Source organism: Pseudomonas sp. GW822-FHT04C11 (assembly GCF_058800905.1).
The window spans coordinates 1-56,196 of the sequence record NZ_JBXAMS010000003.1 but is presented as its reverse complement, the minus strand read 5'-3'; the positions used below and the strand labels follow the sequence as shown (position 1 = coordinate 56,196).

Genomic DNA, 56,196 nt, shown 5'->3' with positions numbered 1-56,196 from the left:
ACACTGCCGGCCATTGTTTCCAGGACGTTTCTCATGCTCGCACCCAAAGACTTCCTCGATGCCCTGAGCGGCACCGCCTCCCGCCTGTTCAGCGGCGAAACCCCGCTGCCAAAAAGCGAAATCGAAAGCCAGTTCAAAGCCCTGCTGCAAAGCGGCTTCAGCAAGCTTGATCTAGTGAGCCGGGAAGAATTCGACAGTCAGATGGTCGTCCTGGCACGCACCCGGGCACGCCTTGAGAGCCTTGAGGCAAAAGTCGCCGAGCTGGAAGCCAAGCTGAATCCACCGACTGAATGACCCCACAAATCCCCTGTGGGAGCGTGGCTTGCCCGCGATAAGGTCGGAACGACCTTCCAGCAATTAGGATTCAGCTCTACTTCCAGGCTGAGTCCTACAAAAACACCACCGCTTTCCGATTGCGCCGCACAGCCCCGGTTTCTAAGCTCACTTCAGCTGAATGTTCAGCACTGGGTTTGGCGACCCGGAAAGCTTAAGGTGCACGACGACCATCCAATGGTGGACTCTTCCTGTCCGTCGACTCGAGTCATGGCGGCTGTGCGTGGGAGATCTTCGGGTCTGCCGGGTTCCTTTTGCTCCGGTTCGCCAACCCGCGTACAGCTGCCACCTAATCGTTTGGCGACGATTACTGGCAGCCCCTTAAGCAAAAGGAGCTGTATCGATGAATAGCAATGACGCTTACCTGATCCCACACGTCTTCACCCGCCACAAACTCCACCTCCACGCCCTGCTGCTGGAAAACCAGCCTTGGTTCAGTGCCCGCGACCTCGGTCGATTGCTTCGGCTGTTCCTCGACGAACGCGCTACGCAAACTCGACCCTGATCAACACCAAACCGTGACAATGCACATCCACGGCGGCATCGAACATACGCTGCTGATCAGCGAATCCGGCGTCTACGCGCTGCTGGTTTATCACTACTGCCCCGAATACCGGGGCCTGCGCGAATGGCTGACCCACGACGTGGTCCCTGCCCTTAGAGACGCCCAGCAATCCACCACAGTCGAACGCCCGATACTGAGCCTGCTGAACTGGCCGGAAATGTCGCTGAGCTTGCTGCACTGGAACAACCAGCCGTGGATCCGGTTGCAGGATGTTCCACACCTGTTGCCGGAGGGGGAGCGACCACGAAGTATGGTCAATGGCCCGTGGTGGAAACGCGCTTCACGGGTGCTTCAGTCGCTTTAATGACCTTCACGGCGCGGCGTGTGACCCGTAGCAGCTGCCGAAGGCTGCGGATCGCATTACGGCTTAACTGACAGGCATTAGTCTAAATAGTGGTTCTTATCACCCCCGAAATATTTAAACCGACACCTGCAACATCCTGCGAAGGTTTCGCTCCTCAGCCGCCGCGCTAAACCACTACGCCGCAACTACCCTTCAAAAAACCGCAGGAAGCGGTTCTCGCAAGCTCAAGGAATGATCATGTCTCTGGCCATCGTCCACAGCCGCGCCCAGATCGGTGTGGAAGCGCCCGCCGTTACCGTAGAAGTCCATTTGGCCAACGGCCTGCCATCGCTGACGATGGTGGGGTTGCCGGAAGCAGCGGTGAAGGAAAGCAAGGATCGGGTGCGCAGTGCGATCATCAATTCCGGGCTGCAATTTCCGGCACGACGTATCACCTTGAATCTCGCCCCGGCCGATTTACCGAAGGACGGCGGGCGCTTCGATCTGGCGATCGCCTTGGGGATTCTGGCTGCCAGTGTGCAGGTGCCGACTTTGACGCTGGATGACGTCGAGTGTCTGGGTGAGTTGGCGCTGTCAGGCGAAGTGCGGGCGGTCCGTGGTGTGTTGCCGGCGGCACTGGCGGCGCGCAAGGCTGGACGATCGCTGATGGTGCCGCGGGCAAATGCCGAGGAAGCGTGCCTGGCGTCAGGACTGAAGGTCATTGCGGTGGATCATCTGCTGGAGGCGGTCGCGCACTTCAATGGCCACACTCCCGTAGAACCGTTTGTGTCCAATGGCTTGCTCTACGCCAGCAAACCCTACCCCGATTTAAATGAGGTACAGGGCCAGATTGCGGCCAAGCGTGCCTTGTTGATCGCTGCTGCGGGAGCTCATAACCTGCTGTTCAGCGGACCACCGGGGACGGGGAAAACCCTGCTGGCGAGTCGTTTGCCCGGGCTGCTACCGCCACTGGCCGAGAGTGAAGCGCTGGAAGTCGCGGCGATTCAATCGGTCACCAGTTGTATGCCGTTGAGCCATTGGCCACAAAGACCGTTCCGCCAACCACACCATTCGGCGTCCGGCCCGGCGCTGGTGGGCGGTGGCTCGAAACCGCAGCCCGGTGAAATCACTCTCGCCCACCACGGTGTCCTGTTCCTCGATGAGCTGCCGGAGTTTGATCGCAAGGTGCTGGAGGTGCTGAGAGAGCCGCTGGAGTCGGGCTGCATCGTGATTTCCCGAGCCCGTGACCGCGTGCGTTTTCCCGCGCGCTTTCAACTGGTGGCCGCTATGAATCCGTGCCCCTGTGGATATCTTGGCGAGCCAAGCGGCCGCTGTTGCTGCTCACCGGACCAGATCCAGCGTTATCGCAACAAACTGTCGGGGCCGCTGTTGGACCGAATTGATCTGCATCTGACGGTTGCCCGCGAAGTCACGGCGTTGAATCCCGCGTTAAAACCTGGCGATGACACCGTAACCGCCGCCGCCCGGGTCGCGGACGCAAGGGAGCGGCAACACAAACGCCAGGGCTGCGCCAATGCCTTCCTCGATTTGCCGGGCCTGCGCCGACACTGCACGTTATCCACAACCGATGAACACTGGCTGGAAACCGCGTGCGAACGGTTGACCTTGTCGCTACGAGCGGCCCACCGACTGCTCAAGGTGGCGCGCACCCTGGCGGACCTTGAGCAAGTCGATAACATCACCCGCGAGCATCTGGCCGAAGCGTTGCAGTATCGACCGACCACGCACTAGTCGAAGTTATTCCTTGGTGAGATCCACCAACGGTGTTTGCCTTACCTCAGTCTCCCGTCCACCCTGAATCTCGCTCACCTGCGCCAACGCTTTATCCACAGCCGCTTTATCCGCCAGCAAGCTGTAACTGATCTGGAACTGCTTCTGCTCCTTGGCGGCAATCGTCGGCACCAGGTTCAGTGGCCGCTGATACCGGCGGTTGTAGGAAAAACTCGTCCCCGGCTCCAGCCCCGTGACATAGCCCTGCCCTTGGGTATCGGTGTTTTTCCACAGGGAGAACACCGGCAATTGCTTGGTATTGAAACCAACCGAGACCCCAAGGCTGCCCGCCTTGTTATGCAGCACGGTCAGCGTGTCGCCCTTGGCATCGGCATATGGCACGACGTTGTAGACGGTTTCGTCGTAGTCCTTGGTCGGCGCGCGGTAAGTTTGCCAGTCGGGCAAATCCCCCTTGGCCTTGTCGTTGAACGGTGACACCTGTTTCACCGGCGCAGCGAAACGGGCGCCCTGTTCCAGGAACGGGGTGCTGAAGTTGCTGTGGTAGAGCGCCTGGTATTCCTTCGGATAGTCGCCGTTGTTGGTCAGGGTGTCGTTGAGGGCGAAGCGCACGCTGCCGGGTTCGGTGACCAGTTCAGTCATTACCGAGAAGTCGACTTTCTTGAACGCCTGCTCTTTCAACTCACCGCGCAGGCTGATGGCGTAAGGCGGTTTTTCATCAATGTGCAGCGTGACCTTACTGGCCGGAATGTTCGCGGCGCGGCCATGCAGGGTCAGCAGTTCGCCGTTGTCCATGCCCGGGTGACCGACCCATTCGTAGCCGCAGCGGGTGACCAGTTCATTGAAGCCTTCGAGCCAGCCCAGTCCGCCACGCCCGTTGAGTTCGATAAAGGACGGATTGACCACGTCCTTGACCGGCGAATCCCAACCCATACGCACATTACCTACCGATGCCTGCAGGACGTTCATCCCGCGGGTCGGCACCACCGAGAGCTTCATCGTGCCGTTATCAATGTCGACGATGCTCACGCCCTCCTGCCGACCGCCGTGCAGGGTGCGCAGGGTCACGGAGAACGGTTTGTCGGTTTTCACACCGAGCTGCTGGCTGGTGATTTGCTGGTTCTGGGCAGCCTTGTCGGTGTCGAGCAACACGTAATCCCAAGCCATAACGTGGGAGGTAGCGGTCATTGCGCCGAGAGTGACGAGAAGTTTGAGCGGGGTCATGGTGAAAGCCTTTCTTGGAGTTGTGCGATTTTTATAGCGCTGATGAAACGTTTCAGCAAGCTTAAAAACGGCATAACTCCAGCAAAACTCAGTCGACGGGTTCAATCGCCAACAACAGGCTTGCCAACGATGGCGATTCCAGAGGTGACCTCAGCGAAAACGGTCAACCTCATGGCGCAACTCTGCCGCCAGGTTTTCCAGCTCCCTGGCAGTAATTGCCAGGTTCGACACCACTTCACGCTGCTCGCTGTTGGCCATGGCGATGCTTTGCAGGTTGCTGCTGAGCAAGGTCGCGGTGCTGCTCTGCTCTTGGGTGGCGGTAGTGATCGCAGCGAATTGCTGGCCGGCCGAGCGGCTTTGTTCGTCGATCAGCGCCAGCGCCGACGCGACATTGGCATTGCGCGTCAGGCCTTCGTGCATCAGCAGCTTGCCTTGCTCCATGGTGCTGATGGCGTTACCGGTTTCCTGCTGGATGCTTTGGATCATCCCGGAAATCTCGTCAGTCGCTTCGCGAGTGCGCGAGGCCAGGTTGCGCACTTCGTCTGCCACCACTGCAAAACCACGGCCCTGTTCGCCGGCACGTGCGGCTTCGATGGCGGCGTTGAGTGCCAGTAAATTGGTTTGATCGGCAATCGCGGTAATCACCCCGACAATGCCGCCGATTTCCTGGGAGCGCTGACCCAGGGTGTTGATCACCGTCGCCGTGCTGTTGAGAGCACTGGCAATCTGCTCAAGGGACGAAGAAGCTTCTTCCATCGAGGTACGACCGATCCGCGTCTGCTGGGCGTTTTCCTGGGCCAGACGCTCGGTGTTGCCCATGTTGTCAGCGATGTTCAGCGAGGTCGCACTGAATTCTTCCACGGCACCGGCCATGCTGGTGATTTCACCGGACTGCTGCTCCATCCCTTCATACGCACCGCCGGACAACCCGGATAATGCCTGCGCGCGACTGTTGACCTCTTCCGAGGCCTTGCGGATGTGCTCGACCATGGTCGATAGAGCCTGGCTCATCTGATTGAAGCTGCGCGCCAGTTGACCGATTTCATCCTGGCTCGACACGTTCAAACGCACGCTCAGATCACCCGCGCCCAAGGCTTCGGCCTGCCGCACCAGATCACCCAACGGCGCCAGCTTGCTGCGCAACAGCCAGACTGCCGCGCCTACCGCCAGCAGCATCGCCAGCAGGCTGCCAATGGCCAGGCGGATACCGATGCTCCAGGTCACTGCGCGGATTTCGCTTTTCGGCATGCTCGCCACTACTGACCATGGCCCGCCCTCGAATGGCACGGCAACGCTGTAGAAGTCTTCGGACTTGTCGCTCCAGAAGGCGCCCCGCCCCGGTGTCCTGGCCAAACCGGCGATGGTCGAAGTCGCCTGATCCAGCGCCTGCACGCCGGCCGGCGGCACCAGCCATTTGTTTTGTTCATCGAGCAGTGCCAGTGAACCGCTCTGGCCGATGCGGAAGCGCTTGAGGTTGTCGAACTGCGCGCTCTGCGCATCGGTGTAATCGAAACCCACGAACAACACCGCGATCACCTTGCCGCTGCTGTCGCTCACGGGGGTGTACTGCGTCATGTAGGAACGATCGAACAGCAAGGCCCGGCCGACATAGCTCTGCCCCGCCATCAGCCGCTGATAGGCCGGGTGCGCATGGTCGAGCAGCGTGCCGATGGCGCGGGTGCCGTCCTGCTTGCTCAACGAGGTGCTGACCCGAATGAAGTCCTCGCCACTGCGCACGAACAACGTCGCCACGCCGGCAGTCATTTGCTTGAACTCATCGACCTTGTCGAAGTTGTTGTTCAACACTTCGTTGCCCAGATGCAGGCCCGGAGTCTGCACGCCCGCCACCGTCACCGGCTGCTCCGGGTGCACGCTCAAACCGCCACTGAAACGCTTTTCAAACAACCCGCTCAGGCGCTGGGTGCTTTCGCGCAGGGTGCCGTGGAAGGTGCTCAACTGGTCGGCCAGCAACCGCGCCTCACTGGCCAGATGCTCTTCACGCGTGTCGAGGTTGGCAGAATCCAGCGAACGCAGGGCGAACACCGTGCTGCCACTGATGACGACCGCGAGGATGACGGCAAGGGCAAGCCCCAATTGTGAGGCGATCCGGGCACGAGGTTGAGACATGACAGCTCCTGGCCGAGGAGCCGGATCATCCTGATCGCGTCGCGTGGCTCGGCAAAATATCCAGTAATAGGGGAAGCGCGAAACCTTTCAGAACGAAGGTCCCACTTTCAGGGATTCGGCGGCGTGGATAAATACTTGAGCGATGCACAAGGATATCGCTCAAGGCTGCCATGGCGGTGGCTACATCGATTCAGCCGAGGCGCTCGACATCCGGCAATTCCATGGCCTGCACCTCACCCTGGAGGAAGTCGCTGAGACGGCGCAAACGTTCACCGCCGGGGCGGGTTTTCGGCCAGACCAGGTAATAATTCAGGCCGCTGGCCACGGCAGTCGGCCACGGCAAACTCAAACGCCCCTGAGCCACATCTTCGGCCACCATCAGCAAGTCACCCATCGACACCCCGTAACCACGGGCGGCGGCAATCATCCCCAGCTCCAGCGTATCAAACACCTGCCCGCCCTTGAGCGACACCTGCTCCGACAGGCCCATACACTCCAGCCAACTGCGCCAGTCACGCCGATCAGGAGTCGGGTGAAGCAGTTCAGTACTGGCCAGCCGCTCGACATCCCATGGTTGATCATTCAACAGATTCGGTGCGCCGACCGGGATCAGCAGTTCAGGGAACAGGTAACTGGCCTCCCAGTCCGGTGGAAAATGCCCGTTGCTCAACAACACCGCACAATCGAACGGTTCGTGATTGAAGTCCACCGAGTCGACGTCCATCCAGGCGCTGGTCAGTTGCACCTCGTTGCCCGGTTGCAAATGCCGAAAGCGACTGAGTCGCGCCAGCAGCCAGCGCATGGTCAGGGTCGAAGGAGCTTTCATGCGCAAGACGTCATCTTCGGCGCGCAAGGTATTGCAGGCCCGCTCCAGCGCACCAAAGCCCTCACGCACACCCGGCAGCAGCAAACGTGCGGCCTCGGTCAGTTGCAAATTGCGCCCGCTACGCTGAAACAGCCGACAGGCGAAATGCTCCTCCAGCGTACGCACATGTCGGCTGACGGCGCTTTGGGTGATCGACAATTCTTCGGCAGCACGGGTAAACGAACTGTGCCGCGCTGCGGCCTCGAAAGCGCGAAGGGCATACAACGGAGGAAGACGACGAGACATTGGGAAAGCTCCTATAGCGCGACCCCGGAACCTTATCAGAAACTCTCCAGCATGAGTTTTAGTCATGCCAGCAATCGTTTTTATCCCTTTGTGCAAACGCTTGCGAGCGCCGAGAATCAACCCTTCCCGATTTATCTGACTAAACGAGCGTGATGATCATGCAGCATCCAGCACGTACCGAACTCTGGGCCATCCTGCGGCTGGCGGGGCCGCTGATTGCCTCGCAGTTGGCGCACATGCTGATGATCCTCACCGATACCTTGATGATGGCTCGGCTCAGCCCGGAAGCCTTGGCCGGTGGCGGCCTGGGCGCGGCGAGCTATTCGTTCGTGTCGATTTTCTGCATTGGCGTGATCGCGGCGGTCGGCACGCTGGTGGCGATCCGCCAGGGCGCCGGCGACATTGAAGGCGCCACGCGGCTGACCCAGGCCGGGCTTTGGCTGGCGTGGTTGATGGCGCTGGTGGCGGGTCTGCTGCTGTGGAACCTCAAGCCAGTGTTGCTGCTGTTCGGCCAGACTGAAAACAACGTGCATGCGGCCGGCCAGTTCCTGTTGATTCTGCCGTTCGCCCTGCCCGGCTACCTGAGCTTCATGGCCCTGCGCGGTTTTACCAGCGCCATCGGCCGGACGACACCGGTGATGGTCATCAGCCTCATCGGGACCGTGGCCAACTTCCTGCTCAACTATGCGCTGATCACCGGTATGTTCGGCCTGCCGAAAATGGGTTTGATGGGGATCGGCCTGGTCACCGCCATCGTCGCCAACTGCATGGCGCTGGGCCTGGCCTGGCATATCCGCCAGCACCCGGCTTACGCCGCGTACCCACTGCGCAAGGGCCTGTCACGGCCCAATCGCCAGTACCTGCGCGAGCTATGGCGTCTCGGCCTGCCGATTGGCGGCACCTACGCGGTAGAGGTCGGTCTGTTTGCGTTTGCCGCGTTGTGCATGGGCACCATGGGCAGTACGCAATTGGCGGCGCATCAGATCGCCCTGCAAATCGTCTCGGTGGCGTTCATGATTCCGGCGGGGCTTTCATATGCGATCACCATGCGCATCGGCCAGCACTACGGCGCCGGGCAGTTGCTCGATGCGCGCTTGGCCGGGCGGGTCGGGATTGCCGTTGGTGGCGCGGCGATGCTCGGGTTTGCCATGGTCTTCTGGCTGCTGCCGAACCAACTGGTGGGACTGTTCCTGGACCATAACGACCCGGCGTTTCGCGAAGTGATCAATCTTGCGGTGAGCCTGTTGATGGTGGCGGCGTGGTTCGAGTTTTTCGACGGCACGCAAACTATCGCCATGGGCTGTATTCGCGGTCTGAAGGACGCCAAGACTACCTTCCTGGTCGGCCTCGCCTGCTATTGGCTGATCGGCGCTCCGGCTGCATGGTTGATGGCTTTCCACCTCCATTGGGGGCCGACCGGCGTCTGGTGGGGTCTGGCGCTGGGGCTCGCCTGCTCGGCCGTGAGCCTGACGCTGGCATTCGAATGGAAGATGAAGCGGATGATCCGCCGTGAACAACCGGAACAGGCAGTGCAGTACAGCACCGTCCAGCCTGATTAACCCGTAGGAGCACGGCTTGCCCGCGATAGATATCACGCGTTGTATCAGATACACCGCAGTGATCCCATCGCGGGCCAGCCTTGCTCCTACGAGTTTTGTTAAGCCAGGACAGCCTGTTGGCTACTGCCAAACGTCAGATACTCAACCAGCTCGGCCAGCGGCAACGGCTTGCTGATCAGGTAACCCTGCACCTGATCACAACCAAAATCACGCAGCAGCTCAAGCTGTTCAAGGGTTTCAACGCCCTCGGCGACCACTTCCAGGTTGAGGTTGTGGGCGAGGTTGATCATCGCGTGGACCAGCTTGCGATTTTCCTCACGCGTCTCCATGCCACCGACAAAGCTTTTGTCGATCTTCAACAAGGCAATCGGCAGGCTGTTGAGGTGCACGAATGACGAAAAACCGGTGCCGAAATCGTCCAGGGAGAAACGCACGCCCAGACGCCCCAAAGCGTCCATGGTCTGTTTGACCAGATCGCTGCGGCGCATCACTGCAGTTTCCGTCAGCTCGAATTCCAGCCACTGCGCTTCGACACCGCGCTCGGCAATCAACCGGCTCAACGTCGACAGCAACTGACTGTCCTGGAACTGCCGGAACGACAGGTTGACCGCCATGTGCAACGGCGGCAGACCGCGTTCGCGCAACGCCTGCATGTCGCGCAAGGCACGGGAAATTACCCAGTACCCCAACGGCACGATCAAACCGCTCTGCTCGGCCAGCGGCACGAACTCGCTCGGCGGCAGCAGCCCGCGCTCGCCATGACGCCAGCGCACCAGAGCCTCGAGGCCGACAATTTGCCCGTCGTCGAGGTTCAGCCGTGGCTGGTAATGCAGTTCCAGCTCATCGCGGCGCAAGGCCCGGCGCAGTTCGCTTTCAAGATCGGCGAGGCTGCGCGCGTTGCGGTTGATGCGTTCATTGAAGATATGAAAGGTGCAGCCTTGGGTGCTTTTGGCCTGCTGCATGGCGATATGCGCGTGCCACATCAGCGGGTCGGCGCCAGCCTGCGCGCGCGCGTGGGCGATGCCCAGGCTGCAGCCGATCAACAGGCTTTCGCCGTCGACCCAGTAGGGTTCGGCCATGACTTCGGTGATGCGTTCGGCCATCCACTCGGCGCGTTGCGGTGCGCGGCGGGTGTCGATGAGCAAGGCGAATTCGTCGCTGCCCAGACGCGCCAGTTGATCGCCGGCCTCAAGCTGGCTCTTGAGCCGCGAGACCACTTGCAGGATCAGCCGGTCGCCGGCCTGGTGGCCGAGAGCGTCGTTGGCGTGTCGAAAGTTGTCGAGATCGAGGTGCCCGAGTGCCAGGCCACGGCCGTCGTTTTCCGCCAGACGCGCCGCCAGCAGGGTCTGAAACCCCTGGCGGTTGGCAATCCCGGTCAGCGGGTCCTGCTCGGCGAGGCGCTGCAAGGTGTTTTCGAGCACGCCGCGCTCACGCACATGGCGCAGGCTGCGGCGCAATGTATCCACATCCAGCGCATCGCGAACCAGCCAGTCGCTGACACCGTCCGGTGGGGTGGACGGTTCATGTTCGAGCAACAGCACCGTCGGCAGGCTGCAACGGCCTGGCTCCGGTTGAAGTGCGGGAATGGTCAACAGGACAGCACTGCGGTTGTCAGCAAATAGACTGCTCACCGACTCCCAGGTCGGTGCACTGATCAGCACAGCCGAGCTCCCCATAGGAGCCAGACACTCGCGTAACAACGCTGCCCACGCTGGCTCTTCGGCCAGAAGCAGCAAACGCAAGGGTTCGACAGGCGTAGACAAGCTAGCTCCCTAGACTCTGCAAAAGATGTTGGCGGCGGGCATTATGACGCGCAGATAAACAATGACAAATGATATTGATTATCAAACAGCCCGTTGTACCGCGATGAATCGAACATTAGTAGTCGCCAATTCAGCACGCATCCTGCGGGAAAGTAACAAAACCGGCAAATTTAGATAGCGTGGTACGTCACAAGTCGGAGAGAGGCAGCAGAATCTGTGCATCCTGTTAAAATGCCCGCCCTTTTCGCAAACGACTCCCTTTTCCGTCATGTCCCGACTCAATCCCCGGCAGCAAGAAGCCGTGAGCTACGTCGGCGGCCCTCTTTTGGTGCTCGCCGGTGCTGGCTCCGGCAAGACCAGTGTCATCACCCGCAAAATCGCCCACCTGATCCAGAGCTGTGGCATTCGTGCCCAGTACATCGTCGCCATGACCTTTACCAACAAGGCCGCGCGCGAGATGAAGGAGCGGGTCGGCACATTGCTCAAGGGTGGTGAAGGACGCGGTCTGACGGTGTGCACGTTCCACAACCTTGGGCTGAACATCATCCGCAAGGAGCATGTGCGTCTGGGCTACAAACCCGGTTTCTCGATTTTCGACGAGACCGACGTCAAAGCCCTGATGACCGACATCATGCAAAAGGAATATTCGGGCGACGACGGCGTCGACGAGATCAAGAACATGATCGGCGCCTGGAAGAACGACCTGATCCTGCCACCCGAAGCCCTGGAAAACGCCCGCAACCCCAAGGAGCAGACCGCCGCCATCGTCTACACCCACTATCAGCGCACGCTCAAGGCGTTCAACGCAGTGGATTTCGATGACCTGATCCTGCTGCCGGTGAAGCTGTTCCAGGAACACGCCGACATCCTCGAAAAGTGGCAGAACAAAGTCCGCTACCTGCTGGTGGACGAATACCAGGACACCAACGCCAGCCAGTACCTGCTGGTGAAATTGCTGATCGGCACCCGAAACCAGTTCACCGTGGTGGGCGACGATGACCAGTCGATCTACGCCTGGCGCGGTGCCCGTCCGGAAAACCTGATGCTGCTCAAGGACGACTACCCGTCCTTGAAAGTGGTGATGCTGGAGCAAAACTACCGCTCCACCAGCCGCATCCTGCGCTGTGCCAACGTGCTGATCTCGAACAATCCCCACGAGTTTGAAAAACAGCTGTGGAGCGAGATGGGCCATGGCGACGAGATCCGGGTGATCCGCTGCCGCAACGAAGACGCCGAAGCCGAGCGCGTGGCCGTGGAAATCCTCAGCCTGCACCTGCGCACCGACCGCCCGTACAGCGATTTCGCAATTCTCTACCGCGGTAACTACCAAGCCAAGCTGATCGAGCTGAAGCTGCAACACCACCAGGTCCCTTATCGACTGTCCGGTGGCAACAGCTTCTTCGGACGTCAGGAAGTCAAAGACCTGATGGCCTACTTCCGCCTGATCGTGAACCCGGATGACGACAACGCCTTCCTGCGGGTGATCAACGTCCCACGCCGGGAAATCGGTTCGACCACGCTGGAGAAGCTCGGTAACTACGCGACTGAACGCAAGATCTCGATGTATGCCGCGACCGATGAAATCGGCCTGGGCGAACATCTGGACAGCCGCTTCACCGATCGTCTGGCGCGCTTCAAGCGCTTCATGGACCGCGTGCGCGAGCAGTGTGCCGGCGAAGACCCGATCTCCGCCCTGCGCAGCATGGTCATGGACATCGACTACGAGAACTGGCTGCGCACCAACAGCTCCAGCGACAAGGCCGCCGACTACCGCATGGGTAACGTCTGGTTCCTGATCGAGGCGCTGAAGAACACCCTGGAAAAAGACGAAGACGGCGAAATGACCGTCGAAGACGCGATCGGCAAGCTGGTCTTGCGCGACATGCTCGAACGCCAGCAGGAAGAGGAAGACGGCGCCGAAGGCGTGCAGATGATGACCTTGCACGCCTCCAAGGGCCTGGAATTCCCCTACGTGTTCATCATGGGCATGGAAGAGGAAATCCTCCCGCACCGCTCCAGTATCGAAGCCGACACCATCGAAGAAGAACGCCGTTTGGCCTACGTCGGGATTACCCGCGCACGTCAGACCCTGGCGTTCACCTTTGCCGCCAAGCGCAAACAGTACGGCGAAATCATCGACTGCTCGCCGAGCCGTTTCCTCGATGAACTGCCGCCGGACGATCTGGCGTGGGAAGGCAACGACGACACCCCGACCGAAGTCAAAGCCGTACGTGGCAATAGCGCATTGGCGGATATACGCGCGATGTTAAAACGCTAGAATCGGCTACTTTTTAATCTACTTTCGGCGCCTGTAGCGCCAACAGAGGAAGCTGTTGTGGAAGCACTGCACAAGAAAATTCGCGAAGAAGGCATCGTGCTTTCCGACCAGGTCCTGAAAGTCGACGCCTTTCTGAACCACCAGATCGACCCGCAATTGATGAAGCTGATCGGCGACGAATTCGCCACGCTGTTCAAGGATTCGGGGATCACCAAGATCGTCACCATCGAAGCGTCGGGCATTGCTCCGGCGATCATGACCGGTCTGAACCTCGGCGTGCCGGTGATCTTCGCCCGCAAGCACCAGTCCCTGACCCTGACTGAAAACCTGCTGTCGGCGAGCGTTTACTCGTTCACCAAGCAGACCGAAAGCACCGTGGCCATTTCTCCACGTCATCTGACCAGCAGCGACCGCGTGCTGATCATCGACGACTTCCTGGCCAACGGTAAGGCGTCGCAGGCGCTGATTTCGATCATCAAACAGGCCGGTGCCACCGTGGCAGGCCTGGGTATCGTGATCGAGAAATCGTTCCAGGGCGGCCGCGCCGAGCTGGACGCGCAAGGCTACCGCGTCGAATCCCTGGCCCGGGTCAAGTCCTTGGCCGACGGCGTCGTGACCTTCCTGTAGGCGCCTTCTGGCAGACCGCGTTATTGCTCATCGCGGGCAAGCCTTGCTCCTACAGGATGGGTGTTTGTCACATGACTTGGCACGACACATGATCTGTAGGAGCAAGGCTTGCCCGCGATGGCGCCCGTACAAGCACCACGGGATTCAGACTATTGCGCGGTAGCCTTCAGGCCCGCCAGCAGCAACCGCTGATACAAGTCCTCCTTCAAGCCCTCAGGCTTCGTCAGCTGCATCCGCTCCAGATGAACCGGGTACTCCGAAGGTTCCGGCGCATCCAGCGCGGCCTTGCCCAGCTCCAGAATCTCGGTGAGTTTGAACTTGCTCTTGAGCCAGTTCAGCGCCCGCAACAAATCCCGCTCTTCGCTGCTGAAATCACTGCCCAACGGATACTCCGGAAACAACCGCGGGTGCCGTGCAGCAATCGCCTGCAAGCGCTGTGGGCTGTTGTCGGTGAAACGCGGATCGAGGCGAAAATCCTTCGGCAGTTTGCCGGCCTTCTGCGCCTGTTCGATCAAGCCCGGCTGGAAGCGTGAATCGCTGATGTTGAGCAACGCTTCGATCACCTTGGCGTCGGTCTTGCCGCGTAAATCGGCGATGCCATATTCGGTGATCACAATGTCACGCAAGTGCCGTGGAATCGTGCAATGGCCGTATTCCCAGACCATGTTCGAGCTCACTTCACCGCCCGACTCACGCCAGCTGCGCAGGATCAGAATCGAGCGCGCGCCTTCCAGCGCATGGCCCTGGACGACGAAGTTGTATTGTCCGCCGACACCGCTGAGCACCTGACCGCCTTCCAACTGATCAGCAACACCGGCGCCGAGCAGGGTCATGGTGAACGCGCTGTTGATGAAGCGCGCATCCAGGCGCTGCAAGCGCTTGAGCTCTTCCTGGCCGTACAGCTCGTTGATGTAACTGATGGCGGTCATGTTGAATTCAGCGAGCTTGCTGTGGGGTAATTCCCGCAACCGCTGATAGAAACTACGCGGCCCAAGGAAAAAACCACCGTGTATCGCGATGCCGCCCACTTGAGCCGACTCATCCAGGGTTCCGGCATTGGCGTGCTGTTGCAGGGCGATGCTCGGATAAACCTTGCGTCGCACGATCCCGGCATCGGACAACGCCAGCAGACCGTTGACGAACATCTCGCTGCAACCATAAAGCCCCTTGGCAAAAGGCTCCACGCCACCTTCACGGCTAATCAGCGGCGCCCAGTAACGCGCATCAAGGTCCGTCAACAACGCACGGTAGCCGTCGTTATCCGCCTGCCGTGAGAGCAACGCGGCGGTCAGCGCATCACCCATGGCACCGATGCCGATTTGCAGGGTTCCGCCGTCCCGCACCAGGGTGCTGGCGTGCAGGCCGATGAAATGATCCTGAACGCCCACCGGCATGTTCGGTGTGGAAAACAGCGTGCTGCCCTCCTCCTCGTCGATCAGCAAATCGAACGCCTCACGGTCGACTTCCGAGTCTCCCGGCATGTACGGCAGATCCCGATGAACCTGGCCGAGCAGCAGGATGGTTTCCCCGGCAGCGCGACGCTTGGCGATCATCGGCAACAGGTCGAGGGTGATGTCCGGGTTGCAGCTCAGGCTTAGTCGCTCCGGCTGCTGCGGATCATGGGCCACCAATTGCGCCACCAGGTTCAACCCGGCGGCATTGATGTCCCGGGCGGCGTGGCTGTAGTTGCTGCTGACGTAGTCCTGCTGCGCCGACGCGCTGTGCAGCAAGCTGCCGGGCTGCATGAAGAACTGCTCGATGTGAATGTTCGCCGGGAGGCTGTCACGGTGCAGGTCGGCGAGAAAATCCAGCTCGGGATAATCGCCAAACACTCGCTCGATGAAGGGTTCCAGAAAGCGCCGCTGCAAGCCGTCGCCCAATGACGGACGACCCAGGCTCAACGCGGTGTAGACCGTCAGATGCCGCTCGGGCAACTGGGCGATGCGCTGATAGAGCGCGTTGACGAAGCGGTTGGGTTTTCCCAGCCCCAGCGGCAGGCCGAGGTGTATATGCGCTGGCAAACGTGCGAGCACATCATCGACTGCCTGTTCGATTGATACCGACTGCACCATCAGACCCTCCCGACCTGTCCATGAATTGAGGTCGGTTCGAGCTTGCCGCTTCCTCATCGCGATGACCAGTCTCAAGGTCAAATCCCAGGTACAAAAAAGCCGCTCGCAAGCGGCTTTTTCGCTGAAGACGGGGCTTATTTCAGGCCGGACATCTTCTGGATGGCGCCTTCAAGGTCTTTCACTTCGCAGTCGCTGCAGGTGCCTTTTGGCGGCATCGCGTTGAGACCTGTCAGCGCTACTTTCGCCAGGCCAGCAGCAGTGCCGCCTTCTTTGTCGGCGCGTTTTTTCCAGTCTGCAGCATCACCGATTTTCGGTGCGCCCAGCAGACCCGTGCCGTGGCAAGCATTGCAATGTTTGGCAATGATTTCATCGGGAGTTTTCGCTGCACCGCCGCCTACCGAAGCGGCGACTTCCATCCCCTTGCACTCCTGACCTTGTACACAGACCTGGCCGACAGGCTCAAGGCGTTTGGCGATATCGTCAGTGGTCGACGCTTGTGCGCTGACTGCCCAAAGGGCCAATACGGTTGCTGGTGCGGCCAGCATTTTCATAATTAGATTCACGCGTACACCCTCAATGGTGGCTAGTCACGCCCACGGCCACGGTTTCGCAGGCGGGCGCAAGTATAGCGGTTAGCCCGCCACACTGAAACAACCCTAAAGTCCAAGGGGTATTAAGTCGTGGCGAAATACAGCATGGGGCGACTCGCAAAACCTTGCCGGACGCCTCTTTTCCTAGAAATTCGCCGGTGTGGCTGCGCTGATTAGTCGCGCTGGCGCATCGAACGGATTTCGGAAACGGTGCGGTTTGGTGCTTTCGAAATAGTAGCTGTCACCGGCCTCGAGCACGAATGTCTCGAGCCCGACCACCAGCTCAAGGCGACCTTCGAGCAGAATCCCGGTTTCCTCGCCCTCATGGGTGAGCATCTCTTCACCGGTATCGGCGCCTGGCGGGTAGATCTCGTTGAGGAACGCGATAGCACGGCTCGGATGGGCCTTGCCGACCAGTTTCATGGTCACGGCGCCATCGGAGATATCGATCAGCTCATTGGCCTTGTAGACAATCTGCGTCGGTTTTTCCTGAAGAATTTCTTCGGAAAAGAACTCGACCATGGACATGGGGATGCCGCCAAGTACCTTCCTCAGCGAACTGATCGAAGGGCTGACGCTGTTTTTCTCGATCATTGAAATGGTGCTATTGGTAACGCCTGCCCGCTTGGCGAGCTCTCGCTGGGATAGACCTTTCAGTTTACGGATCGATTGCAGTCGTTCACCGACGTCCAATGCATTAGCCTCCCAGGATTCAGATTGTGTGGATAGTGAGCGTTATCATGGCGACAGCGTTCAGTATTTACAACACTTGGGTCTGAATCCTGTTTGGCAAAGCGACTTCTGGTCTGGACTGCCCGCCTCAGCTCCCGGAATAGAGCCGTGGCACGCGACGCAGGTTGCAGAAGATCTGGTAGGGAATGGTCCCGGCAGCCATGGCGACGTCGCTGGCGAGGATGTTTTTACCCCACAATTCGACCGTCGAACCGAGGCCGGCCTGCGGCACATCGGTCAAATCTATGCAGAGCATGTCCATCGACACCCGTCCCAGCAGCTGGCTGCGCTGCCCGGCCACCAACAACGGCGTGCCGGTAGGCGCCTGACGCGGATAACCATCGGCATAGCCCATGGCAACCACGCCGATGCGCATCGGCTTCTGGGTGATGAACTTCGCCCCATAGCCCACCGGCTCACCGGCCGGCAGTTCGCGCACGCTGATGACTTTCGATTCCAGGGTCATCACCGGCTGCAGGCGCGCCGCCACTGGATTGGCTTCTTCGAAAGGTGTCGCGCCATAAAGCATGATGCCCGGGCGAACCCAATCGCTCGGCACCTGCGGCCAGCCCAGCACCGCCGGCGAGTTACACAAGCTGACCTGCGCCGACAAGCCCTGGCGCGCCGCTTCAAACACCGCAACCTGCTCCGCCGCGCTGCTGCTATGCAGCTCGTCGGCACGCGCAAAGTGGCTCATCAGCACGATCTTCGAGACTTTGCCGCTGGCCAGCAAGCGCTGATACGCCGCCTGGTAATCCGCGGGATGCAGGCCGACCCGGTGCATGCCCGAATCCAGCTTGAGCCAGACCGTGATCGGCTTGCTCAACGCGGCTTTCTCGATTGCTTCGAGCTGCCACAGCGAATGCACCACGCACCAGAAATCATGCTCAACGATCAGCGACAGCTCATCGGCTTCGAAAAAGCCTTCGAGCAGCAGGACCGGCGCACGAATACCGGCGGCGCGCAGCTCCAGGGCTTCTTCGATACAGGCCACGGCGAAACCGTCCGCCTCGGCCTCCAGGGCCTGGGCACAGCGCACCGCGCCATGGCCATAGGCATCGGCCTTGATCACCGCGAGGGCGCGCGCCCCCGAGACTTCACGGGCCAGTTGATAGTTATGACGCAGGGCTTGAAGATCGATCAGGGCACGGGCAGGACGCATGGCGGCAGACTTCTAGGCGGTCATGAGGAAGAAAAAACCGGTGCTGACTGACGGCGTGAACCGCCAACAGCACCGGGAGAGGGATCGTTGCTTAAGGCAGAGCAGCCACTACCGACAGCTCAACCAGGATTTCCGGTTCGCACAGCTTGGCTTCGACTGTCGCACGGGCGGGCGCGACATTCTTTGGCAACCAAGTGTCCCAGACACTGTTCATGCCCTCGAAATGGGCATCGATGTCTTTCAGGTAAATCGTCACCGACAGCAGCTTGGTCTTGTCGGTCCCGGCCAGATCCAGCAAACGCTCGATGTTGGCGAGGGTTTCACGAGTCTGCTGTTCAATCCCGGCATTCATGTCGTCGCCGACTTGCCCTGCCAGATACACGGTACCGTTGTGGACAACGATCTGGCTCATGCGCTCATTGGTGAGCTGGCGCTGGATTGACATGCTTTTCAGACTCCTTTGGGGTGTTGCCATAACGGGAAATATCGAGACCTTCGGCACTGATTTGCGGCGTTTTCTTCGCCATCAGGTCAGCCAGCAAGCGGCCGGAGCCACACGCCATGGTCCAGCCGAGTGTGCCATGACCGGTGTTCAGGAACAGGTTCTTGAACGGGGTGGCGCCAACAATCGGCGTGCCGTCCGGTGTGGTCGGACGCAGGCCGGTCCAGAAACTCGCCTCGGCCAGGTCGCCGCCCTGAGGATAAAGATCGTTGACGATCATCTCCAGCGTTTCGCGTCGACGCGGGTTCAGCGACAAGTCAAAACCGGCTATCTCAGCCATGCCGCCGACACGAATGCGGGTATCGAAGCGGGTGATCGCAACCTTGTAGGTCTCGTCGAGAATAGTCGATGTCGGGGCCATCGCCGGATTAGTGATCGGCACGGTCAACGAGTAACCCTTGAGCGGGTACACCGGGGCCTTGATGCCCAACGGCTTGAGCAACTTCGGCGAGTAGCTGCCGAGCGCCAATACGTAGCGGTCGGCGGTTTCCAGCTTGCCGTCGATCCACACGCCGTTGATCCGGTCTCCGGCGTAGTCGAGGCGCTGAATGTCCTGGTCAAAGCGGAATTCCACGCCCAGTTTCACGGCCATTTCGGCCAGGCGCGTGGTGAAGATCTGGCAGTCGCCGGTCTGGTCGTTCGGCAGGCGCAAGGCACCGGCGAGGATATCGGTCACGCTGGCCAGCGCTGGTTCGACGCGGGCAATGCCGGCGCGGTCGAGCAGTTCAAAGGGCACGCCGGACTCTTTCAGGACCGCGATGTCTTTTGCCGCGCCATCCAGCTGCGCCTGAGTGCGAAACAGTTGCGTGGTCCCCAGGGTGCGGCCTTCGTAGGCGATGCCGGTTTCAGCACGCAGTTCATCGAGGCAGTCACGGCTGTACTCGGACAGACGGACCATGCGCTCCTTGTTCACCGCATAACGGCTGGCGGTGCAGTTGCGCAACATCTGCGCCATCCACAGGTATTGGTCGATATCGGCGGTGGCCTTGATCGCCAGCGGTGCGTGGCGTTGCAGCAGCCATTTGATGGCTTTGAGCGGCACGCCCGGCGCGGCCCACGGCGAGGCATAGCCCGGCGAGACCTGGCCGGCATTGGCGAAACTGGTTTCCATGGCAGCAGCCGGCTGACGGTCTACAACCGTTACTTCAAACCCGGCCCGAGCCAGATAGTAGGCACTGGCGGTACCGATGACGCCGCTACCCAAGACCAGAACGCGCATTTTCGTATCCCTCATCGCGGCTTACCGCTGACGTTTGTTGTTCAAATCACAGATGTGCGCAGTGTAAAAAACATTGGCCAGTGCTTTTCACTATATAAGCACCTATATTTGGCGACAATTCTCGGCAAAATAGCTTTTTACGGAGGCGCATCCCCTATGCGGACCAATACTCAGACCAAACGCGAACTGGACAAGATCGACCGTAACATCCTGCGCATCCTTCAGGCAGACGGGCGGATTTCGTTTACCGAGCTTGGGGAGAAAGTCGGGCTGTCGACCACGCCCTGCACTGAGCGGGTGCGACGCCTGGAACGCGAAGGGATCATCATGGGCTACAACGCCCGGCTTAACCCGCAGCACCTCAAGGGCAGCCTGCTGGTGTTCGTCGAGATCAGCCTCGACTACAAGTCTGGCGATACCTTTGAAGAGTTCCGACGCGCCGTGCTGAAACTGCCACACGTACTGGAATGCCACCTGGTGTCAGGGGATTTCGACTACCTGGTGAAAGCGCGGATTTCCGAGATGGCCTCGTACCGCAAACTGCTGGGCGACATCCTGCTCAAATTGCCCCACGTGCGTGAGTCCAAGAGCTATATCGTGATGGAAGAAGTGAAAGAGAGCCTGAATCTGCCGATTCCGGATTGAAGATCAAAAGATCGCAGCCTTCGGCAGCTCTTACGGGTGTATGCGCGCAGGCTGCGATCTTTTAAACCAACACCTGCCGGGTGCTGGCCATGTATTCATGGATCTGCTTCTCGACCCGAGGATGAATCAACTCCACCGGGCGGCGACCGTTGGGGCACGGCAGGGTTGCCGTGGTGCCGAACAGCCGACAGATCAACGGCCGCTCGTCATACACCGTGCAGCCATCGGGGCCCAGGTGCACACAGTTCAGCTCATCCATCGCAGCGTCCTGCTCGGCCCTGGTCTTACGCGGCAGACGCGACATTTCTTCTGGCGATGTAGTCACCGGGCCACAGCAGTCATGGCAGCCGGGCACGCACTCAAACGAGGGGATTTGCTGGCGAAGAGCGCGGATTTTCTGACTGTTGCAGCTCATCGAAGCGAGTACCGGGAAAGTGAACGAGGTGGGATTTTGCCCTAAAAGCCTCGCGCCAGACAGCATTAGCCGACCAGTGTTGCCCAGCCCGAAAGGCCCGGCTTATGCTCCGTAAAATTTACTACACACACGAAACCCGGATGACACACATGAACGCCCGTGTTCACCAGCCTGCCCCGAACAACCGGCATACAGCGTCTTACTACGCCGCCAGCAGCCTACCGCAGCCCGATTATCCGGCGCTCAAAGGCGAACTGCTGGCGGACGTGTGCGTGGTGGGCGGCGGGTTTTCCGGGCTGAACACTGCTATCGAGTTGGCCGAACGCGGCCTCAACGTGGTGCTGCTCGAAGCGCGCAAGATCGGCTGGGGCGCCAGTGGGCGCAACGGCGGGCAGCTGATTCGCGGCGTGGGTCATGGCCTCGATCAGTTTGCCGAGGTGATCGGCACGGACGGCGTCCGCCAGATGAAACTCATGGGGCTGGAAGCGGTGGAGCTCGTCCGGCAACGGGTCGAGCATTTTCAGATCGCCTGCGACCTGACCTGGGGTTACTGCGACCTGGCCAACAAACCTCGCGACCTTGAAGGTTTCGCCGAAGACGCGGCCGAACTGCACAGCCTCGGCTATCGCCATGAGACCCGATTGCTGCAAGCCCATGAGATGCACAGCGTGGTCGGTTCCGACCGCTACGTCGGTGGCTTGATCGATATGGGCTCCGGGCATCTGCACCCGTTGAACCTGGCCTTGGGCGAAGCCGCTGCGGCGCAGCAACTGGGCGTGAAGCTGTTCGAACAATCGGCCGTGACCCGCATCGACTATGGCAGCGAGGTCAAGGTCCACACGGCGCAAGGCTCGGTCCGCGCCAAGTCCCTGGTGCTGGGCTGCAACGCCTACCTCAACAACCTTAACCCCGAGCTCAGCGGCAAAGTGCTGCCCGCCGGCAGTTACATCATCGCCACCGAACCCTTGAGCGCAGCGCAGGCCCACGCATTACTGCCGCAGAACATGGCGGTCTGCGATCAGCGAGTGGCGCTGGACTACTACCGGCTCTCGGCGGATCGGCGCTTGCTGTTCGGCGGCGCCTGCCACTATTCCGGTCGCGACCCGTCGGACATCGCCGCCTATATGCGACCGAAGATGCTCGACGTCTTCCCGCAACTGGCCGGGGTGAAGATCGACTATCAATGGGGCGGGATGATCGGCATTGGCGCCAACCGCCTGCCGCAGATCGGCCGGCTCAAGGACCAGCCGAATGTGTATTACGCCCAGGCCTATTCCGGTCATGGGCTGAACGCTACCCACCTGGCCGGCAAGCTGCTGGCCGAAGCCATCAGCGGTCAGCAAGGTGGGGGGTTCGATCTGTTCGCCAAGGTGCCGCACATTACCTTTCCGGGCGGTAAATACCTGCGTTCGCCGTTGTTGGCGCTGGGGATGTTGTGGCATCGGATGAAAGAGTTGGTCTGAAAGACTCTTTGCGCCCCTACGGACGCCATCGCGGGCAAGCCTTGCTTCCTACAGGTCCAGCGTTGATCGCACGACGGATACCACCCCTGTAGGAGCAAGGCTTGCCCGCGATTGGGCCGGGAGAGCGCCAAATAGCTCAAAGCCGCCAAAAGGGCTTGAGCCCCTCCTCCCGCGCCTCTGCACGACTCAGCCCCACATCGCGCAGCTGCTCGGGCGAAAGCTCAAGCAAGCTCTTGCGCGTATGCAGACGATGCCAGAACAGTCCCCAGCGACCGAGACCGGACGGGGCGTTGCGCATCGTTGACGCGCGCATGCCCTTATCCTGCCCAGCCTCCAGTTCCTGACTGCGTAACGTCAGCCGCACATCGCTCAAGCCGTTCATTTTGATTGCTCCTGTTTACTTGGGTCGCCAGAGATTCCATGATGCGCGGGGTGGCAAAACCGTTACAGATTCAAAAGAGCCGTATTACCCCCATACAGAGCTCCCGTTTTAGCGACTGAATCCTGTATTTTTGCCCAATCTGTACTGGTCCACTGAATCTATTCACCGAGGCTGCACCATGACCCTTTACGTCAACCTCGCCGAATTGCTCGGCACGCGTATCGAACAGGGCTTCTACCGTCCGGGCGATCGACTGCCGTCGGTACGGGCATTGAGCGTCGAGCACGGGGTCAGCCTGAGCACGGTGCAGCAGGCCTATCGGGTTCTGGAGGACAGTGGGCTGGCAATGCCGAAGCCGAAATCCGGCTACTTCGTGCCGGCCGGGCGCGAGTTGCCGGAGTTGCCGGTCGTTGGCCGTCCAGCCCAGCGCCCGGTGGATATTTCCCAGTGGGATCAGGTGCTGGAGCTGATTCGCGCCGTCCCGCGCAAAGACATCGTGCAGCTCGGTCGCGGCATGCCGGACGTCACCACGCCGACCATGAAGCCTCTGCTGCGCGGGCTGGCGCGGATCAGTCGACGGCAGGACATGCCCGGCCTGTATTACGACAACATCTACGGAATCCTCGAACTGCGCGAACAGATTGCCCGCTTGATGCTCGACTCCGGCTGTCAACTGAGCGCCAACGACCTGGTGATCACCACCGGCTGCCACGAAGCGCTGTCCACCAGCATTCGCGCGATCTGCGAGCCGGGCGACATCGTGGCCGTCGACTCGCCGAGCTTTCACGGCGCCATGCAGACCCTCAAAGGGCTGGGCATGAAAGCCCTGGAGATTCCCACCGACCCGATTACCGGGATCAGTCTCGAGGCGCTGGAACTGGCGCTGGAACAGTGGCCAATCAAAGCCATACAGTTGACCCCCAACTGCAACAACCCGCTGGGCTACATCATGCCGGAGGCACGCAAACGGGCACTGCTGACCCTGGCACAGCGCTTTGACGTGGCGATCATCGAAGACGATGTGTATGGCGAACTGGCCTACACCTACCCACGTCCCCGCACGATCAAATCCTTCGACGAAGACGGCCGCGTCCTGCTCTGCAGCTCGTTTTCCAAGACCCTGGCTCCGGGGCTGCGCATCGGCTGGGTCGCGCCGGGCCGGTATCTGGAGCGGGTGTTGCACATGAAATACATCAGCACCGGCTCCACCGCTCCACAGCCACAAATTGCGATTGCCGAATTCCTCAAAGGCGGGCACTTCGAACCGCATTTGCGACGGATGCGCACGCAATACCAGCGCAATCGCGACTTGATGCTCGACTGGGTCAGCCGCTACTTTCCCGTCGGCACCCGTGCCAGCCGCCCACAAGGCAGCTTCATGCTGTGGATTGAACTGCCGGAAGGTTTCGACACACTGAAACTGAATCGTGCGCTGATCGACCAAGGCGTACAGATTGCCGTCGGCAGCATTTTTTCCGCCTCGGGCAAGTACCGCAATTGCCTGCGCATGAACTACTCGGCCAAACCGACACCGCAGGTTGAAGAGGCAGTGCGCAAGGTCGGCGCGGCAGCGATCAAGCTACTGGCCGAGCATCACGAGGACATATGACGCAATCAACCGACGCTTGAGCATTCACGGAGCATTGCCAAATGCCATGCCATACTCCGGATCCTGCCCATTCGCGGAAACTCCGATTTGCGCCCCAGAAAAGCCCTGCTTTTTCTGCCCCTCGTCTTGCTACTGAGCGGCTGCACCTCTCTCACCGTACATCACGAGCCGAGCCAGGCGCTGCCGGCGGCGGACTCTGCGTTCGGGCGCTCGATCCAGGCACAGGCTGCGGCGTATCAGGGCCGTTCCGGCTTCCGCCTGCTGCCCAACAGCAGTGAAGCCTTCATGGCGCGTGCCGAGCTGATTCGCAATGCGCAAAGCAGCCTCGACTTGCAGTACTACATCGTTCACGACGGTGTCAGCACACGGTTGCTGGCGGCGGAGCTGCTCAAGGCTGCCGACCGCGGCGTGCGCATACGCATTCTGCTTGACGACACCACCAGCGATGGCCTGGACCAGATCATCGCCACCCTTGCTGCGCATCCGCAGATTCATATTCGCCTGTTCAACCCGCTGCACCTGGGCCGCAGCACCGGGCTGACCCGCACCATGGGGCGGCTGTTCAATCTGTCTTTGCAGCATCGGCGCATGCACAACAAGCTGTGGCTGGCGGACAACAGCGCAGCCATTGTCGGTGGCCGTAATCTGGGCGACGAGTACTTCGATGCCGAGCCCGACCTGAATTTCACCGACATCGACATGCTCGGCATCGGCCCGGTAGCCGAGCAGCTCGGGCACAGTTTCGACCAGTACTGGAACAGCGCCCTGAGTAAACCGATCGATGAGTTTATCTCGAGCAAACCCACGGCAAAGGATCTGGCCAACACCCGACTGCGACTGAAAGAGTCGCTGGAGGGCACCCGCCAACAGAACCATGCGCTGTACCAGCAACTGAAGGTTTACCAGACCCATCCACGCCTGGATATCTGGCGGCGCGAATTGATTTGGGCCTGGAACCAGGCATTGTGGGACGCCCCCAGCAAGGTGCTGGCCAAGGACGAACCGGATCCGCAACTGCTGCTGACCACCCAACTGGCGCCCGAACTACAAGGTGTCAGTAACGAGCTGATCATGATCTCGGCCTATTTCGTCCCAGGCCAGACGGGGCTGGTCTACCTGACGGGACGCGCGGATGCCGGGGTTTCCGTCAGCTTGCTGACCAACTCCCTGGACGCCACCGACGTGCCCGCCGTGCACGGTGGCTACGCGCCGTACCGCAAGGCGCTGCTGGAACATGGCGTGAAATTGTTCGAGTTGCGCCGCCAACCCGGCGAGCACGGCGGCAGTGGCCCGCACCTGTTCCACGGCGCCGCCTCCCGTAGCTCCGATTCCAGCCTGCACAGCAAGGCGATGATCTTTGACCGGCAAAAGGCGTTCATCGGCTCATTCAATTTCGATCCGCGCTCGGTGCTCTGGAACACTGAAGTCGGGGTGCTGGTGGACAGCCCGGAACTCACCGAACAGGTTCGCGAACTGGCCCTGCAAGGTATGTCACCGGCCCTGAGTTACGAGGCCCGGCTAGAGAACGGTCGGATGGTGTGGGCCACTGAAGACAACGGCCAGCCACACACCCTGACCCGAGAACCGGGGAGCTGGTGGCGACATTTCAATGCCTGGCTCAGCAAATCGGTGGGGCTGGAGCGGATGCTCTAAGCACTGCATCCCCCCCGCGCCATCACACGATCCGTAGCAGCTGGCGCAGCCGGCGTTCGGCTGCGCAGCAGTCGTAAATGCGGATATCGCGGTCTTTCAGATTAACCGTGGCTTGCAGGGTTTGCGTCTGCTGCGCAGCCGAACGCAGGCTGCGCCAGCTGCTACACATTATGCAGGCTGCACCGTGCCAAACGCCCCTTGGCGCAGCAACAGGATCACCAGCCCAAACGCCCCCGTCGCCATCAGCAACGGCAAGGCGTGCCCACTGATCCATTGACTGCCCGCACCAGCCGCCAATGGGCCGATCAGACAACCGATACCCCACAATTGCGCAATGTGAGCGTTGGCTCGCACCAACGCATCATCGCGGTAGCGCTCGCCGATCAGAATCAGCGACAAGGTAAACAAGCCGCCGGCACTGGCGCCAAACAGCACCCACAACGGCCAGATCAGCAAGGTCTCGAGCAACAGTGGAATCGCCAGGCTCGAGAGCATCAGGATGACTGCACAACCGGCAAATAACGTACGCCGCGACAGTCGATCTGCCAGCGCGCCAATCGGCAGTTGCAACAAGGCGTCGCCGACCACCACGGTGCTGACCATCGCCAGGGCGATTTCAGCGCTGAAGCCCTGGCGCAGGCAATACACCGGCAGCAAGGTCAGGATCATCGCCTCGAACGCAGCAAACAGCGACACCGCCCAGGCAATCGCCGGCAGACCCCGACAAAAACTCAGCAAGTCGCTGAACGTCACACTGCAGGCTTCGCTACTCGGCGCGCCGCTGCGTCCCAACAGCAACAGCGGCGATGTCACCAGCAAGCCGACACCAACCCAGAAACCGTAATCGTCGTCGGTGCCCAACGCGCCCAGCAGCAATGGACCGGACAGTTGGCTCAGGGCATAACTGCTGCCATACAGCGCCACCAGCCGCCCGCGCCATTGCTCGACCACCAGCTGATTGATCCAGCTCTCGCCGAGGATGAACACGAGGGTCAGGATCACCCCGATCATCAAACGCAGCACCAGCCAGACCGGATAACTTGGCAACAGCGCCAGCAAACCGATGGAAAACGCCCCGGCCCACAGGCACAGGCGCATCAGATTGGCCGTGCCGAAACGCGCCGCCAGATGACTGGAGACTTTGGCCCCCAGCAGCACGCCAATCGCCGGCATCGCCGCCATGACGCCGATTGCAAACGAGCCATAACCCCAGCTTTCCAGACGCAACGACACCAACGGCATGCTGACGCCCAAGGCCAGGCCGACGCTCAGGACAGAGGCCAGCACGGCGAAATAAGTCGCCCAACGCATGTTCCACGCTCCTGTGGATAATTATTTTTTACAAACGGCACAAAACAAACGTGGGAGCGGGCTTGCTCGCGAAGAGGCCAGCACATTCAACATCAATGTTGACTGTTACACCGCCTTCGCGAGCAAGCCCGCTCCCACATTAGACCTGCGTTGTATCGAGCCCCGAATGTGATCCGGGCCCTCTACAGGTTTACAACTTGATCCAGGTCGCCTTCAGCTCGGTGTACTTGTCGAACGCGTGCAGCGACTTGTCCCGGCCGTTGCCCGACTGTTTGAAACCACCAAACGGTGCGGTCATGTCGCCACCATCGTACTGATTGACCCACACGCTACCGGCCCGCAGGGCCTTGGCGGTCAGGTGGCCCTTGGAGATATCCGAGGTCCAGACTGCCGCGGCCAGGCCATATGGCGTGTCGTTGGCGATCCGGATCGCTTCCTCGACGCTGTCGAAGGTGATGACCGACAGCACCGGGCCAAAGATCTCTTCCTGGGCGATCTTCATGGCATTGCTCACGCCATCAAAAATCGTCGGTTCAACGTAGGTGCCACCGGTTTCCTGAAGAATCCGCTTGCCGCCCGCCACCAGCTTGGCGCCGTCGGTGTGACCGGATTCGATGTAGGACAGCACGGTGTTCATCTGTTGCGTGTCGACCAGTGCGCCGACGTTGGTCGCCGGATCCAGCGGGTTGCCCGGCTTCCAGGCCTTCAGGGCCTCGATCACCAGCGGCAGGAATTTATCCTTGATCGAACGCTCGACCAGCAGACGCGAACCTGCAGTACAGACTTCGCCCTGGTTGAACGCGATGGCACTGGCAGCGGACTCAGCCGCAGCTTGCAGGTCCGGCGCATCGGCAAACACGATGTTCGGGCTCTTGCCGCCCGCTTCCAGCCAGACGCGCTTCATGTTCGATTCGCCGGAATAAATCATCAGTTGCTTGGCGATCTTGGTCGAACCGGTGAACACCAGCGTGTCGACATCCATGTGCAAGGCCAACGCCTTGCCGACGGTGTGACCGTAGCCTGGCAGCACGTTCAGCACGCCTTTCGGGATACCGGCCTCAACGGCCAGCGCCGCGAGGCGGATGGCGGTCAACGGGGACTTTTCGGACGGCTTGAGGATCACCGAGTTACCGGTGGACAGCGCCGGGCCGAGTTTCCAGCAGGCCATCATCAGCGGGAAGTTCCACGGCACGATGGCTCCCACCACACCCACTGGCTCACGGGTCACCAGACCCAGTTGGTCATGCGGGGTGGCGGCCACTTCGTCGTAGATCTTGTCGATGGCCTCACCGCTCCAGCTCAGCGCTTGCGCCGCGCCCGGAACGTCGATGTACAGGGAATCACTGATCGGCTTGCCCATGTCCAGGGTTTCAAGCAGCGCCAGCTCTTCGGCGTGCTGCTTGAGCAGGCCGGCGAAACGAATCATGGTGGCTTTGCGCTTGGCTGGTGCCAGACGCGACCAGACGCCCGAGTTGAACGTGCTGCGAGCGTTTTCTACGGCGCGCTGGGCGTCGGCGGCATCACAGCTGGCGATCTTGCCCAGCAGGCGGCCATCGACGGGGCTGATGCAGTCGAACGTCTCGCCGGAGACCGCTGCAGTGTATTCGCCATTGATGTAGGCACGGCCTTCGATCTTCAGGTCGCGGGCGCGTTGTTCCCAGTCGGCACGAGTCAAGGTAGTCATACGAGAGTCCTCCTCTTATTGAATACGAGCGCCACGCGATCTACGCAGGCACCTACAGGAATTCTGCCCGACCAGTTTTCAATTCGGTCCAAGGCAACTGCCACCCTAAACCAGCGCCCCCTCATGTTTCAATATATTTGACATAAGGCTGGCAAACGGCCTTGCGATGTTCATTTTAATAAACATAGACTTTGATTTTCAGGCAATCACGGGGAATTACAAGAATGAGCATCCAGGACATTGTCGACTTCAGCCAGGCCACCACACCCGTCGAGCGCTACCGCCCGGACGCCGCAAAAGTGCTCAAGGGCGACCCCGAGCAAGCCGTCTACAACCACTACAGCAGCCCGTGCGGTCAGTTGAACGCGGGTGTGTGGGAAGGAGAAGTCGGGCAATGGACGGTGAACTTCACCGAACACGAATACTGCGAAATCGTGCAGGGGGTTTCGGTGCTGCGTGACCACGACGGCAATGCCAAGACCCTGCGGGCGGGCGATCGCTTTGTCATTCCGGCCGGTTTCCGCGGCACCTGGGAAGTGCTGGAACCGTGCCGCAAGATCTACGTGGCGTTTGAACAGAAGGCCTGAAGCTTTTCTGACCCCAACAAAAAAGGCCCGTATCTTGCGATACGGGCCTTTTTCTCAAGAGGGAAAAATCAATTACTTGATTTTGCCTTCTTTGTAGATCACGTGCTTGCGAACAACCGGATCAAATTTCTTGATCTCGATTTTGTCCGGAGTAGTGCGCTTGTTCTTGTCGGTAGTGTAGAAGTGACCAGTACCAGCGCTCGAAATCAAACGAATCAATTCACGCATGATTAGCTCCCTTAGATCTTGCCAGCTTTGCGGATTTCGGCCAGCACGACAGTAATGCCACGCTTGTCGATGATACGCATGCCTTTGGCAGATACGCGCAGACGCACGAAACGTTTCTCTTCTTCAACCCAGAAGCGGTGATGCTGCAGGTTCGGCAGGAAACGACGACGGGTTTTGTTGTTTGCGTGGGAAATGTTATTCCCAGTCACCGGACCCTTACCGGTAACTTGACAGACTCTCGACATGCCTCAGCCCTCTAAAACCACATGCCCAACCCGGCATGGGTTGGCCGCTTAATCTCTCAGTCATTTGGCGCCAGGCGCCGCGTTTCTTTAAGGGTCTTACCGGCTACACCTACAGTGAAGGAACCGGGCCCCTAGAAAAGAGCGCTGCTTTATACCAGAAAGACTAGAGAGCAACAACAATCGGTGTGCATTGAATTAACAAAACCCCTATTTTTCGGGCTCCGAGCGCCTTGGACAAAGGCTGTCGTCGATGGCGACCGCTCGTCGCAGAAAGTCGGCCAACAGGCCAATCCAGGGTTTTCCTTCGGCAGTACTCACCAAAAACAATCGCACATAGTCCCCTTAAAATGAAAAAGGGGATAGTCATTTGTAAAAGAGCCCACTAGGGTAAGCCTTTTCCAGACTGCACTCGCAGATGGGCCTTCGATCTGCACAGGAATTCACACATGCGCCTCGCTGCCCTACCGTTGTTGCTCGCCCCACTCTTGCTGAGCCCATTGGCCCAGGCTGCCGCTTTAAGCGTCTGCACCGAGGCCAGCCCGGAAGGGTTCGATGTCGTTCAATACAACTCGCTGACCACCACCAACGCTTCGGCCGACGTGCTGATGAACCGCCTGGTGGACTTCGACACCACCAGTGGCAAAGTCGTCCCCAGCCTGGCTGACAGCTGGGAAGTGTCGGCTGATGGCCTGACCTATATCTTCAAGCTGCACCCACAGGTGAAGTTCCACCACACCGAGTACTTCACCCCGACCCGCGATCTGAACGCCGAAGACGTGAAGTTCAGCTTCGAGCGCATGCTCGACCCGGCCCACCCTTGGCACAAAGTCGCCCAAAGTGGCTTTCCTCACGCTCAATCGATGCAATTGCCTGCACTGATCAAGAAAATCGACGCGCTGGATCCGCTAACTGTGCGCTTTACCCTGGACCACCCCGACTCGACCTTCCTTGTCACCCTGAGCATGGGGTTTGCCTCGATCTATTCGGCCGAGTATGCCGACCAGTTGCTCAAGGCCGGCACGCCCGAGAAACTCAACAGCCAGCCAATTGGCAGCGGCCCGTTCATCTTCGGGCGCTTCCAGAAAGATGCGTCGATTCGCTACAAGGCCAACCGCGACTACTTCGCCGGCAAACCGGCCGTGGACAGCCTGGTGTTCGCCATCACCCCGGACGCCAACGTGCGCTTGCAAAAACTGCGGCGCAACGAGTGCCAGATCGCCCTGTCGCCCAAACCGCTGGACGTGCAAGCCGCCGCCCAGGACCCGACCCTGAAGATCGAGAGCACGCCGGCGTTCATGACCGCGTTCGTGGCCATCAACAGTCAGCATCCGCCACTGGATAAACCCGAAGTCCGCCAGGCGATCAACCTCGCCTTCGACAAGGCCAGCTACCTCAAGGCCGTTTTCGAAGACACCGCGCAGGCTGCCAACGGTCCGTACCCGCCCAACACCTGGAGCTACGCCAAGGACTTGCCGGGCTATCCGAAAGACATCGCCAAGGCGCGCGCGCTGCTGGCCAAGGTCGGGCTCAAGGAGGGGTTTAAAACCACGATCTGGACCCGTCCATCCGGCAGCCTGCTCAACCCGAATCCAAGCCTTGGCGCCCAGTTGCTGCAGGCGGACCTGGCCGAAGTCGGGATTCAGGCGGAAATCCGGGTGATTGAATGGGGCGAGCTGATTCGCCGCGCCAAGGCCGGCGAACACGACCTGCTGTTCATGGGCTGGTCCGGCGACAACGGTGACCCGGATAACTTCCTCACGCCACAGTTCTCCTGCGCGGCGGTCCAGTCCGGTACCAACTTCGCCCGCTACTGCGACCCGGCCCTGGATAAAGTTATCAGCGCCGGCAAGACCACCACCGAACAAGGCGTGCGCAGCAAGCTTTACGAACAGGCCCAGGCGCAGATCCAGCAACAGGCGCTGTGGCTGCCACTGGCACACCCGACCGCCTACGCATTGACGCGCAAGGACGTTCAGGGCTACCAGGTCAGCCCGTTCGGCCGTCAGGATTACTCGAAAGTCAGCCTGAAATAGCCCCGGACTACATCCATCCGTACTCGGCCATCGACAGCGGATCGCCATCGCCGACGATGAAATGGTCGAGTACCCGCACATCGATCAGGTCCAGCGCCTCTTGCAGGCGCCGGGTCAGCGCTCGATCCGCCTGACTGGGCTCGGCACTGCCTGACGGATGGTTGTGGCACAGGATCAACGCCGCGGCGTTGTGCGCCAGTGCACGCTTGACCACCTGACGTGGGTAGACACTGGCGCTGTCGATCGAGCCGCGAAACAGTATCTCGAACGCCAGCACCCGATGCCGGGAGTCCAGGAACAGACAGCCAAACACTTCATGCGGCTCATGGCGCAACATCGCCTTCAGGTAATTGCGCACCTCGATCGGGCTCTTGAGCACCGAGTCGCGACGCAAGCGTTCCGCCAAGTGCCGCCGCGCCATCTCCAGCACTGCCTGCAATTGGGCAAACTTTGCCGGCCCCAGCCCAAGTTGACTGCCGAACGTCTGCTGATCGGCCTCCAGCAACGTGCGCAGGCTGCCGAATTGATGCAACAGGTGTCGCGCCAGATCGACTGCGCTTTTGCCGGTCACCCCGGTGCGTAGAAAGATCGCCAGTAACTCGGCGTCCGAAAGGCTCGCCGAACCCTGCTCCAGAAGCTTCTCCCGCGGACGCTCTGCCGCCGGCCAATCGCGAATGCTCATAGCACCTCCATGTGTGTGTGGGCGCCGCTGTTCCGTTGCGGTCGCTGTGATATCGTAGTCCATCTTTTTTGCGGGCGATTTCACCCTGGGGAGGGGTTTCGCCACGTAGTCATCAATGAATTGAAAGGCAGGCCTATGCAGCGGCTGTATCGGAAACGCATCGTTCTCGGCGTCGGCGGCGGCATTGCCGCCTACAAGAGCGCCGAGCTGGTTCGCCGACTCATCGACCAGGGCGCCGAAGTGCGCGTGGTCATGACCCGTGGCGGCAGCGAGTTCATCACCCCGCTGACCATGCAGGCACTCTCCGGGCACCCGGTCCACCTGGACCTGCTGGACCCGGCGGCCGAAGCTGCGATGGGCCACATCGAGCTGGCCAAATGGGCCGACCTGGTGCTGATCGCGCCGGCCACCGCCGATCTGATCGCGCGCCTGGCCCAAGGCATCGCCAATGACCTGCTGACCACCCTGGTACTGGCCACCGACGCCACCGTCGCGCTGGCCCCGGCGATGAACCAGGCCATGTGGCGCGACCCGGCCACCCAGGCCAACACCCAATTGCTCGAAAGCCGTGGCTTCAAGGTCTTCGGCCCGGCGTCCGGCAGCCAGGCCTGCGGCGACGTCGGCATGGGCCGCATGCTCGAAGCCGACGATCTGGCGCAATGCGCCGCCGACTGCTTCCAGCGTCAGGCGCTGACCGGCAAACACGTGCTGATCACGGCCGGCCCGACCCAGGAAAACATCGATCCGGTGCGCTACATCACCAACCACAGCTCCGGGAAAATGGGCTTTGCGCTGGCCGAAGCCGCGGTTGAAGCCGGCGCCCGGGTGACCTTGATCACCGGCCCCGTGCACCTGCCGACCCCGGATCGCGTCACCCGGATTGACGTGGTCAGCGCCCGCGACATGCTCGCCGCCTGTGAAGCCGCGATCCCTTGCGACCTGTTCATCGCGTCTGCTGCGGTTGCGGACTATCGCCCGGAAGTCGTCGCCCCACAAAAACTCAAGAAAGACCCTACGAACGGCGACGGCTTGTTGCTGCAAATGGTCCGCAACCCAGACATTCTGGCGACCATAGCCACACGCCCCGACCGTCCGTTCAGTGTTGGTTTCGCCGCCGAAACCGAACACCTGCTCGACTACGCTGCACGCAAGCTGAAAGACAAAAACCTCGACCTGATCGTCGCCAACGACGTGGCCAACCCGAGCATTGGCTTCAACAGCGAGGAAAACGCTTGCAGCGTGATCGACCGGGAGTTGCACGCAACACTCTTCGCCCAGACCAGCAAGGGCAAAATCGCCCGCCAGCTGATCACTTTTATCGCCGAACGTCTGAACCAGGTTTAACTCGCATGCACGCTTTACAAGCCAAGATCCTCGACCCACGCATTGGCCGCGAATTCCCGCTGCCGCAGTACGCCACGCCAGGCTCCGCCGGCCTCGACCTGCGGGCGATGCTGGAACAGGACACGGTCATCAAGCCGGGTGAAACCCTGCTGATCCCGACCGGCCTGTCGGTGTACATCGGCGACCCGGGCCTCGCCGCACTGATCCTGCCGCGCTCGGGCCTGGGCCATAAGCACGGCATCGTGCTGGGCAATCTGGTCGGGCTGATCGACTCCGATTACCAGGGTCCGCTGATGGTCTCCTGCTGGAACCGCGGCCAGACCGACTTCAACATCGTGGTCGGCGAACGCCTTGCCCAACTGGTGCTGGTGCCGGTGGTTCAGGCGCACTTCGAGATGGTGGAAGAGTTCGTCGAAACCCAGCGCGGCACCGGCGGATTCGGACACTCGGGCACCAATTGATACGATGGAGATCCTCTGTGGCGAGGGAGCTTGCTCCCGCTGGGCTGCGTAGCGACCCCCGAGACTTTGTGGGCGCTACGCACCCAAGCGGGAGCAAGCTCCCTCGCCACAATGTTTATGCAGTCTCACTTGCAAGGTTCACCGCGAGAATCAAGGCATGAGCCGGCTTTCATGAGTGTCATGGCCCTTTCGCACCACGAACTCTCTGCGGAAAACGCCGTCATAACTTCCAGTTTGAGCCTGCCGACGAATGATTCGCAGGCAGGTCCAGCCACTTTCGAGATGGAGCATTTCCACAGATGAGCACCCCAACCCGCGTCGCCCCCAAGTTCCCCGACAGCATTTTCCGCGCCTACGATATTCGTGGCACCGTTCCGGAATTTCTGAACGCTGAAACGGCTTACTGGCTCGGTCGCGCCATCGGTGCCCAAAGTCTGGCCCAGGATGAGCCGAATGTTTCTGTCGGCCGTGATGGTCGCCTTTCCGGCCCGGAACTGGTGGAACAACTGATTCAGGGCCTGTACGACAGCGGCTGCCACGTCAGCGACGTCGGCCTGGTGCCAACCCCGGCGCTCTATTACGCGGCCAACGTGCTGGCCGGCAAGTCTGGCGTAATGCTCACCGGCAGCCACAACCCGTCGAACTACAACGGCTTCAAAATCGTCATCGCCGGCGACACCCTGGCCAACGAACAGATCCAGGCCCTGCATGACCGCCTGAAAACCAACAACCTGAGCAGCGGCAAGGGCAGCATCACCAAGGTCGAGATCCTCGACCGCTACGCCACCGAAATCGTCCAGGACATCAAACTCGCCCGACGCCTGAAAGTCGTGGTCGATTGCGGCAACGGTGCCGCCGGCGTTATCGCGCCTCAGTTGATCGAAGCGCTGAACTGCGAAGTCATCCCGCTGTTCTGCGACGTCGATGGCAACTTCCCGAACCACCATCCGGACCCAGGCAAGCCTGAAAACCTGGTGGACCTGATCGCCAAGGTCAAGGAAACCAAGGCTGACCTGGGCCTGGCCTTCGACGGTGACGGCGACCGCGTCGGCGTGGTGACCAATACCGGCGACATCGTGTTCCCGGATCGTCTGCTGATGCTGTTCGCCAAGGATGTGGTTGCACGCAACCCGGACGCCGAGATCATCTTCGACGTCAAATGCACCCGTCGCCTGACCCCGCTGATCAAGGAATACGGTGGCCGTCCGCTGATGTGGAAAACCGGTCATTCGTTGATCAAGAAGAAGATGAAACAAACCGGCGCCCTGCTCGCAGGCGAAATGAGCGGGCACATCTTCTTCAAGGAGCGCTGGTTCGGTTTCGACGACGGTATTTACAGCGCCGCGCGGCTGCTGGAGATCCTCAGCAAGGAAAAATCCACTGCGCAAGAGTTGTTCGAGACCTTCCCGAACGATATTTCTACGCCAGAAATCAATATCCATGTGACCGAAGAGAGCAAATTCAGCATCATTGATGCACTGCACGATGCCCGTTGGGGTGAAGGCGCCGAATTGACCACCATCGACGGTGTGCGAGTCGACTATGCCAAAGGCTGGGGCCTGGTTCGCGCGTCCAACACCACACCGGTGCTGGTCCTGCGTTTCGAGGCCGATAACGACGCCGAACTGCAGCGCATCAAGGACGTGTTCCACACCCAACTGAAACGTGTTGCACCTGACCTCCAACTACCATTTTGATTTTTTGAAGCGCCTTTTATTGAAGTGCCGGAGCCCCGAATGACCATCGAACGCGAAGCCGCCGCCAACACCGCCAAGGTCCTGTCCGAAGCGCTGCCTTACATTCGCCGCTATGTCGGCAAGACCCTGGTGATCAAATACGGCGGCAACGCGATGGAAAGCGAGGAGCTGAAAACCGGCTTTGCCCGCGACATCGTGCTGATGAAGGCCGTGGGCATCAACCCGGTGGTGGTTCACGGTGGCGGCCCGCAAATCGGCGACCTGCTCAAGCGCCTGTCGATCGAGAGCCACTTCATCGACGGCATGCGTGTCACTGACGCCCAGACCATGGACGTGGTGGAAATGGTCCTCGGTGGCCAGGTGAACAAAGACATCGTCAACCTGATCAACCGCCACGGCGGCAGCGCCATCGGCCTGACCGGCAAAGACGCCGAGCTGATTCGTGCGAAGAAGCTCACCGTGACCCGTCAGACACCGGAGATGACCCAGCCGGAAATCATCGACATCGGCCAGGTGGGCGAAGTGGTCGGGATCAACACCGACCTGCTGAACCTGCTGGTCAAAGGCGATTTCATCCCGGTGATCGCGCCAATCGGTGTCGGTGCCAACGGCGAGTCATACAACATCAACGCTGACCTGGTAGCCGGCAAGGTCGCCGAAGCACTGAAAGCTGAAAAGCTGATGCTGCTGACCAACATTGCCGGCCTGATGGACAAATCCGGCACGGTCCTGACCGGCCTGAGCACCCAGCAGGTCGACGAACTGATCGCCGACGGCACCATCTACGGTGGCATGCTGCCAAAGATCCGTTGCGCGCTGGAAGCCGTACAGGGCGGCGTCGGCAGCTCGCTGATCATCGATGGCCGGGTGCCGAATGCGATTCTGCTGGAAATCTTCACCGACACCGGTGTGGGCACCTTGATCAGTAATCGCAAGCGTCCATAAGCAACACACACAAAAAGACCCCGCTCAGCCTGGCTGAGCGGGGTCTTTTTTTGCCTGCGATCTCAATAGGACAGCATTTTGTGGCGAGGGAGCTTGCTCCCGCTTGAGTGCGCAGCGCTCACAAAATCCTTGGGTCTGCTACGCAGCCCAGCGGGAGCAAGCTCCCTCGCCACACAAGCTCCCCCCCATAAGCGTTGTGGTTAGACGCCGAACTGCGCGCGGTAGGCTTCTACCGCTGGCAAATGCTGCTTGAGCTGTGGATCGTCGGCGAGGAATTCCAGCACCTGATTCAGCGAAACAATGCTGATCACCGGGATACCGAAGTCACGCTCCACTTCCTGGATTGCCGACAATTCACCGTTGCCACGCTCCTGACGGTTCAGCGCGATCAGCACGCCGGCCGCCTTGGCGCCTTCCTGGGAAGCGATGATCTGCATCACTTCACGGATGGCGGTACCGGCGGTGATCACGTCGTCGATGATCAGCACGTCGCCGGTCAATGGCGCGCCGACCAGGCTGCCGCCTTCGCCGTGGGCCTTGGCCTCCTTGCGATTGAAGCACCATGGCAGATCGCGGTCATGGTGCTCGGCCAATGCCACGGCGGTGGTCGCCGCCAAAGGAATGCCTTTGTACGCTGGGCCAAACAGCACGTCGAACGCGATGCCGCTCTCGACGATGGCTGCCGCGTAGAAACGACCCAGCTGCGCCAGCGCAGAACCCGAGTTGAAAAGGCCGGCATTGAAGAAGTAAGGACTGGTACGCCCGGACTTCAGGGTGAACTCACCGAAGCGCAAAACGCCGCGATCGATGGCAAAACGAATGAAGTCGCGCTGATACGCTTGCATGAAAAAAACCCCAAATACCACGGATTTAGCTAATTAGGTAGACGCCGTGTATCATACACGCACGCGATTTTTGGGGCCATTTATGCGGATCATCAGTGTGAACGTCAATGGTATTCAGGCTGCAGTCGAGCGTGGTTTGCTCAGTTGGCTGCAGGCACAGAATGCCGACGTCATCTGCCTGCAGGACACCCGCGCCTCCGCCTTTGAACTGGACGATCCAGCCTTCCAACTGGATGGCTACTTCCTTTATGCCTGCGATGCCGAAGTTCCCGCCCAAGGTGGCGTGGCTTTGTACTCGCGGTTGCAACCGAAGGCTGTCATCAGCGGTCTCGGCTTTGAGACGGCCGACCGCTACGGGCGCTACCTGCAAGCCGATTTCGACAAGGTCAGCATCGCGACCTTGCTGCTCCCTTCGGGGCAGAACGGCGATGAAGACTTGAACCAGAAGTTCAAGCTAATGGACGATTTCGCCCGTTATCTGGATAAACAGCGACGCAAACGTCGCGAGTACATTTATTGTGGCTCGCTGTACGTGGCGCAACAGAAGCTGGATATCAAGAACTGGCGCGACAGCCAGCAATCCCCGGGCTTCCTGGCGCCAGAGCGTGCCTGGATGGACGAGATTGTCGGCAACATGGGGTATGTCGATGCCCTGCGCGAAGTCAGCCGTGAAGGCGATCAGTACAGCTGGTGGCCAGACAACGAACAGGCTGAAATGCTCAACCTGGGCTGGCGTTTCGACTACCAGCTGCTGACCCCGGGCCTGCGCCGCTTTGTACGCAGCGCTCGCTTGCCACGTCAGCCGCGGTTCTCGCAACACGCGCCGCTGATCGTGGACTACGACTGGACGCTGACGATCTAAGCGTCTTTTCGCAGCTGCAAAAAAGCCGACAGAGATGTCGGCTTTTTTGTAGACGCCCAACTCCCGTAGGAGCAAGGCTTGCCCGCGATGAACGATAACGCGATGCACCTGATACACCGCGGCGCCTCAATCGCGAGCAAGCCTTGCCCCTACAGGTCGATGTGGTTGCGGGTTATTTGATCGGCCGCCAGGTGAAGGGGTAGCGGTAAGCCACGCCCTCATTCGCCTTGACGCCGCCAATGATGGTCAGCACCACCGCAGCGATCACCAGCAAGCCGAACAGCGGGATGCCGATCAATACGAACATCAGCGGAATACAGATCGTGGCCGCCACCGCCACGGTGATCTGGAAATTCAGCGCTTCCTTGCCCTGCGCGTCGATGAACGGGTCCTGCTCGCGCTTCATCTGCCACAGGATCAGCGGCCCGATCAGGCTGCCGAACGGAAACCAGTAGCCAAGAAACGCCGACAAATGACAGAACATCGCCCATTGCCTGACTTCCTGGCTCGGTGCGGGTGCGGGTAGCTGCTCGTCATTCATGGCGCTCTCCTTATCCTGGAATGAGTTCGAATCGTCAGTCGGCCAACGCAGCGTTCTGCAGATCGAAAATATCGTTCATGCCTTTCTTCGCCAGCTCCAGCATCGCGTTCAGCTCTTCAGGCTGGAACGGCGCGCCTTCAGCGGTGCCCTGCACTTCGATGAAACCACCGGTGCTGGTCATCACCACGTTCAGGTCGGTCTCGGCAGCCGAGTCTTCCAGGTAGTCCAGATCCAGCACTGGCTCGCCCTGATACATGCCCACGGACACAGCAGCAATCATCTGCTTGAGCGGGTCACCGCCTTTCAGGCCGCCGCGTTTCTTGATCACTTTCAAGGCGTCGACCAGCGCAACCATGGCGCCAGTGATCGAGGCAGTACGCGTACCGCCGTCGGCCTGGATCACGTCGCAGTCGACGTACAGGGTCACGTCGCCCAGCTTGGACATGTCCAGCGCAGCGCGCAGGGAACGACCGATCAGACGCTGGATCTCCAGCGTACGGCCGCCTTGCTTGCCGCGGCTCGCTTCACGCTGGTTACGCTCGCCAGTGGCGCGCGGCAGCATGCCGTATTCGGCGGTCAGCCAGCCTTGGCCCTGCCCCTTGAGGAAGCGCGGCACGCCGTTTTCGACGCTGACGGTGCAGATCACCTTGGTATCACCGAACTCGACCAGTACAGATCCCTCGGCGTGTTTGGTGTAGTTGCGGGTAATGCGGATCGAGCGGAGCTGATCGGCAGCGCGACCACTTGGACGTTTCATAGAGGAACACCTGTACAGAGGACGGAAATCTGCCGAGCATTATAGGGCGACCAGGCGCGCCTGGGCACTTCTAAAAAAAACGGGCGACGAGCGAGGGCTCTGAACCGGGCTCTGCGACGACCTGCAGCGCTTTGTCACACGCGCCATTTGGGAGCATCCGCCGCACTGCGCTACAATCCTGCGCCTTTGCAGCCTGTGGGCTTTAATTCATCTAACCAGGTCCGTTGAGCCCGCTGGGTTCGGCGCCGGCCTGAATCGCGAGGTACCTCCATGGTGCACAGCATGACCGCCTTCGCCCGCGTCGAAAAAGCCGGCAGCCAGGGCACCCTGAGCTGGGAGCTGCGTTCGGTCAACAGCCGTTACCTGGAACCGCACCTGCGCCTGCCCGAGTCCTTTCGCGACCTCGAAGGCAACGTGCGCGAAGCACTGCGTCAGGGCCTGTCGCGCGGCAAGCTCGAATGCACCCTGCGCTTCACCGAAGAAACCGCCGGCAAACCGCTGCAAGTCGACCGCGAACGCGCCGCGCAACTGGTCGCCGCCGCCGAGACCGTCGCCAGCCTGATCAAGAACCCTTCAGCCCTCAACCCGCTGGAAGTGCTGGCCTGGCCTGGCGTGCTGGTTGCCGATGCAAGCGACCCGCAAGCGCTCAACGCCGAGGCGCTGGCCCTGTTCAATGAAGGCCTCAAGGAACTCAAGGCTGGCCGCGAGCGCGAAGGTGCGGAGCTGGCCCGACTGATCAACGAACGCCTGACGTCGATTGAAGAAGACGTGGTGACCCTGCGCGAACTGGTTCCGCAGATGCTCGCCACCCAGCGTCAGAAGGTGCTCGACCGCTTTGCCGACATGAAGGCCGAGCTCGACCCACAGCGCCTGGAACAGGAAATGGTCATGCTCGCGCAAAAAAGCGACGTCGCCGAAGAACTGGACCGCCTGAGCACCCACATCATTGAAGTTCGCCGCGTGCTCAAATCCGGCGGCGCTGCCGGCCGGCGCCTCGACTTCCTGATGCAGGAGCTCAACCGCGAAGCCAATACACTGGGCTCCAAAGCCTTCGACCCGCGCAGCACCCAGGCTGCGGTCAACCTCAAAGTGTTGATCGAGCAGATGCGCGAACAAGTGCAGAACATTGAGTAAGGCTACCCCGACATGACCCACAGCACTGGCACCCTGTACATCATTTCCGCCCCGTCCGGCGCTGGCAAAACCAGCCTGGTCAAGGACCTGATCAACGATCTTCCACAGATCCGTCTTTCGATCTCGCACACCACCCGCACCATGCGCCAGGGCGAAGTGGACGGAGTGAACTACCACTTTGTCGACCGCACCCAGTTCGTGAAGATGATCGAGCACGGCGACTTCCTGGAGCGCGCCGAAGTGTTCGGCAACCTCTATGGCACTTCGCAAAGCCACCTGCAGCAGACCCTGGATGAAGGCCACGACCTGATCCTGGAAATCGACTGGCAAGGTGCCGAACAGGTGCGCAAGTTGATGCCGCATGCGCGCTCGATCTTCATTCTGCCGCCCTCCCAGGAGGCCTTGCGCCAACGCCTGCACGGCCGTGGCCAGGACAGCCACGAGATCATTGAAGGCCGGATGCGTGAAGCGGTCAGCGAGATGAGCCACTACGTCGACTACGACTACCTGATCATCAACGATGATTTCAACCAGGCGCTGGAAGACCTGAAAGCGATTTTCCGCGCCAATCAGCTGCATCAGAAACGTCAGCAACAGCGTTTCGGTAAATTGCTTGCCGAATTGCTGGGCTGAATCAGCTCTTCCCAAAACCGCTGCAAGGGCTTTACATTGGTACTTGCAGCGCGTTGAAGGGCTTGGTTAAAAAATCAGCGCTTCCCTAATCGCTGGTGATTTTTTAAACTGTTGAGTCCGCTCGCCCAACCGGGCAGCGCGCATATTGCATTCGCTCCGAGGAATACCATGGCCCGCGTAACCGTTGAAGACTGCCTAGAACACGTGGAAAACCGCTTTGAGCTGGTCATGCTCTCTACCAAGCGTGCCCGTCAACTGGCCACCGGCGGCAAAGAGCCTCTGGTCCAGTGGGAAAACGACAAACCGACCGTTGTGGCCCTGCGTGAAATCGCTGAAGGCCTGATGAGCTACGAGTTCATCGCCAATGCTGAAATCGTCGAAGACGAACCGCTGTTCGCAGCGTTCGAGGACGAGTCCAACGAGGCCGTCTAAGTCCATGCCTGGTCGACGTAGTACGGCGCGGGGTCACAGCCATCGGCAGGAGTCATCATGCCGAGCATAGACGCCCTCGCCGAACGCTTATCGACCTACCTCGGCACTGACCAGGTCAACCTGGTCCGCCGAGCGTACTTCTACGCCGAACAAGCCCACGACGGCCAGCGCCGCCGCAGCGGCGAGGCGTACGTCACGCACCCGTTAGCGGTCGCGAACATTCTTGCCGACATGCACATGGACCATCAGAGTTTGATGGCCGCGATGCTGCATGACGTGATCGAAGACACCGGTATTGCCAAGGAAGCGCTCTCTGCGCAGTTTGGCGAAACCGTGGCCGAACTGGTCGACGGGGTCAGCAAACTGACCCAGATGAACTTCGAGACCAAAGCCGAAGCCCAAGCCGAAAACTTCCAGAAAATGGCCATGGCCATGGCGCGCGATATTCGCGTGATCCTGGTCAAACTGGCCGACCGCCTGCACAACATGCGCACGCTGGAAGTCCTGTCCGGTGAAAAGCGCCGGCGGATCGCCAAGGAAACCCTGGAAATCTACGCGCCCATCGCCAACCGGCTGGGCATGCACGCCATCCGCGTAGAGTTCGAAGACCTGGGCTTCAAGGCCATGCACCCGATGCGTTCCGCGCGGATCTACCAGGCGGTCAAGCGCGCCCGGGGCAACCGCAAGGAAATCGTCAACAAGATCGAAGAATCCCTCAGCCACTGCCTGGCCATCGACGGCATTCAGGGCGAGGTCAGCGGTCGCCAGAAACACCTCTACGGCATCTACACGAAAATGCGCGGCAAGCGTCGGGCCTTCAACGAGATCATGGACGTCTATGCGTTCCGGATCATCGTCGACAAGGTCGATACCTGCTACCGCGTGCTCGGCGCTGTGCATAATTTGTACAAACCGTTGCCGGGTCGCTTCAAGGATTACATCGCGATTCCCAAGGCCAACGGCTATCAGTCGCTGCACACCACGCTCTTCGGCATGCACGGCGTACCGATCGAAATCCAGATCCGCACCCGTGAAATGGAAGAGATGGCCAACAACGGCATCGCCGCCCATTGGCTGTACAAATCCAGCGGCGACGAGCAGCCAAAAGGCACTCACGCCCGCGCCCGCCAGTGGGTCAAGGGCGTACTGGAAATGCAGCAACGCGCCGGTAACTCGCTGGAGTTCATTGAAAGCGTGAAGATCGACCTGTTCCCGGACGAGGTCTACGTGTTCACGCCAAAAGGCCGGATCATGGAGCTGCCAAAAGGCTCCACGGCGGTCGACTTCGCTTACGCGGTGCACACTGACGTCGGCAACAGTTGCATCGCCTGCCGGATCAACCGCCGCCTGGCGCCGCTGTCCGAACCGCTGCAAAGCGGCTCGACGGTCGAAATCGTCAGCGCTCCGGGCGCACGGCCGAACCCGGCGTGGCTCAACTTCGTGGTCACCGGCAAGGCCCGCACGCACATTCGTCACGCGCTGAAACTGCAGCGCCGCTCCGAGTCCATCAGCCTCGGCGAACGCCTGCTGAACAAGGTGCTCAACGGCTTCGACAGCTCGCTGGAAAAAGTCCCGGCCGAGCGCATCAAGGCGATGCTCAACGAATACCGCCTTGAACTGATCGAAGACCTGCTTGAAGACATCGGCCTGGGCAATCGCATGGCCTATGTCGTCGCCCGCCGCCTGCTCGGCGAAGGCGAACAGTTGCCAAGCCCGGAAGGTCCGCTGGCGATTCGCGGCACCGAAGGCCTGGTACTCAGTTACGCCAAGTGCTGCACGCCGATCCCGGGCGACCCGATTGTCGGCCACCTGTCTGCCGGCAAAGGCATGGTCGTGCACCTGGACAACTGCCGCAACATCAGCGAAATCCGCCACAACCCGGAAAAATGCATCCAGCTCTCGTGGGCCAAGGATGTCACCGGCGAATTCAATGTCGAACTGCGCGTCGAGCTGGAACACCAGCGCGGCCTGATTGCCTTGCTGGCCAGCAGCGTCAACGCTGCCGACGGCAACATCGAAAAAATCAGCATGGACGAACGCGACGGTCGTATCAGCGTGGTCCAACTGGTGGTCAGCGTACACGACCGTGTACACCTGGCCCGCGTGATCAAGAAACTGCGCGCCCTGACCGGGGTGATTCGCATCACCCGCATGCGTGCCTAGCTCGTCCATCCAGCACCCCATTACAAGGAGTCATACATGACCAAGACTGTTATCACCAGCGACAAGGCCCCGGCCGCCATCGGTACTTACTCCCAGGCGATCAAGGCTGGCAACACTGTCTACATGTCCGGCCAGATCCCGCTCGACCCAAAAACCATGGAACTGGTCGAAGGCTTCGAAGCCCAGACCGTCCAGGTGTTCGAGAACCTGAAAGCCGTGGCTGAAGCCGCTGGCGGTTCGTTCAAGGACATCGTCAAACTGAACATCTTCCTCACCGACCTGAGCCACTTCGCCAAGGTCAACGAGATCATGGGCAAATACTTCGACCAGCCTTACCCAGCGCGCGCCGCCATCGGCGTGGCCGCCCTGCCAAAGGGTTCGCAGGTTGAAATGGATGCCATCCTGGTCATCGAGTAATACGCACGGCGCAGCCTCCCAGGCTGCGCCGACTTCGTTCTGTAAGGATCTCCTCATGCGCAAAGCGCTAGCTCTCTCGTTGCTCGCGGTGTTTCTCGGTGGCTGTGCCAGCAACCCTGCCGACCGCGACATCAGTGGCACCTGGATCAACCAGTCGGCAATCAATGCGGCGGCCAAGGGCGGCCCGCTGCGCGAAGCACTGCAAGCCTATGGCCCGAACCTGGAGTGGGACGTCAACACCAAGGCCGGCCAGGCGCGATACACAAACGGCTTCGAGAACGTCGAAGGCAAAATGCTCGGCGAGAAATCCGATGCCTGGAAAGTCGAGTTTTATGGCAGCGCTGCCACCGAATTGAAGCGCGACGGTAAACAGTTGCACCAAGTGGCCAACGACAACGAGCCTGAGCAACTGTTTGACCGCGCCAAAGACATCGCCCCCGAAGGCGCACCGATTGGTGCCAGCTTCGAGCGTGCGCTGTACTCAGCCTATCTGGGCGGTAGCTGGAAGATCGTCAACGGTCCTGGCGAAGGCAGCACCGTGCAGTTCCAGGCCGACGGCGCCGTTCAAGGCCTGCCTGGTGCTGACCGTTACGCGCTGTGCCTGGCGGGCGACTGCGCCTCCATGAGCGGCGGCCACGACACCGTCTGGCTGCAACTGAGCGGCCAGGGCAACCCGTGGATCTTCACCCGCAACGGCAAACAGATGGAGATCTTCCAGGCAGTCAATGGCGCCCAGGCGGACGAAGTCCCTTCGTTCACCCCTGGCAATCGCCAATGGACACTGGAAAAGCAGTGATCCTGCTTTAACTGCAACGAAGATCCAATGTGGGAGCCTGCTCCCACAGTTGTTTTTGGATGTTTGAAGGTCAGCTGCGACCTTCAAGAATCGCCGCATACCCTTCACGAAAGCTCGGATAACGCGGCGTCCAGCCCAACGCTTTAGCCCGGGCGTTGCTGCAACGCTTGCTGCCCGTACGGCGCACGCTGGCATCCTCCGACCATTCGGTCACCCCAAGGTACTCGCGCAACCAGCCCACCACCTCCGCCAACGGCGCGGGCGCATCGTCGACGCCGATATAGCAGTCATCCAGCGCCTCGTCGCGTTCGGCACGCAGCAACAGGAACGCCAACAACCCAGCCGCGTCATCCACATGAATCCGGTTGGCATACAGCGGCGGATCAACCGCAACGCGATAGCCCTGCCGCACTTGGCTCAACAGCCACTCACGACCCGGGCCGTAAATCCCGGTCAGGCGCACCAGACTCGCAGGAATGCCGCTGTTTAATGCGATCTGCTCGGCTTCCAGCATCACTCGCCCGGAATAGCCGGCCGCTTGAGTCGGCGATGTTTCATCGATCCATTCACCGTTCTGCTGCCCGTACACGCTGCTGCTGGAGACAAACAGCAAGCGCTTCGGTGCCTGGCCGTAGTCGTTCAGCCATTCCAGCACATGCTGCAAGCCCTGGACATAAGCGGCGCGGTAACCGGCTTCATCGTGATCGGTGGCGGCCGCGCAATACACCAGGTAATCCACCGCCCCGACGGGCCAGGTCGCCGGGCAGTCTTCATTGAACAAGTCGCCGGCAACGCCAATAACGCCCTCGGGCAGGCGCGAGATGTCACGCCGCAAACCATGAACCTCCCACCCCGAGGCCAACAGTTGAGTGGCCAGACGGCCGCCGACATCGCCACAACCGGCGATCAAAACAGAAGGCGCGGACATCAAAATTCTCCCATCAGAAAGGTACAGGCTAGCCTTGGTATTGGACACGCGGCTAGCAATCAAAGAAAAAAAGAGACTCTATTACTTTTGTTAACAAGAATTACTTGCAATAATGCCCGCCACTTTTGTTCTCGGCCCACGAGGCCTGGAAGGACATTAAACCCTCTTCTTCTCTTAGGTCCGGCCAGCATGACACGTAATTCACTCTCCGCTTCGCCAACCACGCTTGCTCGTCCCACTCGCGCCCTGAGCGCGGTCGCCGCGCTGCTGTTCAGCCTGCTGCTGGCCCCGACCGCCGCCTTCGCCGATGAAGCACCTGCAACCACCAACGTGCCAGCCGCTCACTCCACACCTGACGTGCCTAGAAACCCTGACGGCAGCGTCGATACTTCGTCGCTGCCGCCGGAAGTGCAAAAGGCTTTGGCTGATTTCGGTGAAGCAACAAAGCAGATGGAAGAAAACAACACCCTGGGCATGGCTCACGACCTGTCGCCGTGGGGCATGTACCAGAACGCCGACATCATCGTGAAAATCGTGATGATCGGCCTGGCCATCGCCTCGATCATCACCTGGACTATCTGGATCGCCAAGGGCCTTGAGCTGCTGGGCGCCAAGCGTCGTCTACGCGGTGAAATCGCTAGCCTGAAAAAAGCCACCACCCTTAAAGACGCCAGCGCCAGCGCGGCCAAGGAAGGCACCCTCGCCAACCTGCTGGTCCACGACGCCCTTGAAGAAATGCGCCTGTCGGCCAACAGCCGTGAAAAAGAAGGCATCAAGGAACGCGTCAGCTTCCGCCTCGAGCGTCTGGTGGCCGCCTGCGGCCGCAACATGAGCAGCGGCACCGGCGTGCTGGCCACCATCGGCTCCACCGCGCCGTTCGTGGGTCTTTTCGGCACCGTGTGGGGCATCATGAACAGCTTCATCGGCATCGCCAAAACCCAGACCACCAACCTCGCCGTCGTCGCCCCCGGCATCGCCGAAGCCCTGCTGGCTACCGCGCTGGGCCTGGTGGCCGCGATTCCTGCGGTGGTCATCTACAACGTTTTCGCCCGTTCCATCGCCGGCTACAAGGCCCAGGTGTCCGATGCTTCGGCGCAAGTCCTGTTGCTGGTCAGCCGCGACCTCGACCACCTGCCGCCCGAGCGCATTTCCTCGCAACCGCACATGGTCAAAGTAGGGTAATCCGCCATGGGCTTGCATTTAAAGGAAGGCGCAGACGACGATCTCGCCGAGAACCACGAAATCAACGTCACGCCGTTCATCGACGTGATGCTGGTGCTGCTGATCATCTTCATGGTCGCCGCCCCGCTGGCCACCGTGGACATCAAGGTTGACCTCCCCGCCTCGACCGCCAAACCGGCACCGCGGCCAGAGAAACCGGTGTTCCTCAGCGTCAAGGCCGACCAACGCCTGTACCTGGGCGAAGACGAAGTCAACGCCGAAACCCTCGGCGCGACCCTCGACGCGCGAACCCACGGCAAGAAGGACACGACCATCTTCTTCCAGGCCGACAAAGGCGTGGACTACGGCGACCTGATGCACGTGATGGATGCCCTGCGGGCCGCCGGCTACCTGAAAGTCGGTCTGGTCGGACTTGAGACGGCAGCCAAGAAATGATCACGACGCGCCAAAAGCTGACGCGTTACGGCGCTAGCCTGGTCGTGGTGCTGGGCGTCCACGCGGTCGCGATTTTGCTCGCGCTCAACTGGAAGTCCTCGCCGCCGGTCGAGTTGCCGCCGATGGCGATGATGGTCGAGTTGGCGCCGCTTCCGGCACCGCCACCACCGGCACCGCCCAAGGTCGTAACGCCGCCGCAACCACCGACCCCGGTCGAAGAGCTGCCGCTGCCGAAACTCGCGGAAGCGCCAAAGCCGACGATCTCGGTGCCCAAGCCGGTCAAACCCAAGCCCAAGCCTCAACCGCCCAAGCCGGTGGAGAAAAAGCCCGAGCCGCCGAAGGAAAAACCGGCCGAGGAAAAACCCAGCGACACACCGCCGACCAACACTCCGACGGAGAAATCCGCGCAACCTGCCCCAGGCCCGACGCTGGCGCAGTCTGCGGCCAAGGAAAGTTGGCAAGGCACACTGCTGGCGCACCTGGCCAAGTACAAGAAGTACCCGCCTGCCGCCCAGTCGCGTGGCAAGGAAGGCTTGAACCGTCTGCGCTTCGTGGTCGACGCTGAAGGCAACGTGCTGTCTTACGAACTGGTCGGTCGCTCCGGCAATGCCGATCTGGACCGGGCCACCCTGGAAATGATCCGCCGCGCCCAGCCACTGCCCAAGCCACCGGCCGACATGCTGAAGAACGGCTCGATCGAAATCGTTGCGCCGTTTGTGTACTCCCTGGAAAAACGCCGACACTAAGCACAAACGCAAAACCCTTGTAGGAGCCGAGCTTGCTCGCGATAGCGGTGTGTCAGTCAACAGAGATGCTGAACATGATGGCCTCATCGCGAGCAAGCTCGGCTCCTACAGGTTCTGCGGCGGCCAGAGAATCTGCAAAAGGCACCGAAAGGTGCCTTTTGCATATCCGCCAGCGCCAAACATGCATTGCCCAGTGTCGCTCTCCGCCCTCTGTCTGATAACGTGCGTCTATCGATTGCAGCCGGTATGCTTGGCCGCATCATCATGGACGCCCGCTATGACCCTCACAGAATTACGCTACATCGTCACCCTCGCCCAAGAACAGCATTTCGGTCACGCGGCCGAGCGTTGCCACGTCAGTCAGCCGACCCTGTCGGTGGGCGTGAAAAAACTCGAAGACGAACTCGGTGTGCTGATTTTCGAGCGCAGCAAAAGCGCGGTGCGCCTGACCCCGGTTGGCGAAGGCATCGTCGCCCAGGCCCAGAAAGTCCTTGAACAAGCCCAAGGCATTCGTGAACTGGCCCAGGCCGGCAAAAACCAGCTGACCGCCCCGCTGAAAGTCGGCGCGATCTACACCGTCGGCCCGTACCTGTTCCCGCACCTGATTCCACAACTGCACCGGGTCGCCCCGCAGATGCCGTTGTACATCGAAGAAAACTTCACCCACGTGCTGCGCGACAAACTGCGCAACGGCGAGCTGGACGCGATCATCATCGCCCTGCCGTTCAACGAAGCCGACGTACTGACCCTGCAACTCTACGACGAACCGTTCTACGTCCTGATGCCGGCCCAGCACCCGTGGACCGAAAAAGAATCGATCGACGCCAGCCTGCTCAACGACAAGAGCCTGCTGCTGCTCGGCGAAGGTCATTGCTTCCGCGATCAGGTGCTGGAAGCCTGCCCGACCCTGGCCAAAGGCAACGACGGCGCCAAGCACACCACCGTCGAATCCAGCTCGCTGGAAACCATTCGGCACATGGTCGCCTCCGGCCTGGGCATCTCGATCCTGCCGCTCTCGGCCGTCGACAGTCATCACTACTCGCCCGGCGTGCTCGAAGTGCGCCCACTGTCGCCGCCCGTGCCGTTCCGCACCGTCGCCATCGCCTGGCGCGCCAGCTTCCCGCGGCCGAAAGCGATTGAAATCCTCGCGGACTCGATCCGCCTGTGCTCGGTGGCCAAGCCGCCAGCGGTTGCGGGGTAAGCAGTAGCAATGGCTGAGCTGTCGCAAGTGTCGGTCACGGCACTCAAGGGTGTCGGCGAAGCCATGGCCGAAAAACTCGCCAAGGTCGGCCTGGAAAACCTCCAGGACGTGCTGTTCCACCTGCCGCTGCGTTATCAGGATCGCACCCGCGTGGTGCCGATCGGCCACTTGCGGCCGGGTCAGGACGCGGTGATCGAAGGCACCGTCAGCGGCGCCGACGTAGTGATGGGCCGGCGCCGCAGCCTGGTCGTGCGCCTGCAGGACGGCACCGGCGGGCTCAGCCTGCGCTTCTACCATTTCAGCAACGCGCAAAAGGAAGGCCTGAAACGCGGCACCCGCGTGCGTTGCTACGGCGAGGCTCGGCCCGGTGCGTCGGGGCTGGAAATCTACCACCCGGAATACCGCGCCATCACCGGCGACGAACCGCCCCCGGTGGATGAAACCCTGACGCCGGTCTACCCGCTCACCGAAGGCCTGACCCAACAGCGGCTGCGCCAACTGTGCATGCAAACCCTGACCCTGCTCGGCCCCAGCAGCCTGCCTGACTGGCTGCCGCAAGAGTTGGCGCGGGACTACCAACTGGCGCCGCTGGCCGACGCGATCCGTTATTTGCATCACCCGCCAGCGGACGCCGATGTCGACGAACTCGCCCTCGGTCATCACTGGGCGCAACACCGTCTGGCCTTTGAAGAACTGCTGACCCATCAGCTGTCGCAACAACGCCTGCGTGAAAGCATGCGCGCGCTACGAGCGCCGGCCATGCCCAAAGCCACCCGGCTACCGGCTCAATACCTGGCTAACCTCGGCTTTCCGCCGACCGGCGCGCAGCAACGGGTGGGCAATGAAATCGCCTACGACATGAGCCAGCACGAACCGATGCTGCGGCTGATTCAGGGCGACGTCGGCGCCGGTAAAACCGTGGTCGCCGCCCTCGCCGCCTTGCAAGCACTGGAGGCCGGTTATCAAGTGGCGCTGATGGCGCCCACCGAAATCCTCGCCGAACAGCACTTCATCACCTTCAAGCGCTGGCTCGAACCGCTGGGTCTGGAAGTCGCCTGGCTGGCCGGCAAGCTCAAGGGCAAGAACCGCGTCGCCGCGCTGGAACAAATCGCCAGCGGCACACCGATGGTGGTCGGCACTCACGCCTTGTTCCAGGACGAAGTGCAGTTCAAGAACCTCGCGCTGGTGATCATCGACGAACAACACCGCTTCGGCGTCCAGCAACGGCTGGCGCTGCGGCAGAAAGGCGTGGGCGGGCGGATGTGCCCGCACCAGTTGATCATGACCGCCACGCCGATTCCGCGCACGTTGGCGATGAGCGCCTACGCTGACCTCGACACCTCGATTCTCGACGAACTGCCGCCCGGTCGAACCCCGGTCAACACCGTGCTGGTCACCGACACGCGCCGGGTTGAAGTCATCGAACGGGTGCGCGCCGCGTGCGCCGAAGGGCGGCAAGCGTATTGGGTGTGCACGCTGATCGAAGAGTCGGAAGAGCTCACCTGCCAAGCCGCTGAAACCACCTATGAAGACCTCACCGCCGCCCTCGGCGAGCTGAAGGTCGGCCTGATTCACGGGCGCATGAAACCCGCCGAGAAAGCCGACGTCATGGCCCAGTTCAAGGCCGGCGCGTTGCAGTTGCTGGTGGCGACCACGGTGATCGAAGTCGGCGTCGACGTGCCCAACGCCAGCCTGATGATCATCGAAAACCCCGAACGCCTGGGCCTGGCGCAACTGCACCAGTTACGCGGTCGCGTCGGTCGGGGCAGCGCCGCCAGTCACTGCGTGCTGCTCTACCATCCGCCGCTGTCGCAGATCGGTCGGCAACGCCTCGGTATCATGCGTGAAACCAACGACGGTTTCGTGATCGCCGAGAAAGACCTCGAGCTGCGCGGCCCCGGCGAAATGCTCGGCACCCGGCAAACCGGTCTGCTGCAATTCAAGGTCGCCGACCTGATGCGCGACGCCGACCTGCTGCCGGCGGTGCGCGACGCGGCCCAGGCATTGCTGGAGCGTTGGCCGCATCACGTCAGCCCGTTGCTCGACCGCTGGCTACGCCATGGGCAGCAATACGGCCAAGTGTGAGCAGTGTCTCAGTTTCTGGGCGATGGTTTTAAACAAGCTGGTTATACTCCTGCAATTGTTTGAAAACGGACACACACCATGACCGAAGTTGCCCTCGCACCCGAAGCCCCGCACGCTCCGTCTGTTATCCGGTTGCTGCTCGGCAAGCTGGGCATCAGCTACGCCGAAGTGCTCGACCGCCCGGGCCTCAACCCCGCCCGCAAGGTGCAAGCGGTGTTGGTCGACGACGCTGTCGGCGCGCTCATGGTGCTGTTCCCGCAGAGCCAGTTACTGGACCTCAACCGCCTCGCCGAACTCACCGGCCGCCGGCTCACCGCCGTACCGACCGAACGCCTGGAGCGCATGCTCGGCAAACACAACCTGAGTTTTCTGCCCGGCCTGCCGGCGCTCACCAGCTCGCCGTGCCTGTATGAAGAAAGCCTGCTGCGCGAACCGCAGTTGCTGATCAACTCGGGTGAGACAGGCGTGCTGCTGGAAATCACCAGCGAAGACTTCAAGAGCATGCTGACCAAGGCCAGCGCCGCGAATTTCGGCGAAGCCCTGAGCAGCATTCGCCCGAACCTCGACCGCCCCGACGATGACCGCGAGGAAATCACCCAAGCGGTGCAGGCCTTCACGGCGCGCCGTATCCAGCAACGCCTGGAAGCGACCATAGAGATTCCGCCGCTGGCCGAAACTGCACAAAAAATCATCAAGCTGCGGGTCGACCCCAACGCCACCATCGACGACATCACCGGCGTCGTCGAAACCGACCCGGCGCTGGCCGCGCAAGTGGTGAGCTGGGCGGCGTCGCCGTACTACGCCTCGCCGGGCAAAATTCGTTCAGTGGAAGACGCGATCGTCCGCGTGCTGGGTTTCGATCTGGTGATCAACCTGGCGCTGGGCCTGGCCCTGGGCAAAACCCTGAGCCTGCCCAAGGACCACCCGCAACACACCACGCCGTACTGGCACCAATCGATCTACACCGCCGCCGTCATCGAAGGCCTGACCCGCGCCATGCCGCGCGCCCAGCGCCCGGAAGCCGGCCTGACCTACCTCGCCGGCCTGCTGCACAACTTTGGTTACCTGCTGCTGGCCCACGTCTTCCCACCACACTTCTCGCTGATCTGCCGCCACCTGGAGGTCAACCCGCACCTGTGCCACAGCTTTGTCGAGCAACACCTGCTGGGCATCAGCCGCGAACAGATCGGCGCGTGGCTGATGCGCTACTGGGACATGCCGGATGAACTGTCCACCGCGCTGCGCTTCCAGCACGACCCGAGCTACGACGGCGACTACGCCGAATACCCGAACCTCGTCTGCCTGGCCGTACGCCTGCTGCGCAGCCGTGGCATCGGCTCCGGCCCCGACGAAGAAATCCCCGACGCCCTGCTCGACCGCCTCGGCCTGACCCGCGACAAAGCCAACGACGTCGTCAGCAAAGTCCTCGAAGCCGAAGTCCTGCTGCGCGAACTGGCCTCGCAGTTCACCCAGTCCTAAAAAAACCCGCCTGACACTCAATCCAGTGTCGGGCGGGCTTTTGTGAGAGAGCTCAGAAACTCACGTTTGTGACAGAACTCAGCGACTCACTCTTGTGACAGGGCTCAGCAACTCACTTTTGTGACAGAGCTCAGTAACTCACTCTTGTGGCGAGGGAGCTTGCTCCCGCTCGGTTGCGCAGCAGCCGCAAACCCGGCAGACGCGGTGTATCTGAAACAACACCGTCTCGGGCCTCAGGGCCGCTTCGCGCCCCAGCGGGAGCAAGCTCCCTCGCCACAGGTTTGATCTTTACCAGTCCTCAAGCCTTAGGCTTCGCCTTCTTAGGCTTCAAATACTTGGTCAACCCCTGGAACCACATCACCAGCGCCGGGTTGCCCTTGATCTGAATCGACTTGTCCTGAATCCCGGTCATGAACGCCAACTGCTTGTTCTTCGCCTGCATCGTGGCAAAGCCGTAAGCCGCATCCTTAAAGGCAATCGCAAACGCCGGCTCGGCATACACCCCAGCCTTACTGGTAATACGCTGATCCTTCACCACAAAGTGCCGCGCCACCTTGCCGTCCAGCGTCTGCAACTGGAACACCAATTCTTTATCACCCAACTGCTGCTGAAACGCCGGATTGGTCCGACTGGCCTTGCGCATCAGCAAGCCCATCACCCAGAGAAGAAAACGAAATTTCATGCTCAAGCCCCAAAAGAAAAATGAACGCTGGCGCAGTGTAGCGGCTTAAACCCAGAACGCCACCGTTGCGCAGCGTTAGAAGAAGATGAAGCGCTTTTTAAGCACGATGACCACCAAGTCACACTTCTCAAAGACCACCACATCCCCCTGTAGCAGCTGCCGAAGGCGGCGTTCGACCGCACAGCGGTTGCAAAACCAGACAACCCGATCTCGGCTCTCTCCCAGCCCTATTGGTCTCGGACATTTCCTTCAAGTTGTAGCGGTGTTCGGTAACTATCCCAGCCTGCGAGTCAGGGCTAGTCTCACCCTGTCACCAAAAAACGGTGACACGGACGTGCAAGTCCGGGATCGGCACACAATCGGTTATGGCTATTCATCGAGCGTTTTCTTATGCTCGCGAATCGTTATGGCGGCTGTGTGTGGGAGGCCTTCGGGTCTGCCGGTTTGCCGATTCCGGTCTTGCACACCTATACACAGCTGCCACCTCATTCGAAGTGCGAGCGAAATGGTGTTAGCTCCTAATATCGGTACTAATCCAATGATCAAACCAACACCAAATCCTCCTGAAGCCCCAACCACTTCCCCCTACGAATCCCTCGATTCGAAAAAGCTCCACGAAGCCGCCGAACGCGCCCTCGACCATCACCTGGGCACGCCCCCGCCCAAAATCCACCTGGCCGACGCCCGCAAAGGCCAACTCTTCATCGTCGCCCCAGACGTCGACACCGACAGCCTCCTGGCCAACGCCTCCGAAGACATCGCCTCCATCAAAGCCATCGCCGGCGACCTCGCCTTCGAAATCGAAGGCTCCCGCCGTAACGTCGCCCTCGCCATCTACCGCATGGCCGAAGGCGCACAACTGCTGATCGACCGCGCTATGGACAACCTCGATTCACCGAATCCGGTGGAGTATCGAGTTAAGGTGTAAGCCTACCAAGGGGCACGACAACACTGGCGCGCCCCTCGGTGCCTCGCTAAATCGCGAAATCCGAAACCTCACTGAGCATCCAGCACTTACCACGCACGAATCGATACTCAACCAAGTAGTCGGTATCAGGCTTATTCAATATGGCCGTAGCGTGATCCCCACTCAGTTCTTTCACGCTTAACGCCAGACCCTCAGCCTCTCGGTGGGCGCGATCAGGCAAGAGCGGAAATTTAACCTGCTCTCCTCCCAATGCGCGCTTTTCCTGTCGCGGCTCGGGCTCAGCATCTACCGTCGCCACAAATTGCAGAGGTCGCTGAGTAAAGGCTTTCTGAACAGCCGGGCTCTCCGAAAAAGAAGTGAGGAACGCATTGAAGTCCGTAGAAGGGGGGGTGTCAGAAATTTTGTGTTCGGGCATAACATGAGTAAGAGGTGCATGTATGCCAACCAAAAAGAAACCTGCGTTGCGAGAGCTGCCGAAAATCCCGAAAGAGCTGCTCGAGCAATTCACCGATGGACCGATGACCGCTGAAGCCATCGAGGACGCGTCTGCGGCGTTCAAGAAGGCTTTGATCGAGCGAGCCCTGAGTGCTGAACTCGGGCATCACTTGGGCTATCCGCCGGGCGCGCAGCGTCCAGAGGATGAAACCAATCAGCGCAACGGCAAAAGCGG

51 protein-coding genes and 3 pseudogenes are annotated in these 56,196 nt (G+C 60.6%); 31 read left to right on the top strand and 23 right to left on the bottom strand.

The genetic code is table 11. The features are described from left to right. Nucleotides 1-33 precede the first annotated feature (33 nt). The 3 genes and pseudogenes from AC1RJ3_RS05765 to AC1RJ3_RS05755 all read left to right on the top strand — a co-directional run bounded on the left by AC1RJ3_RS05765 (nt 34) and on the right by AC1RJ3_RS05755 (nt 2,933). On the top strand, nt 34-294 hold the full coding sequence (locus AC1RJ3_RS05765; protein ID WP_054048512.1) for an accessory factor UbiK family protein: 261 nt from the start codon (nt 34-36) through the stop codon (nt 292-294). 382 nt (nt 295-676) lie between these two features. Next, a pseudogene (locus AC1RJ3_RS05760) lies at nt 677-1,202 on the top strand (BRO-N domain-containing protein). A gap of 237 nt (nt 1,203-1,439) precedes the next feature. Then, the gene (locus AC1RJ3_RS05755; RefSeq protein WP_489110798.1) at nt 1,440-2,933 is read left to right on the top strand and encodes a YifB family Mg chelatase-like AAA ATPase; all 1,494 of its coding nucleotides are present in this window, start codon (nt 1,440-1,442) and stop codon (nt 2,931-2,933) included. Between the two features lie 6 nt (nt 2,934-2,939). Here the strand turns inward: AC1RJ3_RS05755 and AC1RJ3_RS05750 are convergent, their stop codons facing one another. From AC1RJ3_RS05750 to AC1RJ3_RS05740, 3 genes are all read right to left on the bottom strand, one after another. Further along, on the bottom strand, nt 2,940-4,154 hold the full coding sequence (locus tag AC1RJ3_RS05750; RefSeq protein ID WP_493077900.1) for an aldose 1-epimerase family protein: 1,215 nt from the start codon (nt 4,152-4,154) through the stop codon (nt 2,940-2,942). A 150-nt stretch (nt 4,155-4,304) separates the two neighbouring features. Then, nucleotides 4,305-6,281, bottom strand: coding sequence for a methyl-accepting chemotaxis protein (locus AC1RJ3_RS05745; RefSeq protein ID WP_493077898.1), 1,977 nt, complete (start codon nt 6,279-6,281; stop codon nt 4,305-4,307). A 190-nt stretch (nt 6,282-6,471) separates the two neighbouring features. Then, nucleotides 6,472-7,392: a LysR substrate-binding domain-containing protein gene (locus AC1RJ3_RS05740; protein ID WP_054594627.1), complete on the bottom strand. Its 921-nt coding sequence runs from the start codon at nt 7,390-7,392 to the stop codon at nt 6,472-6,474. Between the two features lie 158 nt (nt 7,393-7,550). On the opposite strand from AC1RJ3_RS05740, the gene AC1RJ3_RS05735 reads away from it, so the two are divergent. Next, the gene (locus tag AC1RJ3_RS05735; RefSeq protein ID WP_489110799.1) at nt 7,551-8,951 is read left to right on the top strand and encodes a NorM family multidrug efflux MATE transporter; all 1,401 of its coding nucleotides are present in this window, start codon (nt 7,551-7,553) and stop codon (nt 8,949-8,951) included. 98 nt (nt 8,952-9,049) lie between these two features. On the opposite strand, the gene AC1RJ3_RS05730 is transcribed toward AC1RJ3_RS05735, so the two are convergent. Next, nucleotides 9,050-10,714, bottom strand: coding sequence for a putative bifunctional diguanylate cyclase/phosphodiesterase (locus AC1RJ3_RS05730; protein ID WP_054594629.1), 1,665 nt, complete (start codon nt 10,712-10,714; stop codon nt 9,050-9,052). Nucleotides 10,715-10,982: 268 nt separating this feature from the next. Between AC1RJ3_RS05730 and rep the strand changes: the two genes are divergently transcribed. Then, nucleotides 10,983-12,992 carry a DNA helicase Rep gene (rep, locus tag AC1RJ3_RS05725; RefSeq protein ID WP_054594630.1) on the top strand — a complete coding sequence of 670 codons (2,010 nt, stop codon included), beginning with the start codon at nt 10,983-10,985 and terminating at the stop codon, nt 12,990-12,992. 57 nt (nt 12,993-13,049) lie between these two features. Further along, complete coding sequence (locus tag AC1RJ3_RS05720) at nt 13,050-13,619, top strand: xanthine phosphoribosyltransferase (RefSeq protein ID WP_347928344.1); 570 nt, start codon at nt 13,050-13,052, stop codon at nt 13,617-13,619. A 149-nt stretch (nt 13,620-13,768) separates the two neighbouring features. Here the strand turns inward: AC1RJ3_RS05720 and AC1RJ3_RS05715 are convergent, their stop codons facing one another. The 6 genes from AC1RJ3_RS05715 to dadA form a co-directional block, all read right to left on the bottom strand. After that, the gene (locus AC1RJ3_RS05715) at nt 13,769-15,691 is read right to left on the bottom strand and encodes an acetyl-CoA hydrolase/transferase C-terminal domain-containing protein (RefSeq protein WP_493077894.1); all 1,923 of its coding nucleotides are present in this window, start codon (nt 15,689-15,691) and stop codon (nt 13,769-13,771) included. 134 nt (nt 15,692-15,825) lie between these two features. After that, nucleotides 15,826-16,242 carry a c-type cytochrome gene (locus tag AC1RJ3_RS05710; protein WP_019694257.1) on the bottom strand — a complete coding sequence of 139 codons (417 nt, stop codon included), beginning with the start codon at nt 16,240-16,242 and terminating at the stop codon, nt 15,826-15,828. 183 nt (nt 16,243-16,425) lie between these two features. Beyond that, on the bottom strand, nt 16,426-16,974 hold the full coding sequence (locus AC1RJ3_RS05705) for a cupin domain-containing protein (RefSeq protein ID WP_019694258.1): 549 nt from the start codon (nt 16,972-16,974) through the stop codon (nt 16,426-16,428). Between the two features lie 127 nt (nt 16,975-17,101). Beyond that, nucleotides 17,102-18,175, bottom strand: coding sequence for an alanine racemase (alr, locus tag AC1RJ3_RS05700; protein ID WP_493077892.1), 1,074 nt, complete (start codon nt 18,173-18,175; stop codon nt 17,102-17,104). Between the two features lie 91 nt (nt 18,176-18,266). After that, entirely contained in the window at nt 18,267-18,620 is a 354-nt protein-coding gene (locus tag AC1RJ3_RS05695; protein ID WP_054594634.1) for a RidA family protein, read from the bottom strand. Beyond that, the gene (dadA, locus tag AC1RJ3_RS05690; RefSeq protein WP_103314717.1) at nt 18,592-19,896 is read right to left on the bottom strand and encodes a D-amino acid dehydrogenase; all 1,305 of its coding nucleotides are present in this window, start codon (nt 19,894-19,896) and stop codon (nt 18,592-18,594) included. The genes AC1RJ3_RS05695 and dadA overlap by 29 nt, the downstream gene beginning before the upstream one ends. A 156-nt stretch (nt 19,897-20,052) precedes the next feature. Between dadA and AC1RJ3_RS05685 the strand changes: the two genes are divergently transcribed. Next, the gene (locus AC1RJ3_RS05685; protein WP_003206849.1) at nt 20,053-20,541 is read left to right on the top strand and encodes an Lrp/AsnC ligand binding domain-containing protein; all 489 of its coding nucleotides are present in this window, start codon (nt 20,053-20,055) and stop codon (nt 20,539-20,541) included. Nucleotides 20,542-20,602: 61 nt separating this feature from the next. Here the strand turns inward: AC1RJ3_RS05685 and AC1RJ3_RS05680 are convergent, their stop codons facing one another. Further along, nucleotides 20,603-20,956 carry a YkgJ family cysteine cluster protein gene (locus AC1RJ3_RS05680; RefSeq protein ID WP_054594636.1) on the bottom strand — a complete coding sequence of 118 codons (354 nt, stop codon included), beginning with the start codon at nt 20,954-20,956 and terminating at the stop codon, nt 20,603-20,605. A gap of 149 nt (nt 20,957-21,105) precedes the next feature. Here AC1RJ3_RS05680 and AC1RJ3_RS05675 point away from each other — a divergent pair, with 149 nt between their 5' ends. Continuing rightward, complete coding sequence (locus AC1RJ3_RS05675) at nt 21,106-22,419, top strand: NAD(P)/FAD-dependent oxidoreductase (RefSeq protein ID WP_347928347.1); 1,314 nt, start codon at nt 21,106-21,108, stop codon at nt 22,417-22,419. Between the two features lie 136 nt (nt 22,420-22,555). Here AC1RJ3_RS05675 and AC1RJ3_RS05670 read toward each other — a convergent pair whose 3' ends face one another. Then, nucleotides 22,556-22,801, bottom strand: a complete 246-nt coding sequence (locus AC1RJ3_RS05670; RefSeq protein ID WP_347928348.1) for a DUF1127 domain-containing protein — start codon at nt 22,799-22,801, stop codon at nt 22,556-22,558. Nucleotides 22,802-22,979: 178 nt separating this feature from the next. Between AC1RJ3_RS05670 and AC1RJ3_RS05665 the strand changes: the two genes are divergently transcribed. Both AC1RJ3_RS05665 and AC1RJ3_RS05660 read left to right on the top strand, forming a co-directional pair. After that, on the top strand, nt 22,980-24,410 hold the full coding sequence (locus tag AC1RJ3_RS05665) for an aminotransferase-like domain-containing protein (RefSeq protein WP_347928349.1): 1,431 nt from the start codon (nt 22,980-22,982) through the stop codon (nt 24,408-24,410). Between the two features lie 87 nt (nt 24,411-24,497). After that, nucleotides 24,498-26,063, top strand: a complete 1,566-nt coding sequence (locus AC1RJ3_RS05660) for a phospholipase D family protein (RefSeq protein ID WP_347928350.1) — start codon at nt 24,498-24,500, stop codon at nt 26,061-26,063. 22 nt (nt 26,064-26,085) lie between these two features. Here AC1RJ3_RS05660 and AC1RJ3_RS05655 read toward each other — a convergent pair whose 3' ends face one another. The 3 genes from AC1RJ3_RS05655 to AC1RJ3_RS05645 all read right to left on the bottom strand — a co-directional run bounded on the left by AC1RJ3_RS05655 (nt 26,086) and on the right by AC1RJ3_RS05645 (nt 29,058). After that, entirely contained in the window at nt 26,086-26,232 is a 147-nt protein-coding gene (locus tag AC1RJ3_RS05655; protein ID WP_347928351.1) for a hypothetical protein, read from the bottom strand. Next, nucleotides 26,232-27,374, bottom strand: coding sequence for an MFS transporter (locus AC1RJ3_RS05650; RefSeq protein WP_493077886.1), 1,143 nt, complete (start codon nt 27,372-27,374; stop codon nt 26,232-26,234). Before AC1RJ3_RS05650 ends, AC1RJ3_RS05655 begins: the two co-directional genes overlap by 1 nt. A 190-nt stretch (nt 27,375-27,564) precedes the next feature. Then, nucleotides 27,565-29,058 (bottom strand): aldehyde dehydrogenase, encoded by a 1,494-nt coding sequence (locus AC1RJ3_RS05645; RefSeq protein WP_493077884.1) that lies wholly within the window; start codon nt 29,056-29,058, stop codon nt 27,565-27,567. Nucleotides 29,059-29,282: 224 nt separating this feature from the next. Between AC1RJ3_RS05645 and AC1RJ3_RS05640 the strand changes: the two genes are divergently transcribed. Continuing rightward, on the top strand, nt 29,283-29,645 hold the full coding sequence (locus AC1RJ3_RS05640) for a cupin domain-containing protein (RefSeq protein WP_103314724.1): 363 nt from the start codon (nt 29,283-29,285) through the stop codon (nt 29,643-29,645). A gap of 72 nt (nt 29,646-29,717) precedes the next feature. Here AC1RJ3_RS05640 and rpmG read toward each other — a convergent pair whose 3' ends face one another. Then, nucleotides 29,718-29,873, bottom strand: coding sequence for a 50S ribosomal protein L33 (rpmG, locus tag AC1RJ3_RS05635; RefSeq protein WP_007894709.1), 156 nt, complete (start codon nt 29,871-29,873; stop codon nt 29,718-29,720). A gap of 11 nt (nt 29,874-29,884) precedes the next feature. Then, nucleotides 29,885-30,118 (bottom strand): 50S ribosomal protein L28, encoded by a 234-nt coding sequence (rpmB, locus tag AC1RJ3_RS05630; RefSeq protein WP_007894701.1) that lies wholly within the window; start codon nt 30,116-30,118, stop codon nt 29,885-29,887. A gap of 446 nt (nt 30,119-30,564) precedes the next feature. Here rpmB and AC1RJ3_RS05625 point away from each other — a divergent pair, with 446 nt between their 5' ends. Continuing rightward, nucleotides 30,565-32,151 (top strand): ABC transporter substrate-binding protein, encoded by a 1,587-nt coding sequence (locus tag AC1RJ3_RS05625; protein ID WP_054594644.1) that lies wholly within the window; start codon nt 30,565-30,567, stop codon nt 32,149-32,151. Between the two features lie 7 nt (nt 32,152-32,158). On the opposite strand, the gene radC is transcribed toward AC1RJ3_RS05625, so the two are convergent. Next, nucleotides 32,159-32,833: a RadC family protein gene (gene radC, locus AC1RJ3_RS05620; protein ID WP_054594645.1), complete on the bottom strand. Its 675-nt coding sequence runs from the start codon at nt 32,831-32,833 to the stop codon at nt 32,159-32,161. 135 nt (nt 32,834-32,968) lie between these two features. On the opposite strand from radC, the gene coaBC reads away from it, so the two are divergent. The 4 genes and pseudogenes from coaBC (at nt 32,969) to argB (ending at nt 37,280) form a co-directional block, all read left to right on the top strand. Then, complete coding sequence (gene coaBC / locus AC1RJ3_RS05615) at nt 32,969-34,177, top strand: bifunctional phosphopantothenoylcysteine decarboxylase/phosphopantothenate--cysteine ligase CoaBC (RefSeq protein ID WP_103314725.1); 1,209 nt, start codon at nt 32,969-32,971, stop codon at nt 34,175-34,177. A gap of 5 nt (nt 34,178-34,182) precedes the next feature. Beyond that, entirely contained in the window at nt 34,183-34,638 is a 456-nt protein-coding gene (dut, locus tag AC1RJ3_RS05610; protein ID WP_103314726.1) for a dUTP diphosphatase, read from the top strand. Nucleotides 34,639-34,931: 293 nt separating this feature from the next. Then, nucleotides 34,932-36,335: pseudogene (locus tag AC1RJ3_RS05605) on the top strand (phosphomannomutase/phosphoglucomutase); the annotation flags it as partial. A 39-nt stretch (nt 36,336-36,374) separates the two neighbouring features. Beyond that, nucleotides 36,375-37,280: an acetylglutamate kinase gene (gene argB, locus AC1RJ3_RS05600; protein WP_054594649.1), complete on the top strand. Its 906-nt coding sequence runs from the start codon at nt 36,375-36,377 to the stop codon at nt 37,278-37,280. Between the two features lie 200 nt (nt 37,281-37,480). On the opposite strand, the gene pyrE is transcribed toward argB, so the two are convergent. Then, nucleotides 37,481-38,125: an orotate phosphoribosyltransferase gene (pyrE, locus tag AC1RJ3_RS05595; RefSeq protein WP_054594650.1), complete on the bottom strand. Its 645-nt coding sequence runs from the start codon at nt 38,123-38,125 to the stop codon at nt 37,481-37,483. An 82-nt stretch (nt 38,126-38,207) separates the two neighbouring features. On the opposite strand from pyrE, the gene crc reads away from it, so the two are divergent. Next, entirely contained in the window at nt 38,208-38,987 is a 780-nt protein-coding gene (gene crc / locus AC1RJ3_RS05590; protein ID WP_003176915.1) for a catabolite repression control protein Crc, read from the top strand. Between the two features lie 172 nt (nt 38,988-39,159). Here the strand turns inward: crc and AC1RJ3_RS05585 are convergent, their stop codons facing one another. Both AC1RJ3_RS05585 and rph read right to left on the bottom strand, forming a co-directional pair. Then, nucleotides 39,160-39,528, bottom strand: coding sequence for a DUF4870 domain-containing protein (locus AC1RJ3_RS05585; RefSeq protein WP_347928353.1), 369 nt, complete (start codon nt 39,526-39,528; stop codon nt 39,160-39,162). A 34-nt stretch (nt 39,529-39,562) separates the two neighbouring features. Continuing rightward, on the bottom strand, nt 39,563-40,285 hold the full coding sequence (gene rph, locus AC1RJ3_RS05580) for a ribonuclease PH (RefSeq protein WP_054594651.1): 723 nt from the start codon (nt 40,283-40,285) through the stop codon (nt 39,563-39,565). Nucleotides 40,286-40,555: 270 nt separating this feature from the next. Between rph and AC1RJ3_RS05575 the strand changes: the two genes are divergently transcribed. The 6 genes from AC1RJ3_RS05575 (at nt 40,556) to AC1RJ3_RS05550 (ending at nt 45,860) form a co-directional block, all read left to right on the top strand. Next, the gene (locus tag AC1RJ3_RS05575) at nt 40,556-41,419 is read left to right on the top strand and encodes a YicC/YloC family endoribonuclease (RefSeq protein WP_145014142.1); all 864 of its coding nucleotides are present in this window, start codon (nt 40,556-40,558) and stop codon (nt 41,417-41,419) included. Nucleotides 41,420-41,431: 12 nt separating this feature from the next. Then, nucleotides 41,432-42,052, top strand: coding sequence for a guanylate kinase (gmk, locus tag AC1RJ3_RS05570; RefSeq protein ID WP_493077878.1), 621 nt, complete (start codon nt 41,432-41,434; stop codon nt 42,050-42,052). A gap of 168 nt (nt 42,053-42,220) precedes the next feature. Beyond that, nucleotides 42,221-42,484, top strand: a complete 264-nt coding sequence (gene rpoZ, locus AC1RJ3_RS05565) for a DNA-directed RNA polymerase subunit omega (protein WP_003177259.1) — start codon at nt 42,221-42,223, stop codon at nt 42,482-42,484. A 57-nt stretch (nt 42,485-42,541) separates the two neighbouring features. After that, the gene (gene spoT, locus AC1RJ3_RS05560) at nt 42,542-44,647 is read left to right on the top strand and encodes a bifunctional GTP diphosphokinase/guanosine-3',5'-bis pyrophosphate 3'-pyrophosphohydrolase (protein WP_019694280.1); all 2,106 of its coding nucleotides are present in this window, start codon (nt 42,542-42,544) and stop codon (nt 44,645-44,647) included. A 36-nt stretch (nt 44,648-44,683) separates the two neighbouring features. After that, the gene (locus AC1RJ3_RS05555; RefSeq protein ID WP_003229509.1) at nt 44,684-45,064 is read left to right on the top strand and encodes a RidA family protein; all 381 of its coding nucleotides are present in this window, start codon (nt 44,684-44,686) and stop codon (nt 45,062-45,064) included. Nucleotides 45,065-45,119: 55 nt separating this feature from the next. Continuing rightward, nucleotides 45,120-45,860, top strand: a complete 741-nt coding sequence (locus AC1RJ3_RS05550) for a hypothetical protein (RefSeq protein ID WP_054594653.1) — start codon at nt 45,120-45,122, stop codon at nt 45,858-45,860. A 70-nt stretch (nt 45,861-45,930) separates the two neighbouring features. On the opposite strand, the gene AC1RJ3_RS05545 is transcribed toward AC1RJ3_RS05550, so the two are convergent. Then, a complete protein-coding gene (locus tag AC1RJ3_RS05545; RefSeq protein ID WP_054594654.1) occupies nt 45,931-46,788 on the bottom strand; it encodes an NAD-dependent epimerase/dehydratase family protein in 858 nt (285 codons plus the stop codon). 189 nt (nt 46,789-46,977) lie between these two features. Here AC1RJ3_RS05545 and exbB point away from each other — a divergent pair, with 189 nt between their 5' ends. The 6 genes from exbB (at nt 46,978) to AC1RJ3_RS05515 (ending at nt 53,916) form a co-directional block, all read left to right on the top strand. Then, complete coding sequence (exbB, locus tag AC1RJ3_RS05540; RefSeq protein ID WP_347928355.1) at nt 46,978-47,970, top strand: tonB-system energizer ExbB; 993 nt, start codon at nt 46,978-46,980, stop codon at nt 47,968-47,970. Between the two features lie 6 nt (nt 47,971-47,976). Further along, nucleotides 47,977-48,405 (top strand): TonB system transport protein ExbD, encoded by a 429-nt coding sequence (exbD, locus tag AC1RJ3_RS05535; protein WP_054594656.1) that lies wholly within the window; start codon nt 47,977-47,979, stop codon nt 48,403-48,405. Next, entirely contained in the window at nt 48,402-49,151 is a 750-nt protein-coding gene (locus AC1RJ3_RS05530) for an energy transducer TonB family protein (protein ID WP_347928356.1), read from the top strand. Before exbD ends, AC1RJ3_RS05530 begins: the two co-directional genes overlap by 4 nt. Nucleotides 49,152-49,428: 277 nt before the next feature. Next, nucleotides 49,429-50,352 carry a hydrogen peroxide-inducible genes activator gene (locus AC1RJ3_RS05525; protein WP_054594658.1) on the top strand — a complete coding sequence of 308 codons (924 nt, stop codon included), beginning with the start codon at nt 49,429-49,431 and terminating at the stop codon, nt 50,350-50,352. 9 nt (nt 50,353-50,361) lie between these two features. Next, nucleotides 50,362-52,437, top strand: a complete 2,076-nt coding sequence (recG, locus tag AC1RJ3_RS05520) for an ATP-dependent DNA helicase RecG (RefSeq protein ID WP_054594659.1) — start codon at nt 50,362-50,364, stop codon at nt 52,435-52,437. Nucleotides 52,438-52,515: 78 nt separating this feature from the next. Beyond that, nucleotides 52,516-53,916 (top strand): aminoacyl-tRNA deacylase and HDOD domain-containing protein, encoded by a 1,401-nt coding sequence (locus tag AC1RJ3_RS05515; RefSeq protein ID WP_054594660.1) that lies wholly within the window; start codon nt 52,516-52,518, stop codon nt 53,914-53,916. 298 nt (nt 53,917-54,214) lie between these two features. Here AC1RJ3_RS05515 and AC1RJ3_RS05510 read toward each other — a convergent pair whose 3' ends face one another. Further along, nucleotides 54,215-54,598 (bottom strand): SCP2 sterol-binding domain-containing protein, encoded by a 384-nt coding sequence (locus AC1RJ3_RS05510; RefSeq protein ID WP_493077872.1) that lies wholly within the window; start codon nt 54,596-54,598, stop codon nt 54,215-54,217. 538 nt (nt 54,599-55,136) lie between these two features. On the opposite strand from AC1RJ3_RS05510, the gene AC1RJ3_RS05505 reads away from it, so the two are divergent. Both AC1RJ3_RS05505 and AC1RJ3_RS05500 read left to right on the top strand, forming a co-directional pair. Further along, nucleotides 55,137-55,526 (top strand): DUF6124 family protein, encoded by a 390-nt coding sequence (locus AC1RJ3_RS05505; protein ID WP_493077870.1) that lies wholly within the window; start codon nt 55,137-55,139, stop codon nt 55,524-55,526. 437 nt (nt 55,527-55,963) lie between these two features. Next, nucleotides 55,964-56,196, top strand: a pseudogene (locus tag AC1RJ3_RS05500) (IS256 family transposase); the annotation flags it as partial.

Excerpts from the sequence above, each read along its gene's own strand:
- AC1RJ3_RS05765 (WP_054048512.1), top strand. The coding sequence starts at position 34 with ATGCTCGCACCCAAAGACTTCCTCGATGCCCTGAGCGGCACCGCCTCC.
- AC1RJ3_RS05755 (WP_489110798.1), top strand. The coding sequence starts at position 1,440 with ATGTCTCTGGCCATCGTCCACAGCCGCGCCCAGATCGGTGTGGAAGCG.
- AC1RJ3_RS05750 (WP_493077900.1), bottom strand. The coding sequence starts at position 4,154 with ATGACCCCGCTCAAACTTCTCGTCACTCTCGGCGCAATGACCGCTACC.
- AC1RJ3_RS05745 (WP_493077898.1), bottom strand. The coding sequence starts at position 6,281 with ATGTCTCAACCTCGTGCCCGGATCGCCTCACAATTGGGGCTTGCCCTT.
- AC1RJ3_RS05740 (WP_054594627.1), bottom strand. The coding sequence starts at position 7,392 with ATGTCTCGTCGTCTTCCTCCGTTGTATGCCCTTCGCGCTTTCGAGGCC.
- AC1RJ3_RS05735 (WP_489110799.1), top strand. The coding sequence starts at position 7,551 with ATGCAGCATCCAGCACGTACCGAACTCTGGGCCATCCTGCGGCTGGCG.
- rep (WP_054594630.1), top strand. The coding sequence starts at position 10,983 with ATGTCCCGACTCAATCCCCGGCAGCAAGAAGCCGTGAGCTACGTCGGC.
- AC1RJ3_RS05715 (WP_493077894.1), bottom strand. The coding sequence starts at position 15,691 with ATGGTGCAGTCGGTATCAATCGAACAGGCAGTCGATGATGTGCTCGCA.
- AC1RJ3_RS05710 (WP_019694257.1), bottom strand. The coding sequence starts at position 16,242 with ATGAAAATGCTGGCCGCACCAGCAACCGTATTGGCCCTTTGGGCAGTC.
- alr (WP_493077892.1), bottom strand. The coding sequence starts at position 18,175 with ATGCGTCCTGCCCGTGCCCTGATCGATCTTCAAGCCCTGCGTCATAAC.
- AC1RJ3_RS05695 (WP_054594634.1), bottom strand. The coding sequence starts at position 18,620 with ATGTCAATCCAGCGCCAGCTCACCAATGAGCGCATGAGCCAGATCGTT.
- dadA (WP_103314717.1), bottom strand. The coding sequence starts at position 19,896 with ATGCGCGTTCTGGTCTTGGGTAGCGGCGTCATCGGTACCGCCAGTGCC.
- AC1RJ3_RS05685 (WP_003206849.1), top strand. The coding sequence starts at position 20,053 with ATGCGGACCAATACTCAGACCAAACGCGAACTGGACAAGATCGACCGT.
- AC1RJ3_RS05680 (WP_054594636.1), bottom strand. The coding sequence starts at position 20,956 with ATGAGCTGCAACAGTCAGAAAATCCGCGCTCTTCGCCAGCAAATCCCC.
- AC1RJ3_RS05675 (WP_347928347.1), top strand. The coding sequence starts at position 21,106 with ATGAACGCCCGTGTTCACCAGCCTGCCCCGAACAACCGGCATACAGCG.
- AC1RJ3_RS05670 (WP_347928348.1), bottom strand. The coding sequence starts at position 22,801 with ATGAACGGCTTGAGCGATGTGCGGCTGACGTTACGCAGTCAGGAACTG.
- AC1RJ3_RS05665 (WP_347928349.1), top strand. The coding sequence starts at position 22,980 with ATGACCCTTTACGTCAACCTCGCCGAATTGCTCGGCACGCGTATCGAA.
- AC1RJ3_RS05655 (WP_347928351.1), bottom strand. The coding sequence starts at position 26,232 with ATGTGTAGCAGCTGGCGCAGCCTGCGTTCGGCTGCGCAGCAGACGCAA.
- AC1RJ3_RS05650 (WP_493077886.1), bottom strand. The coding sequence starts at position 27,374 with ATGCGTTGGGCGACTTATTTCGCCGTGCTGGCCTCTGTCCTGAGCGTC.
- AC1RJ3_RS05645 (WP_493077884.1), bottom strand. The coding sequence starts at position 29,058 with ATGACTACCTTGACTCGTGCCGACTGGGAACAACGCGCCCGCGACCTG.
- AC1RJ3_RS05640 (WP_103314724.1), top strand. The coding sequence starts at position 29,283 with ATGAGCATCCAGGACATTGTCGACTTCAGCCAGGCCACCACACCCGTC.
- rpmG (WP_007894709.1), bottom strand. The coding sequence starts at position 29,873 with ATGCGTGAATTGATTCGTTTGATTTCGAGCGCTGGTACTGGTCACTTC.
- rpmB (WP_007894701.1), bottom strand. The coding sequence starts at position 30,118 with ATGTCGAGAGTCTGTCAAGTTACCGGTAAGGGTCCGGTGACTGGGAAT.
- AC1RJ3_RS05625 (WP_054594644.1), top strand. The coding sequence starts at position 30,565 with ATGCGCCTCGCTGCCCTACCGTTGTTGCTCGCCCCACTCTTGCTGAGC.
- radC (WP_054594645.1), bottom strand. The coding sequence starts at position 32,833 with ATGAGCATTCGCGATTGGCCGGCGGCAGAGCGTCCGCGGGAGAAGCTT.
- coaBC (WP_103314725.1), top strand. The coding sequence starts at position 32,969 with ATGCAGCGGCTGTATCGGAAACGCATCGTTCTCGGCGTCGGCGGCGGC.
- dut (WP_103314726.1), top strand. The coding sequence starts at position 34,183 with ATGCACGCTTTACAAGCCAAGATCCTCGACCCACGCATTGGCCGCGAA.
- argB (WP_054594649.1), top strand. The coding sequence starts at position 36,375 with ATGACCATCGAACGCGAAGCCGCCGCCAACACCGCCAAGGTCCTGTCC.
- pyrE (WP_054594650.1), bottom strand. The coding sequence starts at position 38,125 with ATGCAAGCGTATCAGCGCGACTTCATTCGTTTTGCCATCGATCGCGGC.
- crc (WP_003176915.1), top strand. The coding sequence starts at position 38,208 with ATGCGGATCATCAGTGTGAACGTCAATGGTATTCAGGCTGCAGTCGAG.
- AC1RJ3_RS05585 (WP_347928353.1), bottom strand. The coding sequence starts at position 39,528 with ATGAATGACGAGCAGCTACCCGCACCCGCACCGAGCCAGGAAGTCAGG.
- rph (WP_054594651.1), bottom strand. The coding sequence starts at position 40,285 with ATGAAACGTCCAAGTGGTCGCGCTGCCGATCAGCTCCGCTCGATCCGC.
- AC1RJ3_RS05575 (WP_145014142.1), top strand. The coding sequence starts at position 40,556 with ATGGTGCACAGCATGACCGCCTTCGCCCGCGTCGAAAAAGCCGGCAGC.
- gmk (WP_493077878.1), top strand. The coding sequence starts at position 41,432 with ATGACCCACAGCACTGGCACCCTGTACATCATTTCCGCCCCGTCCGGC.
- rpoZ (WP_003177259.1), top strand. The coding sequence starts at position 42,221 with ATGGCCCGCGTAACCGTTGAAGACTGCCTAGAACACGTGGAAAACCGC.
- spoT (WP_019694280.1), top strand. The coding sequence starts at position 42,542 with ATGCCGAGCATAGACGCCCTCGCCGAACGCTTATCGACCTACCTCGGC.
- AC1RJ3_RS05555 (WP_003229509.1), top strand. The coding sequence starts at position 44,684 with ATGACCAAGACTGTTATCACCAGCGACAAGGCCCCGGCCGCCATCGGT.
- AC1RJ3_RS05550 (WP_054594653.1), top strand. The coding sequence starts at position 45,120 with ATGCGCAAAGCGCTAGCTCTCTCGTTGCTCGCGGTGTTTCTCGGTGGC.
- AC1RJ3_RS05545 (WP_054594654.1), bottom strand. The coding sequence starts at position 46,788 with ATGTCCGCGCCTTCTGTTTTGATCGCCGGTTGTGGCGATGTCGGCGGC.
- exbB (WP_347928355.1), top strand. The coding sequence starts at position 46,978 with ATGACACGTAATTCACTCTCCGCTTCGCCAACCACGCTTGCTCGTCCC.
- exbD (WP_054594656.1), top strand. The coding sequence starts at position 47,977 with ATGGGCTTGCATTTAAAGGAAGGCGCAGACGACGATCTCGCCGAGAAC.
- AC1RJ3_RS05530 (WP_347928356.1), top strand. The coding sequence starts at position 48,402 with ATGATCACGACGCGCCAAAAGCTGACGCGTTACGGCGCTAGCCTGGTC.
- AC1RJ3_RS05525 (WP_054594658.1), top strand. The coding sequence starts at position 49,429 with ATGACCCTCACAGAATTACGCTACATCGTCACCCTCGCCCAAGAACAG.
- recG (WP_054594659.1), top strand. The coding sequence starts at position 50,362 with ATGGCTGAGCTGTCGCAAGTGTCGGTCACGGCACTCAAGGGTGTCGGC.
- AC1RJ3_RS05515 (WP_054594660.1), top strand. The coding sequence starts at position 52,516 with ATGACCGAAGTTGCCCTCGCACCCGAAGCCCCGCACGCTCCGTCTGTT.
- AC1RJ3_RS05510 (WP_493077872.1), bottom strand. The coding sequence starts at position 54,598 with ATGAAATTTCGTTTTCTTCTCTGGGTGATGGGCTTGCTGATGCGCAAG.
- AC1RJ3_RS05505 (WP_493077870.1), top strand. The coding sequence starts at position 55,137 with ATGATCAAACCAACACCAAATCCTCCTGAAGCCCCAACCACTTCCCCC.